Source organism: Luteimonas sp. 8-5 (assembly GCF_029763755.1).
Lineage (GTDB): Bacteria > Pseudomonadota > Gammaproteobacteria > Xanthomonadales > Xanthomonadaceae > Cognatiluteimonas.
Genome location: NZ_JARUVM010000001.1, coordinates 1 through 56,066 on the forward strand (window position 1 = coordinate 1; position 56,066 = coordinate 56,066).

The following is a 56,066-nucleotide window of genomic DNA, read 5'->3' on the forward strand; positions in this document are numbered from 1 at the left end:
CACGCTCGGCGCGTTGCTCTACGGCGTCGGCATCAACCTGGTCCGCCGCCACCTGTCGGGCCTGCCCGCGGGTGCCGTGGCGGCCGCGACCGTCGGCACGTCCGCGCTGCTGATGCTTCCGTTCGCGATCGCGAGCTGGCCGCGGGCCGCCATTCCCGCGGCGTCGTGGTTTTCGGCCGGCATGCTCGGCGTGGTCTGCACCGGCCTGGGCATGGTCATGTACTACCGCCTGATCGCCGGCATCGGTGCCAGCCGCGCCTCCACCGTCACCTACCTGATCCCGGTGTTCGGCGTGGCCTGGGCATGGATGCTGCTGGGCGAACCGTTGACGCTGAGCATGGCCCTGTCCGGGCTGCTGATCCTGGGTAGCGTGGCGATGAGCCAGAAGGCGGCCTGAGGCTCAGCCCCCGAGGATGCGCAGCAACGCCATCGCCGCTGCCGGGTTGCGTTCCTTGTCGGCGGCGATGAAGAACACGAATACCTCGCGCGGCCGGCGCGGTGCCGGCGCGGGATCGATGCGCGGCAGGTCGCCGGGTTCGTTACCGGCGGCCCAGGCTTGCGCGCGCTGCGCCCACTGCTCGAGCTCTGCGACGGAATAGCCCGTGTCGATGGCGCTGCGCGCGCGCATCAGCCGGGCGTAGACGAAGTCGGCGGTCAGGTCGGCGAACGAGGGATGTTCCGCGGAATCGGTGAACACCGTGGCGTAACCGCGGCTGCGCGCCAGGGCGATGTAGCCGGCGTCGACGAAAGCGCGGTCGCGCACGTCGAGCACGTGGCGCAGGGCGATGCCATCGGCTTCCCGTGGCAGCAACTCGAGGAAGGCGGCGAAATCGTCGCGATCGATGCGCGTGCCGGCGTCGAACTGCCAGACCAGCGGCCCGAGCCTGTCGCCGAGGGTCGCGATGCCACCGACGAAATCGTCGACCTGGGGCCCGGTTTTCGCCAGGGTGCGCGACTGCATGATGCGCTTGGGGGCCTTGGCGGAGAACACGAAACCGTCCGGGACTTCATCGCGCCACTTGGCATAGGTCGCCGGCCTCTGCGTGCCGTAATAGGTGCCGTTGACCTCGATCGCGGTGACGTGGCGGCTGGCGTACTCGAGTTCGCGGCGCTGGACCAGGCCTTTCGGGTAGAAGTTGTCGCGCCATGGCGCATACGTCCAGCCGCCGATGCCGACGCGGATGTTGCCGGTGCTCATGCGCGCAACGGCTGCGCCCGGCCGAACAGGAAGCCCTGGCCGTGCTGGCAGCCCATCGACAGCAGCATCTGCCGCTGTGCCTCGGTCTCCACGCCCTCGGCCAGGACCTCGATGTCGAGCGAGCGCGCCAGCGCGACCAGCGCGGCAAGCACGGCCTGGCCGCGCGCGGAATCGTCGGTGGCGAAGCGCGAGACGAACTTGCGGTCGATCTTGACCATGCGCAGCGGGAACCGGTGCACGAAGGCGAGCGAGGAGTAGCCGCTGCCGAAGTCGTCGAGCACGGTGTCGACGCCGCCGTCGCGCAGGCGGCCGAGGATGCCGGCCACCGTGTCGGGATCGTGCAGGAGGGTGCCTTCGCTGATCTCGATCCGGAGCTGGCCGGGACCGAGCTTCGCTTCCTCCACGAGGCGCAGCAGGCGCGTGTCGAAATCGGCATGGCGCAGCAGTCGCGACGGTACGTTGACGGAGACGAAGCCGGCGCCGGGCAGGTGCGCGAGCGCCTCGCAGGCGCGGCGGTAGGTGCGCCAGTCGATCGCATCGAGCAGGCCGTTGTCCTCCGCGACCTGCAGGAACTGTGCGGGCGCCAGCACGCCGCGTTCGGGATGCTGCCAGCGCAGCAGGGCCTCGTGGCCGACGATGGCGCCGTCCGTGAGCCGGACCTGCGGTTCGAACCACGGCACGAACGCGTCGCCAAGCAGGCCTTCGCGCAATTGCCGCGCCAGCGTCCGGGTGTCGGCCGCCGCGCGCTGCAGGTCGTCGTCGAACAGCACCTGGCGATTGCGGCCGTGCTCCTTGGCGCGGTACAGCGCGACGTCGGCGTCGAACAGGACCGCGTCGAGATCCTCATAGCCGCGGTCGCCGAGGGTGATGCCGACGCTGGCGCTGACCAGGACCTGGCGGTCGCCGACCAGCATCGGTTCGCGCATGGCCTCGATCACCCGTTGCGCGACTTCGGCGGCGGCCGCGGCGGATTCCACGTCCTCGAGCAGGATCGCGAACTCGTCGCCCGACAGGCGCGCCACCACCGCGTGCGCGGGGGCCACCCGGGCCAGGCGCAAGGCGACCTGCTTGAGTACGTCGTCGCCCACCAGGTGGCCGAGGCTGTCGTTGATCTGCTTGAAGCGGTCGACGTCGATGTAGAGCAGGGCGAAGCCGGGCGCATCGCCTTCGCGCGCGCTGGCCAGCACGTGTTCGATGCGTTCGCGCAGCAGTACCCGGTTGGGCAGGCCGGTCAGCGGATCGTGCAGCAGCTGGTGGCGCAGGCGCGCTTCGGCGCGTTCGCGCTGGGCGATCTGTTCGCGCAGCTCGCGGGTGCGCGACTCGACGCGCTCCTCCAGCCGCGCGTTGGCCTCGCGCAGGTGCTCGGCCGCGGCGCGGCGCTGGAGGCTGCTGGCGATCTGCTGGGCGGCGAAGGTCAGGACTTCGGCGTCGCTGTCGTCGTAGCCGCGCGCCAGCGAGTAGGACTGCACCGCGACCACGCCGATCACCCCGCCGATGCCGGTCAGCGGGGCACCCAGCCAGGTGCTGACGGTGCTGTCCACGTAGCGCGCGTCGATCTCGCCCGCCCGCGCCAGCTCGATCATGCGCGCGGTATCGACCACCTGGGTCTTGCCGGTGCGGATCACGTATTCGGTCATGCCGCGGCCGTAGCTGCGGGTGGACCAGTCGGAGCCGCAGGCGTCGACGGCGTACGGGAAGCTGACCTGGGTGCCGTCCTCGGAAAGCAGGGCGATGTAGAAATTGCGCGCGTTGATCAGGCCGCCGACCACTGCGTGGACCTGGCGGTAGAACGCGGCGCTGCCTTCTTCGCTGCTGGCCAGTGCGGCCAGCCGGTACAGCGCGGCCTGGAGGCGCTCGCTGCGCTGGCGCTCGGCGACTTCGCGGCTGAGTTCGCGGTTGGCCTCGGCCAGCATCCGGGTGCGGTCGGCGACGTGGCGTTCGAGCTGTTCCTGCGCGCCCTTGCGTTCCAGCGCGGTGAGGACGTGCTCGGCGACGAAGGACAGCAACGCCATGTCCGACTGGTTGTAGCGGGTGCCTTCGAGGTAGCTCTGCACCACCAGCGCGCCATGGACGTGGCCGTCGCGCAGCATCGGCACGCCGATCCAGTCGGTGCTTTCGGCACCGTGGAGCGCCAGCGGGCCCGACGGGCGGGTGCGCGGATTCATGCTGCTGCCCAGGAGCGGGCGCGCGTCCTTGACCACGTACCAGGTCAGGCCACGCTCGATCGACGCCATGGGCACGATCTGGCCTGGCGCGGGGCCGGCCTCGTCGACGCTGTCGGCGAAATAGGCGAAGCGCAGGCTGTCGCCGGCTTCGTCGTGCAGGGCGATGTAGAAATTCTCCGCGTACATCAGCCCGGAGATGATGTTGTGCAGCCCGCGCAGCATCTCGGGCATGTCCAGGCCGGAGCCGGCGAGGTCGGCGATGGCGAACAGGGCGCTCTGCAACTGGCCGGATTTCTCCAGCGTCGCAAGCTCGGAGCGCAGGCGCTCGGCGGCGAGCAGCTCGGCCATGCGCGCGCCAGCCATGGAGCACAGGCCGTCGACGGTGGCGCTGGCCGGGAGTGGGGCTTGCAGGCGCAGGACCGCGGTGCCGTCCTGCGCATCGTCGCAGAGCACCAGGTAGCGCGGATCCGGCGCACGCGACGCGCGCACCGCGCCGATCTCGCGCACCGCACGGGCGATCTCGCTGTCGCTGGCCCCCGGGGGGTCGCTGTCCACGGCCTCGGGCCAGCGCGGCGACCAGAAGGCGCGGGCGACCACGGCGGCCGGCAGGCGTTGCGCCAGCGCCGCGGCTACTGCCTGCGGCGTGGCTGCCTGCAGCAACGCAACGGCGAAGGCGTCCTGGTCGTGGCGGGCGGTCGCCTCCGGACCGCCCTGGTTGGTACCCGGATCATCGGGCCCGAAATCTGGCTGCATTCAATCCCCCTGGCCCGGAAGCGTACCGCTCCCGGGATTCGGGCGATGTGATCGCCATCGCGTACCGGGCGATCAGTTCCTCGCCAGGCGATCCGCGGCCAGGTCGGCCATGCCATGCAGGCGCGCGATCCGGCCCCAAGCGAGGGCGGCGACGATGGCCTGGCCGCACAGGAACGACAGCACGAAGGCCCCGGTGCCCACGCCGTCCACCTTGAACCGCAGCCAGGCGAACAGCAGCGCCAGGCCATAGCCGGCGATGCCCGCGACGATGTAGACCAGCAGGGTGGCGAGCGGCCGTCGCAGCAGCAGCTTGAGGCCGCGCCACCACGCCTTGATCACCGAGCGCAGGGCGGCGTCGGCGCCCAGCCAGCCGCGGCCGGCTTCGACCGTGGCATGGGCGAGCACGAACACGATCGCGGCCGCGATCATGCCCACGCGCGTGGCCGATTCGACCTCCGAGGCGAGCACAGGCTGCTCGACGCTGCTGGCCGCGGCACCGGAGATCGCACCGCCGACCATCAATGCCAGCCCCAGCGGGATCAGCGACCACAGCATCATGCGCAGCATCCGCCAGTACTCGGCCAGTCCACCGTGCACCAGTTCACCCAGGCCGAGCCGGCAGCGGGCGCGCAGCGAGGCGACGACCATGCCCGTCAGCCAGGGCGAGAGCAGCAGCATCAGCAGCCCGCCGCCTGCCAGGCCGGCGAACACGGACGTCGACTGCTCGCCGACCTTGGCGAAGCCCTGCATAAGCAGCGGCAGGTTCCTGCCGGCCGCAATGTCGGCGGCGTGCGGCGTGTATCCGAAGTGCGCCTGCAAGGCGGCCCACAACGGGGTCGCCACGAGCAGCGTGGGCACCAGGGTGGCGAGGATCCACAGCAGCAGCATGCGCCACTGCAGGGAGGACTTCAGCGCGGCGAGGGCGGCGCCCAGGCCGCCGCGGCGGGAGGCGCGGTTCATAGGCTCACCAGGAAGGAGAAGAAGGTCTGCACCAGGGTCGCGAACTGGCTGCCGATGCGGGTGGCGACCGAACGGTCGGCCTCCAGCGTGCGCCCGTCGTCGAGCTTGGCGGCGTCGAGGAAATGCTTGCCCTCGGGGTCGAGCTGCACCGACACGGCCTTGGCCCGTCGCGTCCATTCGAACCGCTGCCATGGCTGACTGCCGCTGAAGTGCGCGGTTTCGGTGCTGCCGTCGGCGAACGTCACCGTCAGCGTCTGCGGCACGTCGGCACCGGCGCGGCGCACCAGCACCCTGGTGCGGTACGGGAACGGGCCTTCTCCCGGCTTGGCCTCCGGGTTGGCCTTGCGCCAGGCTTCGCGCCGGTCGGCGATGGCCTTGTCGATCGACGCACGGGTCAGCTCCACGCGCTTGCCCTTGTACATCGTGTAGCCGGGCTGCGGCAGCACCTCGCTGCTGGAGAATGCCTCGACGTGGTCGTTGACGGGATTCACGTCGTAGACCTGGGTGGCGAACAGGCGCTCCACGGTTTCGTGATCGCCGGTGCCCTCGGCCAGTGCCGCCTGCAGGTCGGCGATGCTCGGGTGCCGGAACTTCCAGCGTTCGTAGTAGAGCTTGAACGCGCGTTCGAGCGCCGGGGTGCCGACCGCGGCCTCGAGGTCGCGCATCGTCGTGGCGGTGCGCGAATAGACGGTGCCGTAGCTCCCGCCCGACATGCGGTTCCACGAGTTCTGGCCAAGTGCATCGGCCGGGTGTTCGGTCATCGCGCCCAGGCGCTCCATTTCGAACACCGGCAGGCGCAGGTCCAGGCCCAGCTTCTTCGTCCACGGGGTGCCCAGGCGCAGCTCGCGCCCGGCCTCGGTGAGCATGCGCTGGTCCCAGAACTCGTTGAGTCCTTCGTCCAGCATCGGTTCCTCGAATTCGTTGGAACCCAGGATCCCGTAGAAGTAGCCGTGGCCGAACTCGTGGATGGTCACGAAGTCGAGAAGGTCGCGGGTGAGCGTGCCTTCGTCGACGTTGGCGTAGCTGCTGGCGGTGAAGAAGGTCGGGTATTCCATGCCGCCTGCTTCGGCGGCGTTGTGCGGCGGGATGACCACCGTCACCGTGCGGTAGGGGTAGGGCCCGAGCGTGCGCGAGAAATACTCCAGCGAGGCGATGGTCGCGTCCAGCGCCGGCTTCGCGTTGTTCTCGTACTCCGGCGTGAACAGCACGCGCACGGTCACGCGGGGGCTGCCTTCGCCTTCGTAGTAACCGACCAATGGCTCGGCGTAGCGGTTGTCCGCGGTCCAGGCGAAGTCGTGCACGTCGCCCTGCAGGAAGCGGTGGGTGACCTTGCCGTCCTTCTCGATCGGAGCGTTGGCTTCCTCGCCGGTGGCGCCGACCCGATAGCCCTTGGGCACGGTGATGCGCACGTCGTATTCGCCGAAGTCGGCATAGAACTCGCTGTGCGCGTGGAACTCGTGCGCGTTCCAGCGCGGCTCGGTGGCGCCGCGTTCGCCCGGCAGTTCCAGCACGCCGATCTTCGGGAACCACTGCGCCACCAGGTGGAAGCTCTTGTAGTAGCCGGTCCGCGCGACCACGCGCGGCAACTGGTCGAAGAAGTCGATGTCCAGCGTGGTGCTGGCGCCGGGTGCGACCGGTTGCGGAAGCTCGAGCCTGACCACGGTGCGGTCGGTGGCCGGGCCACCATCGGGCTGGACGAAGCTCCACTGCACCGGGGCGCCGCCCTGTTCGACCTTGCGCAGCTCGATGTAGCCCCACTCGCCGTCCTTGGTGCGCACGTCGCTGCGGAAGGCGTCGTTGTTCTCGCGCAGCTCGGTCATGAAGGTGCTGCCCGGGCCCTCGAATGCATTGAGGTACAGGTGCAGGAAGACGCTGCACACCGGCTGCGCGCTGCGGTTGCGCCAGGTCAGTTGCTGCTTGCCTTCGATGGTGTGCTTGACCGGGTCGAGGGTGGCGTCGATCGAGTAGCGGACCACGCGGTCGGACAGCGTCTCCTCGGCGCCGGTGCGCGGGCCGCCCCAGGCGTCCGGCGCGCTCGGTACCGATACCGCGGCGGCATCGCCGCCCACGATCGGTATTTCGGCACAGCTTGAGCCAGGTGCGGCGGCCGTGGCTGACGCCTGGGCATGTGCCGCCAACGGCAGCCCGGCGGCAAGCGCCAGGGCCAGCAGGATCCGGTTACGCATCGATACTTCCCCCGAAGACACGAAACCCGAAGGGTGCGGCAATCCGCGGCTTGCGGCAACCGTGACCGGCGGGCCGTGCGATACGGCGACGGTCGCGCTATCGTTGCGGGCCGCCCATCCGGATACGCCGCCATGCCACAGACCCACGCCGGAAGCTGCCATTGCGGCCGCATCGCCTTCACCCTGCACGGCGACGTCGCGCGTGCGATCGACTGCAACTGCTCGATGTGCCGGCGGCGCGGCGCGCTACTGGCGTTCTATCCGCGCGAAGCCCTGGTGCTGAGCTCGAAGGAAGGCGACTACGGCACGTACCGCTTCAACAAGGAGCACATCGCCCACCACTTCTGCCTGACCTGCGGCATCGCGCCCTTCAGCGAGGCGGTGAACCCGAAGACCGGCGAGCCCACCGTGGCGGTGAACCTGCGCTGCTTGCCCGACGTCGACCTCGGCTCGCTCGAGATCGCCCAGGTCGACGGCGCTTCGTTCTAGTCTTCCTCTTCCTCGAACTCGGCGATCACGTCGAGGTCGACGGTGAGGGCCTCGACCGCGTCGCGGACCTTGCGCGCCGTGGACGCGTTCGGCGCCAGGATCTCGAGCTCGTGGCCTTCGGGTCCTTCGACGTCGCTCAGGCCGGCCGAACTGGAGTCGGCGTCGTCCATGCCGCCCATCATGTCGGCCACTTCCTCGACGTGTTCGATTCCCTCGATGCTCTGCAGCAGGTTGATGACGGCTCGGGTGTCGTCTTCGCTTCCGGTCAGTCGCAGGCGCAGGGTCGGCATGGGGCGATCTCGCAGTGGGGTGCGAGGAGCCTAGGCAGGCGCCGGGCAATGCGATGTGATGGTCAGCCCGCGGGCGGCTGGCGCACCGGGACCGGTACGTTGCACAGGTCGATGTGGCCGGCCGGCACCTTGTACCAGCCGTCGTTGCGGTTGCGCCGCATCTCCACCAGCTGCGCGAACAGCGGCACGTCGGTGCGCAGGACCTGCAGCGCTGTGCGCTCGGCCTCCGGCACTTCGGAAGCCAGGGCGATCGACACGATCGGCGTGCGCTGCGCGGGGTCCTCGTAGAAGCCCATCGGCTCGGGGCCGCGCGGGATCACGCTGAGCAGTTCCATGCCCTTGAGCACCCGCCCGACCACGGTGATGTTGCGGTCGAGCTGGCGCGGGGACTGGCCGTCGACGACGTACAGTTCGGTGCCGTTGCTGGAATCGGCCTCGACGTCGCGGCCGGCGCCCAGGGTGCCGTAGCAGTGCGCCAGCCAGGCCTGGCCGCTGGCCGGATCGCGGCCGGCGGGGAAGCCGTTGCTGAAGCCGACCTCCGGTGCGTAGCCGTCGGCATCGGGGAGGCGGTCGAAGGCCAGGCCCTCGCTGGCGCGGGTGAACTCGGCCGGCAGTTTTTCCTTCGCGCTGCCCATCGGCTTGCGCTCGGCCGGCTCCTCCGTCGGGTCGCCGAACTGGACCACGAAGTTGTCCTGCGAGCGGTAGATGCTCAGCCCGTCCCAGTAGTGCTCGCGGGCGAGGGTGCGGATGTTGTCGACGTGCGCGGGCGCGAAGTCCGGCGCCAGTTCGATCACCACGCGCCCGGCCGGGACCTGCATGTACAGGAGGTTGGCAGGGTCGGGCGTGCGCCAGTCCGAAGGCTGCGATGCGTCGAGCAGCTCCTGGGTCGACTTCGGCTTCGGTGCCTCGTCCGCGGCGATGGCGGCAACGGGAACGCAGCAGGCGAGCAGGGCGAGGGCGAGCAGGCGATGGCGGGGCACGGCGGACTCCTTGGAGGGCGTCCGCCGATTCTGGCATGGGGTGACTACTGGCACATTCGCTATATCGAAGTAAGGTATAGCTTGGTGGACAACAGGCAGGAGACCCCATGGCCGCCACCACCCCCACGATCGAGGCGCTGCTGCGCAAGTTCCAGAAGGAGCTCAGCACCGGCACCGTCTCGCTGGCCTTGCTCGGCGTGCTCGCGGCGACGCCGGAGCCGATGTACGGCTACCAGATCGCCAAGCGCCTGGAACAGGTCGGCGAAGGCGTGCTCGCGGGCAAGCAGAGCGCGCTGTACCCGGTGCTGCGCAACCTCGAGGGCGCCGGCCTGCTGGACAGCTTCGTCGAGCCGTCGGACTCCGGTCCGCCGCGCCGCTACTACCGCATCACCGCCGTCGGGCGTGACGTCCTCGCTGCCTGGGCCGACGCCTGGCGCGCCACCCGTGAGTCCGTCGCTTCCGTCCTCCAGGGGCCAACCGCATGAACACCATTCCCGAATACCTCGCGCAGCTGCGCATCGCGCTCGCAGGCGCCGATCCTGCGCTGATGCAGGACGCGCTGTACGACGCCGAGGAGTACCTGCGTTCGGAACTGGCCGAGCATCCGGAAATGACCGAGGCCGAGGTCATCGCCGCGGTCGCCGGCAGCTATGGCGCGCCGGAGGAAGTCGCCGCGATCTACCTTGATACCGAGGCCAAGGTCCAGACCGCATTGCGCGCACCGCCGCCGCCGCCGCGCAGTTCAGTGCTCGGGCGCTTCTTCGGCGTCGCCGCCGACCCAAAAACCTATGGCGCGATGTTCTATTCGATCCTCGCCCTTGCCACCGGCATCTTCTACTTCACCTGGGTCGTCACCGGCATCTCGCTGTCGCTGGGCTTCTCGGTGATCATCATCGGCATCCCGTTCGTGATCCTGTTCCTGGGTTCCGTGCGGCTGTTGTCGCTGGTCGAGGGACGCATCGTCGAGGTCATGCTGGGCGAGCGCATGCCGCGCCGGCCGGTGTATGCCGACCGCGATCGTCCGGTGCTGACGCGGATCGGCGAGATGTTCACCGATCCGCGCACCTGGTCCACGCTGCTGTACATGCTGGCGATGATGCCGCTCGGGGTCCTGTACTTCACGCTCGCAGTGGCCTTGCTGACCACGTCGGTTGTGCTGGTCGTGGCACCGCCGCTCGCGCTGTTCGGTGCCTTCGACGGCTGGTCGCTGAGCGGCGGCTGGTACGGATACTGGGAGCCGTCGACGACGCTGGGCGTGTGGGAGCTGCCGGTCGCCTTCGCCTGTGGCGTGGTCCTGCTGTTCGCCACGTTGCACCTGCTGCGCGGCATCGGCCGGGTGCACGGTGCGATCGCCAAGCAGCTGCTGGTCAAGGCCTAGGTCGCCATTCCAGGCCGACATACAGCGAGCGGCCGTCGCCGGGCAGGAAGTTGCGCCCGGCCACGCCGCCCGCATCGGCGACCACGTTGGTGCTGGCGATCCAGCGGCGGTCGGCGAGGTTGCGCAGGTCGGCGAACCATTCGACATCGGCGGCGAGGCTGCCGCCGAACCTGATCCCGAAGGTTGCGAAGCCCGGCGCGCGGAACGTGTTGGCGTGGTCGATGTAGTAGTCGTGCGGTACCCATTCCAGGCTCGGTTCGGCATGGAAGCGTTCGTCCGGTTGCCAGCGCAGCGCCGCGCGCAGGGAATGCGGCGGGACGCCTGCGAGGACGTTGTCGCGATGCACGGCGTCGTGGTCGAAGCGGAAGTCGTTGTAGAGGTAGTTGGCGGACAGGCGCCACGCGGAGGAAGGACGCCACTCGAAGGCGAACTCGATGCCCTGGTGCAGGGTGCGGTCGGCGTTGACCGTTCCCAGCGGATTGCCCTGGGCATCGCCAAGGGACAGCAGCTCGCCCTCGATGCGTGCGCGGTAGGCGGCCAGGTCCAGCGCCAGGCGTTCGCGTTGCACGCGCACGCCCAGTTCGGCACTGGTGGCGCGCTGCATCCGCACCGGGGTGACATTGGCACCGCCGCTGAGCTCACCGAAACTCGGCGGTTCCGCGCTGCGGCTGACATTGGCGAACCACTGCACGCCGTCTGCCGGCACCCAGCGCAGGCCGAGCTTCGGACTGGTCGCGCGATAGTCGACATCGAAGCTCTCGTCGTGGCCTCCGCCAACGAGCAGGTCGTGGGAGCGCCGCGAGGAACGCAAATGCTGCGCGCCCAGCGACAGCACCCATTGCGGCGCCAGCCAAACCTGGTTCTCGACGAACACGGTGGTGTTGACCGCCGCCTGGTCGAAATGGTTGGTCGGTGCACCGGCCGCGCCGCCGACGTTGGCGTAACGCCGGTCGTCGATGGTGCCGCGCGTGCGCGACGCTCCCACCGCCAGCAGGTTGCGATGGCCGCCGATTGCACCGTCGTGGCGCCAACGCAGGTCCACGCCGCGGTCGCGCGATTCCTGGCGCAGCACCTGGAAGATCGGGTGGTCGAGCGACTTGCGCGAATCGAACAGCGACAACGTGGCCTCGCTGTCGTCCGAAGGCGCCCATGCCAGGCGCGCAGCCACGCGATCGAGACGGAAGTCGCGGCGCTGGTCCTGGACCACGCTGGCCGGAGCGGCCATGCCCGGCTCGCCGAGCGCTTCGTCCAGTGTCAGGTTGCCCGGAAGCTGCGAACGCGTGTCGACATGGGCGAGGTAGACGCGGGCATCCAGATGGTCGCCGAACTGGAAGCCGGCATTGGCCGAGAGCCGGTGGTTTTCCTGCACGGCGTGCTCGCGGAATCCGTCCTGGCGCGCGCTGGTGATGCCGATGTAGGCGTCGGCGCGGCCGCGCACGCCGCCAGCGGCCAGCTGCGCGCGTCGGGTGCCGAAGCTGCCGGTCTCCAGGCGCAGGACGGGGCGGGGCGAATCGCGTCCGGTACGCGAAACGAAGTCGATCGCGCCGCCGAGGGTGGCCGCACCGGCCTCGAGCGCATTGGCGCCGCGCCAGACCTGGACGTAGCGCGCCGCCAACGGCTCGATCGCCTGGAAGTCGAAGCTGCCATCGGCGAGGTTGAGCGGCACGCCGTCCTGGAGCACGACCAGCCCGCGGCCGTGGAAGGTGCGTTGCAGCCCCGAGCCGCGGATCGACAGGCGCGACTCCTCCGCGCCGAACCGCGGCTGGACGAACACGCCCGCCGCCTGGCCGAGCGCATCGGCGAGATTGCCGACGCGTCCGTCGCGATAGCGTTCGCCGTCGACCAGGGTCGTGGCGCCGGCGCGTTCGTCCAGGCGCCGTCGCGCCTGTTCGATGCTTTCCACGGCACTGGCCAGGGGCAGGGCGCCGCGCACCTCGACGGTGGGCAGGTCGGTGGGATCTTCATCATCGGGTGCGGCAGTGGCCGCGGTAGCCGGCAGCATCGCGAAGGCGAGCGCCATGGCGAGGCACGACGCACGCGGCGTCGCGACTGCAAAAGTCGGCATTGGATGGCTCCTGGAAAGACGCGAATGGAACGGGGATGCGCGTAGTTCAGGAGACCAGGGGCGGACCGCGCGAACCCAGGCCGCAAGGATGCGGCTGCGAGCGCGTGACCGCGGCAGGCGATGTGCAAAGCGCCGGCGGCAAGGCCGGCGGCGGCACGGTGAGGGCGCCGACGACAGGCGCAACCGCGGCCGCCAGCAACGGGCAGTACTCGCAGTCGACGCCGGCGTGCGGGTCGGGGGTGGGCGATGCCGGCAGCAACACCGTGCGCAGGCCCTGCACGGTGCAGAGTTCGGCCCACACCGGCGCGGCGCGGTCTCCGGCGACCTGGGCCTGGGCGATGCGACCGACCGTGGGCAGCAGCGCCAGCAGAAGCACGGCGACGAATGCCAGCCGGCCCATGTGGCGATGCAATACGCGCGAACGGATCACGCCGCGATTCTACGCGTTCAGTCGTGGTGCGCGGCGATGAAGTCGCGCACCTGCGGGTAGACCTGCTCGCGCCAGCGGCGGCCGCTGAAGATGCCGTAGTGGCCGGCGCCCTTCACGGTCAGGTGCTTGCGATCGGCAGCATCGATGCCGGTGCACAACTGGTGCGCGGCGCGGGTCTGGCCCGCACCGGAAATGTCGTCGAGCTCGCCTTCGATGGTGAGCAGGGCGGTGCCGCCGCCCTTGCCGGAGCCGATCGCCCCGGGGCGCACCCGCTCGCCGCCCACGTCCCACAGGCCGCGCGGCAGCAGGTGTTCCTGGAACACGATGCGCACGGTGTCGAGGTAGTAGCGGGCCGGCATGTCCAGCACCGCGTTGTATTCGTCGTAGAAGCGGCGATGGGCCGCGGCGTCCTCTAGGTCGCCCTTGACCAGGTCCTGGTAGAAATCCCAGTGCGAGAGGAAGTGGCGTTCGGGATTCATCGCCATGAAGCCGGCATGCTGCAGGAAGCCCGGATATACGCTGCGGCCGCGGCCGGGATAATTGGCCGGCACCACTTGGATCACGTTCTGCTCGAACCACCACAGGGGTTTTTGGGTCGCGAGGTCGTTGACCGCGGTCGGCGACTTGCGGGTATCGATGGGCCCGCCCATCATCACCATCGAACGCGGCGTGGGCTCGCCGCGCGCGGCCATCAGCGAGACCGCCGCCAGCACCGGCACGGTCGGCTGGCACACGCTCATCACGTGCAGGTCCTTCGCGCCGATGTGGCGGATGAAATCCTCGATGTAGCGCACGTAGTCGTCGAGCGAGAACGTGCCCTCCGCGCCGGGCACCATGCGCGCATCCACCCAGTCGGTGACGTAGACCTTGTGGTCGCGCAGCAGGGTGCGCACGGTATCGCGCAGCAAGGTGGCGTGGTGTCCGGAGAGCGGGGCGACCACCAGCACGGTCGGATCGTCCTTGAGTTCGCGCAGGTTGCCGGCGTCGTCGGTGTAACGCTTGAAGCGCAGCAAGCGGCAGAACGGCCGCGACAGGACTTCCTTTTCGACCACCGGACACTGCTGGCCGTCGACCTCGACGGCGTGGATGCCGAACTCCGGCTTCTCGTAGTCCTTGCCGATGCGATAGAGCAGCTCGCAGCCCGCGGCCACGCGCGAGGCCTCGGGCATGGCGGCCAGCCAGCTGCCGGGTGCCGAATACATCTTGGCGCCCGCCTCCGCCCAGTAGGTGAGGGGGGCCATGCCGGCACGCCAGAGTTCGTGGAATTGGTAAAGCAGCATCAGCGGTCCCGGGGTTGCTGCGCCGCAGCATAACACCTAGCCGGGAATTTCCAGGGAAGTGGCGGTGCCGCCCAGGGCGGGGGACAGCCAGCAGTGGGAGCCGAGCTGGGTGAAGCCCACGGCCTCGAAACGGCGGCGGTAGAAGCTGGCCGCCCGCTGCCGGAAGGCATGCTCGTCGCCCTCGGCGCGGTCCTCGCGGGCGAAGGTTTCCAGGAACGCCACGCCGCCGCAGAGTTGGGCCAGCCCCGGGAGGCCGCGATCGAGCTCGCGCGTGGACAGGTAGTGCATCACGTCGCTGCACACCAGCAGGTCGACGGGCGGGCACGGACGCAACTGGTCGAACTCGCCGAAGCGCGCCAGGTGGATGCCGCGGCTGCGGCCGTAACGCTGTGCCGCATATTCGCTGCCGTCGAAACCCAGGTAACGCACGCCGGGGCGCAGCTTCAGCAGCGGTGCGCGCCAGGCGCCTTCGCCGCAGCCGATGTCCAGCACCGTGCGCAGCGGCCGTTCGAGGTGGTATTCGGCGGTGGCGACTGCAAGCGCGACCTTGCGCGCCAGGCGCCGTGCCCCGCCGATGCCGCCGCGGCGGTACCAGCGCTCGAAGTAGTCCCGGTCGTAGACCTTTTCCCGATCACGTTCGTCCATTGGTGGCATCCTAGCGCGCGCCAACGCCTGGCGACCGGAGCCCGACGCGATGATGAATGCCTACCTGCTGACCAAGACCGCCCACCTGGTGTTCGTGATCGCGTGGATGTCGTGCGTGTTCTACCTGCCGCGCATCCTGGTCAACCTGGCCGAGGCCGGGAATGGCTCCTCGGAGGCCGAGCGTGCGGTGCGCGAGCGCCTGGTGCTGATGGGGCGGCGCCTGTACCGCTTCGGCCACATCATGTTCGGGTTGGCGGTGTTGCTCGGCCTGGCGCTTTGGCTGCACTTCGGCATCACCGGCGCGTGGCTGCACGCCAAGCTCGTGCTGGTCGCGCTGCTGCTGGTCCACTACATCGTCGCGGGGCGCTGGCTCAAGGGCGCGGAACAGGGGCGTGCGCTGCCGTCGCCGCGCGCGCTGCGCTGGTTCAACGAACCGCCGGTGCTGGTGCTCGCGGTCATCGTGTACCTGGTACTGGCGCGTCCGTTCTGAACTTCGCCGGATCCGGCAGTTCCACCGGCACGCCATCGGCGTTGCAGTAATCCCTGGCGCACATCGCAGCGCGCAGCACCGGCGTGGCCTGCAGCAGGAAGTGGAAGATGGTGTTCTGCTCGACGCTGCCGCGCACCGCGTCCGCGCCGGGCCCGCGTGCCCAGATGCCGACGTCGTCGCCGCCGTGCGATTCGCCGCTGCGCGGCACCAATGCTTCCTGGTGGTAGTCCGGAGCCTCGGTGTCGACCTCGCGGAGGTCCGGGCGCGCCCCGGGGACATGGCCCGGGCCGTTGGCGTAGACCAGCGTGGTGTAGGGCAGGCCGTCCGGATCCAGTGCCAACGCCTCCGAGCCGTCGCGGTTGCGCGACACGACCTTGCCGAGGATGGGATTGCCACGCACCGGATAGCCGACGAAGGACATGGTGTGGGCGTGGTCGGCGGTGACCAGGATGAGGGTGTCCTCGTCGGAGGTCATTTCGTCTGCGACCGCCACGGCCTCGCTCAGGGCGATGGTTTCGTCCAGGGCGCGGAAAGCGTTGCCTTCATGGTGCGCGTAGTCGATCAGCGCGCCTTCCACCAGCAACACGTAGCCGTCCGGATCGTTCTGCAGGCGCACGATGGCTTCGCGCGTCATCCGCGCCAGGCTCGGTTCGCCCTCGCCGTCGCCGCCGACGTCCTGCAGGTAATGCATGCGGCCCGGTTCGAACAATCCGAGCAGGGGGCCGGTCGCGGGCGCGGCGTCGAGCTGGGCGCTGTTCCACACCACGCTGCCACCGGGATGGCGTTGTTGCCACTCGGCGGCCAGGTCGCGGCCGTCGCTGCGGGCGCCGTGCCGGTCCGGGTCTTCGGGATCCTGCCGGGTGGACGGAAGCAGGTTCTCGCGCCCGCCGCCCATCAGCACGTCGGGCCCGGTGCCGTACGGCGAGCCGACGATCTGCAGGGCGATGTCTGTGCACGCGACCGTGCCTTGGGTTTTCGCCATCGCGGTGTCACTTTCCCAGCCGCGGTCGGCGACATGCGCGAATGTGGCACCCGGCGTGGCATGGGTAACCTTGGTGGTGGTGACCACGCCGGTGGCCATGCCGCTGGAGGCCGCCAGTTCCCACAGTGTCAGCAGCGGGGCGGCGAGGCCGCCTTCGCAGTCGTAGCGCGCGGCCTGCGGGCCGACGCTGATCACGCCGTAGCGCGACTTCACGCCGGTGGCCATGGCGGTCATCGTGCCGGCCGAATCGGGAGTCTGCGTGTCGGTGTTGTAGGTGCGGCTGAATGCGGTGGCGGGGAAGCGCTCCCAGGACAACAGGTTGCCTTCGCCCGGCTGGCCCTTGCGCTGTCCGTCGAGGATGCGCGCCGCGGTGACGGTCGGCAGGCTCATGCCGTCGCCGACGAACAGGATGACGTTCTTCGCCTTGCCCCCGAGCGCACCGCGTGCGGCGGCCTGGGAAGCACCGTAGCGGAACCACCACTCGGCCGTCTGGCCGTCCGGGCGTCGCACCTCCGGCACCGCGACCGCCGGCGGCGCCGCCCCGGTCGCCGCCATCGCGGGGGGCGGTGCCGGCATGGTCGCGCATGCGCCCAACAAGGTGGTGGTGATGCAGGCCAGGCTCGGTGCAAGGTGGCGGCGCATGGCGATCCTCGTTCGGCGGGATCGGCCATTATCACTCGCGCACGGGCGCGCGGTTCGCTATCTTCGACCGATGTCCCATCCGGAATTCCGATGAAGTTCGTCACCGCGTGGTTTCGTGTTCCGTTCTGGCAACGGGTGCTGGCCGGCTTCGTCCTCGGCGCCCTTGCGGGCTGGGCGTTCGGCCCCGCCGCCGATACCTGGTTCGGCCCGCTGGGCGATCTCTACGTCACCCTGATCAAGATGATCGCGGTGCCGCTGGTGTTCTTCGCGGTGATCCACGCGGTGTCGTCGCTGCACGGACAGCGCTCGATGATGGCGCTGGGCGGCCGCACCTTCGCGTGGTTCGCGGCAACCGCGGTGCTGGCGGTCAGCGTCGGCCTGCTGGTGGGCACGGTGATGCAGCCGGGCGTCGGCGTCGGTGCATTGAGCGTCTCGTCGGATTACGTGCCCAAGGTCGTTCCCGATCCGATCCGCGTCCTGCTCGACGTGGTGCCTTCCAACCCGTTCTACGCGCTGACCGGCATCGGCCAGGTCGCCAATGCCGACGGCAGCACGCAACTGGTCGCGGGCAAGGGATCGATCCTGCCGGTCATCTTCTTTGCCGCGCTGGTCGGTTTCGCCATGGTCAAGCTGGGCGAGCGCGTGGCGCTGGCGCGCAAGCTGGCGGGCGAGGCCAGCGACGTGATGATCCAGGTGACGCGCTTCGTGCTCGAGGTCACCCCGATCGGCACTTTCGGCCTGATCGCTTCGCTGGTGGGTGCGTTCGGTTTCGAGAAGCTGCTGCCGCTGGGCACTTTCGTGGTTGCGCTGTTCGTGGCCTGCGCGATCCAGATCGTGGTCGTGTACGGCGGCCTGCTCCTGCTGCACGGCCTCAATCCGATGAAGTTCTTCCGCGGCGCCGCCCCCGGCATGCAGGTGGCGTTCGTCAGTTCCTCGAGCTTCGCCTCGATGCCCGCGGCGCTGCGCAGCGTCACCCACAACCTCGGCGTGGACCGAGACTACGCCGCCTTCGCGGTGCCGCTGGGCGCGAGCATCAAGATGGACGGCTGCGGCGCGATCTACCCGGCGCTGGCGGCGGTGTTCATCTCGCAATACACCGGCACGCCGATGAGCGGCGACCAGTACCTGATCGTGCTGATCGCCTCGGTACTCGGCAGTTTCGGCACCGCCGGCGTCCCCGGCACCGCGGTGGTGATGGCGACCGTGGTGCTGACTGCAGCCGGCCTGCCGCTGGAAGCGATCGGCTACCTGTACGCCATCGACCGGGTGCTGGACATGATGCGCACGATGACCAATGTCACCGGGCAGATGCTGGTGCCGGTGCTGGTGGCGCGGGAAACCGGATTGCTCGACCGCGAGACCTACCAGTGCGCGTCCAGCAACATCGGCGTGGCCGAAGGCGAGGCGGCCGAGCCGCATCCGGTGCGCGACGCGGCGTAGGAGCGCGCCTCGCGCGCGCAATGTCAGGTCCCGGCGACGCGCCGGGCCTGGATGAACTTGTTGCCCCAGTAGCCGCCATCGAGGGTCGACACGGTGACTTCGCGCCCGGTGCGCGGCGCGTGCACGAAGTTGCCCTTGCCCAGGTAGATGCCGACGTGGTCGACGCGGCCCTTGCGGCGGCCGAAGAACACCAGGTCGCCGGGCGAGAGTTCGCTGCGGTCGATGATTTCGCCGGTGCGCGCCATGTCGCGCGAGACGCGCGGCAGGTCGATGCCGATGGTGGTGCGGAACACGTAGCCGACCAGCCCGCTGCAATCGAAGCCGTCGGTGGTGGTGCCGCCCCAGCGATAAGGCGTGCCCAGCAGGGTCAGCGCACGCTTGATCACCTGGTGGATGCGTTCGGTGGCGGTGGGTTCGGCCTCGGCTGCGGTCTCGACCTCGGTGCCGGTGGGCACGTCGATCACGATCGCGGTGTCGTCCGTGGCGGCCGGGCCGCTGGCCTGTGCGTCCTGCGCATGCGCCGGGGCGGCTAGCAGGGCGAGGGCGGAAAGGCCGAAGGCGAGGGTGCTGGAGCGAATCGTCACGCGTATTCCACATCGGTGAGCAGGGCGTGATGGTGCCGCAGCTCGCGGGAGCGGTTGTTAAATCCGCTTTCCACTTCAGTCAGGCAGGTGAAATGCGACGCCTGTTCAGCCGCCTGCTTCGGAGAGCACGCGGCGCGCGCCGCTGTAGTGGTCGCGCCACCAGGCGCCGTCCAGCCGGTCCAGGCGCACCGTGCCGCCGGTGCTGGGCGCATGCACGAACCGCCCTTCGCCGACGTAGATGCCGACGTGGCTGACCTGGCCGCGTTCGCCGAAGAACACCAGGTCCGCCGGGGCCAGCTCGCGCGGGGCGATGCGCGGCCCCTGGTATTCGGACAGTTGCCGGGAGGTGCGCGGCAGGCGCAGGTCCAGCATGTCGCGGAAGACGTAGTTGACCAGGCCGCTGCAGTCGAACCCGCCCTGCGGGGTGTTGCCGCCGTAACGGTAAGGCGTGCCGACCAGGCTGATGGCGCGCATCAGCACCGCGTTGGCCGCGGCCGGGTCGGCCGGGCGGACATTGCCCCAGTCGCGCGACGGCGCGGTCGCTGCCGCGGGGCCGCGCACCGGCGTGCTGCCGCAGGCGCAGAGCAGGGTGGCCGCGAGTGCGGCGGCCGCGAAAGCACACTTATAATGACCGGTCCCCATCAAAGCGATGCTAACCCCGCCATGAAGATCGAGAAAGACCGCGTCGTCCGCTTCCACTACGCGGTCGCAGAACAGGGCGCCGAGCCCGTGGAGAGTTCCGAAGGGCGGGACCCGCTGGCGATCCTGGCAGGCCACGGCAACATCATCCCGGGCCTGGAGAAGGCGATGGAAGGGCGCGAGGCCGGCGAGAAGTTCAGCGTCGACGTGTCCGCCGCCGAGGCCTATGGCGAGAAGCGCGAGGGCCTGACCCAGCGCGTTCCGAAGAAGCATTTCGGTGGACAGCGCCTGGAGCCGGGCATGCAGGTGGTGCTCAACACCAACTTCGGCCCGCGCGCCGTGACCATCGAAAAGGTGGGCATGAGCGTGGTCGATGTCGACCTCAACCATCCGATGGCAGGCAAGAACCTGCATTTCGACATCGAGATCGTCGAGGTGCGCGAGGCCAGCGCCGAGGAACTCGAGCACGGCCACGTGCACGGGGACGGCGGCCACCACCACTGACCCTGGCCGGGGCGCGGGCCGCTCCCGCGCCGCCGGACGGAATCCATGACCGGAAACGCTTGACGGGTTTCGCTTGCCGCTGTATATAACCATTGTGTTATTAAAACAAATGGTTATGAACCAACCGGACCGCCTCGACCTGACCTTCGCCGCCCTGGCCGATCCGACCCGCCGCGCGATCCTGGCGCGGCTGGCCAATGGCGAGGCCACGGTGACCGAGCTCGCCGAGCCGTTCCAGATCAGCCAGCCGGCCATCTCCAGGCACCTCAAGGTGCTCGAGCGCGCCGGCCTGGTTTCGATGGGCGTGGACGCGCAACGTCGCCCGCGCAGGTTGCAACCGGCGCGCATGCAGGAAGCGGTGGACTGGATCGAGCGCTACCGCGAGATGTTCGAACGAAACTACCAGTGCCTCGATGCCTTGCTCGAGGATCTCCAGGGCAAATAGAACCAGGGAGCAACCATGCACAAGCCCGCCGAAGTGACCTTGCCGAGCGATCGTGAAGTCCGCGTCACCCGTACCTTCCATGCACCGCGGCAACTGGTGTGGGATGCGCACACCAGTCCCGACCTCGTGCGCAGGTGGCAGGGCCACGGGGGCTGGGACATGCCGGTGTGCGACATGGACGTCAGGACCGGCGGCAAGTACCGGTGGCGCTGGCGTAATCTCGAGGATGGCAAGCAGTTCGGCTTCTTCGGCACGTTCACCGAAGTCGATGCACCAACGAAGCTCGTCCACGAGCAGTACTACGATCCGGGCGATACCGATTTCGCCATGCCCGAAGGCGATCCGTGCATCGTGTCCCTTGAGCTCGACGAGCAGGACGGCATCACGACGCTGGTCTGCAACCTGGCCTTCGCCTCGAAGGATGCGCGCGACGCCGCGGTCTCCACCGGCATGACCGAAGGCATGGAATACAGCTACACCCGCCTCGACGCACTGTGCGAGGCCGCGGCGTGAATGCCCGGGCGGCCGCGCCGCACCTGGCGCCGGTGGCCGCGGGCGAACGCATCGTCGCACTGGACGTGGTGCGCGGTGTCGCCCTGCTCGGCATCCTGCTGATGAACGTCGAGTTCTTCAGCAGGCCGATCGCCGACCTCGAATCGGGAATGGCCGCGGGCCTGCACGGCGCCGACCTGTGGATCGCATGGTTCGTGCACGTGTTCGTGCGCGGCAAGTTCTGGACCATGTTCTCGCTGCTGTTCGGCATGGGCTTCGCGCTGATGCTGCTGCGCGCCGATGCGAAGGGCGCGCCGTTCGGATGGCCTTACCTGCGCCGGACCCTGGTGCTTGCCTTGCTGGGTGCGGCGCATTACCTGTTGCTGTGGGCTGGCGACATCCTGTTCGCCTATGCCATGGGTGCCTTGCTGCTGCTGGTCGCGCTGGTGGCCGGGCTGCGGCGCATGCCGCCGGCGCGGATGGCCAAGGTCGGCCTGGCGATCTACCTGTTGCCATTCGTGCTGATGATGGTCGGCGGCGCCAACATGCTGGTCGCCCAGCCGGAACCGCCATCCGCGGAACAGGCTCAGGAACTCGCCCAGCGCGTGCAGGAGCACGAGGTCCGGGTGGCCGGGGAAGCCCGGGTCATGGCCGGCGGCAGCCATGCCGATGCCGTCGCCCTGCGCGTCGACGGACTGCCGAAGTTCATCGGCATCGGCGTGGGCTTCGGCGTGATCGTGGCGGGCGTCTTCCTGGTCGGCGCCTGGTTCGTGCGCTCCGGTGCGATGCTCGATCCTGCCGCCCACCTGCCGATGTTCCGGCGGATGGCGGGATGGGGTTTGCCGGTGGGCCTGGGCCTGTCGGTCGTCGCCGCGCTGGTCGCCACCCGTGCCGTTCCCGGCCAGAACGACGCCGAATTCCTGTTCGCATCCGGCCTGGCGGCCGTGGCGGCGCTTCCTGCCAGCGTGGGATACATCGGTGCCGTGGTCGTGGGACTGCACGGCCGGGCGCGCCGCTGGCTGGCGTGGTTCGCACCGGCAGGGCGCATGGCGTTGAGCAACTACCTGGCGCAGTCGCTGCTGGGCACGCTGTTCTTCTACGGCTACGGCCTCGGCCAGTGGGGAATGAGTCGCAGCGGCCAGCTCGTGTTCGTGCTGGCACTGTTCGGCGCGCAGATGCTGTTCTCCCGCTGGTGGCTGTCGCGCTTCCGCTTCGGCCCGCTCGAATGGCTGTGGCGCGCCGCGACCTACGGGCGCTGGCCGCCTCTGCATCTGCACTGACCCATCCCGGAAAGCCCGCCACATCGCTACACTTGCGGGATGGAAAAGAACGCCGATGTCGTGGTCGTGGGTGGGGGAGTCGTCGGCCTGGCCTGCGGCCTGGCACTGGCGGAACGGGGGCGTAGCGTGCGCGTGCTCGATGCCGGTCGCATCGGCGGCGGCAGCTCGCACGGCAATTGCGGCACGCTGACGCCGAGCCATGCGTTGCCGCTGGCGGCGCCGGGGCAGGTCGGGCGCGCGATGCGCTGGATGCTGACGCCCGATGCGCCGCTGTACATGAAGCCGCGCTTCGATCCGGCGCTGTGGTCCTGGCTGCTCCGGTTTGCCGGCCGCTGCAACCACGAGGCGATGATGCGCAGCGGCCAGGTCCGTGCCCGCCTGCTGCTGGCCTCGCGCGCGGCCTTCCCGGAATGGCTGGCGCGCCATGGCATCGACTGCGAGTTCGCCGAAACCGGCACCGACCATGTGTTCCGCGACGCGCGCGCGCTGGAGGAATACCGGGCCGACCTGCAGGCGCTGGCCGAGCTCGGCGTGCGCAGCGAGATCATCGACGGGCCGACCTACCTGCGCGACGAGCCGGCACTGCGCGATGGCGTGGTCGGCGTGGTCCGCTATCCCGACGACGCCAGCCTGCGTCCCGACCGCTACGTGTCGGGCATGGCGCGCGCGTTGCAGGCGGCCGGCGGCGAGCTGGTCGAGAATTGCGAGGTGCGCGGGATCGCCGAGGCCGCAGGGGGCGTGGACATCGCCACCTCCACCGGGACCCACCGCTGCAGCGACGTCGTGCTCGCAGTCGGCGCCTGGTCGCCGCGGCTGGCGCGGATGCTGAAGGTGCCGCACCTGGACAAGGTGATGCAGCCGGGCAAGGGGTACTCGATCACCTACAGCAGGCCGATGCTGGCGCCGCGCCGGCCGCTCACCCTGCAGGAGCGCAGCGTCTGCGTCAGCACCTGGGGCAGCGGCTATCGCCTGGGCAGCACCATGGAGTTCTCCGGCTTCGACACCAGCCTCAACCAGCGCCGCCTGGCCGCGCTGGAGCGCGCCGCGCGCGAGTACCTGCACGAGGGCGTGGGACCGGTGAAGCAGGAAGAGTGGTACGGCTGGCGGCCGATGATGGTCGACGACGTCCCGGCGATCGGTCCGGTGCCCGGGCGCCGGCGGCAGTGGCTGGCGACGGGCCACGGGATGCTCGGCGTCAGCATGAGCATCGCGACGGCGGGACTGGTCGCTGACCTGGTCACCGGTACCGAGCCGCGTTTCGACCCCGAGCCCTATCGCCTGGAGCGGTTCGGGTGAGCGATTTCGACCTGGTGGTGCTTGGCGGTGGATCGGGCGGCCTGGCCGGCGCGTTCCGGGCCGCGGGGCACGGTGCCCGGGTCGCGATACTCGAACCTGCCGAACTCGGCGGCACCTGCGTCAACGTGGGCTGCGTGCCCAAGAAGGCGATGTGGCTGGCCGGCGACATCGCGCACAAGCTCGCGCTGGCGCGCGAACTGGGCTTCGATCTCCCCGAAACCCCGCCCGCGCTCGACTGGCCTGCGTTCATCGCCTTCCGCCAGCGCTACATCGGCAACATCCACGCCAGCTATCGCAAGCGCCTGGACGCCGCGGGCATCGCGGTGCTGCCCACGCGCGGGCGCCTGGCCGGTGCCGGCGTGATCGAATGCAGCGACGGTGTCCGCATCCGTGCGCCGCGGATCCTGCTGGCCACCGGCGGCAGGCCGGTTCGACCTGCGATACCCGGCGCGGAGCTGGGCATCGATTCCGATGGCTTCTTCAACCTCACCGCGGCGCCGCGACGCGTAGCCATCGTGGGCGGCGGCTACATCGCGGTGGAACTGGCCGGCGTGCTGCAGGCGCTGGGCAGCAAGGTGGAACTGTTCGTGCGCGGGCGCCGGCTGCTCAGGGGTTTCGACGCCGACGTCGCCGCGCAACTGATGGAGGACTATCGCCAGCAGGGCATCCATGCGCATTTCGACAGCACCGTGCAGTCGCTGCATCGCAAGGACGGTGGCATCGCGGTGCGCGGTGGCGATGCGCGCGACAGCGACACGGCCGATGCAGGTCCCTTCGACAGTGTGATCTTCGCCACCGGCCGTCGCCCGAACAGCGACGGGATCGGCCTGGAGGAAGCCGGCGTCGAACTGGACGCGCGCGGGCATGTGGTCGTGGATGCGTTCCAGCGCACCAGCGTCGACGGGGTGCATGCGGTCGGCGACCTGACCGACCGGGTCGCGTTGACGCCGGTGGCGATCGCTGCGGCGCGCCGCCTCATGGACCGCCTGTTCGGCGGCCGCGCCGAAGCCAGGCTCGACTGCGACAACATCGCCACCGTGGTGTTCTCGCATCCGCCGCTGGGCACGGTCGGCCTGACGGAGGAAGCGGCGAGGGCCGCCCACGGCGATGCGGTCAGCGTGCATCGCGCCGGCTTCCGTCCGATGCTGCACGCCCTGGCCGACTCGCCCCAACGCAGCCTGTTCAAACTGGTCTGCGTCGACCGCAAGGTCGTGGGCATCCACCTGCTCGGCGAAGGCGTCGACGAAATCCTGCAGGGTTTCGCCGTGGCGCTGAAGCGCGGCATCACCCTCGACGACCTGCACGACACGGTGGCGATCCATCCCACCTCGGCCGAAGAACTGGTGCTGGTGCAATGACCCCCATCTTCACCCTCCATCGAGGCGAAGCGCCCCTGCTGGTCAGCCTTCCGCACGAAGGCAGCCTGATCCCGCCGGAGATCTCGGCGCGCATGGTCGAAAGCGCGCGGCGCGCGCCCGACACCGACTGGCACGTGGCGCGGCTGTATGCGTTCGCGCGCGACCTGGGCGCCTCGATCCTGGTGCCGTCGCATTCGCGCTACGTGGTCGACCTCAATCGCCCCCGGGACGACACGTCGCTGTATCCCGGCCAGAACACCACGGGGCTGTGCCCGGCCGTGCAGTTCAGCGGTGACCCCGTCTATTTCGAAGGCCAGGCACCCGGCGAGGCCGAGGTCGCCGCGCGCGTGGACACGTACTGGCGCCCCTACCACGAGGCCTTGCGCGGGGAACTGGACCGCATCCGCGACCAGCACGGGCGCGCGGTGCTGTGGGAAGGCCATTCGATCCGCGGCGAACTGCCGTTCCTGTTCGAGGGCCGCCTGCCGGACCTGAACCTCGGGACCGCAGCCGGCGCCAGCTGCCGCCCCGAGCTTCAGTCGCGGCTGGAAGCCGTGCTGGCCGCGCAGGACGACTACGACTGGGTCGCCAACGGGCGCTTCAAGGGCGGCTACATCACCCGCCACTACGGCGACCCCGGCAACGGCATCGACGCCGTGCAGCTGGAGATCAGCCAGCGCAACTACATGGACGAGGACAGCTTCGCCTGGGACGAGAGCAGGGCGGCCGCGCTGCAGCGCGTGCTGCGCGTGCTGCTCGAGGCGGCGCTCCAGTAAAAGCGCGCCTTGCGCGCGACCGGCGCGCATTCGCGCGCAAGGCGCGCTTCTACACTTCCAGCGTTGCCAGGTCGCCCTTGCGCTCCAGCCACGCCTTGCGGTCGCCGGCGCGCTTCTTGCCCAGCAGCATGTCCATCAGCGAACGGGTTTCGGTGCCGTCGTCGACGGTGAGCTGGACCAGGCGGCGCGTGTCCGGATGGATGGTCGATTCGCGCAGCTGCGCGGGGTTCATCTCGCCCAGGCCCTTGAACCGGGTGACGTGCACCGCGCCCTTGATCTTCTCTCGCTCGATGCGCTCCAGCAGCAGTCGCTTCTCCTCCTCGTCGAGCGCGTAGAACACCTGCTTGCCCACGTCGACGCGGAACAGCGGCGGCATCGCCACGAAGATGTTGCCGTTGGCCACCAGCGCCGGGAAATGCCTGAGGAACAGCGCCGAGAGCAGGGTGGCGATGTGCAGGCCGTCCGAGTCGGCGTCGGCCAGGATGATGACCTTGCCGTAGCGCAGGCCGGAGATGTCGTCCTTGCCCGGGTCGCAACCGATGGCCACGGCCAGGTCGTGCACTTCCTGCGATCCGAGCACGCTGCCCGAGGACACTTCCCACGTATTGAGGATCTTGCCGCGCAGCGGCAGGATCGCCTGGAAATCCTTGTCGCGCGCCTGGCGCGCGCTGCCGCCGGCCGAGTCGCCCTCGACCAGGAACAGCTCGGTGCGCGATAGGTCCTGGGAAATGCAGTCGGCCAGCTTGCCGGGCAGAGCAGGACCCTGGGTGACCTTCTTGCGCGTGACCTGCTTTTCGGTCTTGAGCCGGGCACTGGCGCGCTCGATCGCCAGCTGCGCGATCTTCTCGCCGAGCTCGACGTGGGTGTTGAGCCAAAGGCTGAACGCGTCGTGCGCGGCGCCCTCGACGAAACCGGCCGCCTGACGCGAGGACAGCCGCTCCTTGGTCTGGCCGCTGAACTGGGGCTCGGTCATCTTCAAGGACAGCACGAAGGCGGCGCGGTCCCACACGTCCTCCGGCGCGAGTTTCACGCCGCGCGGCAGCAGGTTGCGGAAGTCGCAGAACTCGCGCAGGGCATCGGTGCAGCCGGTGCGCAGGCCGTTGACGTGGGTGCCGTGCTGCGGCGTGGGAATCAGGTTGACGTAGCTTTCCTGCACCAGCTCGCCCTCGGCGACCCAGGCGATCGCCCAGTCGACGATCTCGGTGTCCTTCTTCAGCTGCCCGGAAAACAGTTCCGGCGGCAGCAGTTCGGCACCGGCGAGTTCGCCCTTGAGGTAGTCGCGCAGCCCGTCCTCGTAGTGCCAGCGCACGCGCTCGCCGCTGGCCTCGTCGAACAGCGACACCGTCAGGCCCGGGCAGAGCACGGCCTTGGCGCGCAGCAGGTGGCGCAGGGCACGCAGGTTGAACTTCGCGCTGTCGAAATACTTCGGGTCCGGCCAGAAACGCAGGCGCGTGCCGGTATTGCGCTTGCCGACGCTGCCGACCACCTCCAGCCGGCTCGCGGGCTCGCCGCCGGCGAAGTCCATGCGGTACTCGTTGCCGTCGCGCTTGATGTAGACCTCGAGCCTGCTCGACAGCGCGTTGACCACGCTGACGCCGACGCCGTGCAGGCCGCCGGAGAAGGTGTAGTTGCGGTTGTTGAACTTGCCGCCCGCGTGCAGCCGGGTCAGGATCAGTTCGACGCCGGGCACCTTCTCCTCGGGATGCACGTCCACGGGCATGCCGCGGCCGTCGTCGGAGACCTCGCAGGAGCCGTCGGCGAACAGGACGACCTCGATTTCACGGGCGTGGCCGGCGAGGGCCTCGTCGACCGCGTTGTCGACCACTTCCTGGGCCAGGTGGTTGGGGCGGCTGGTGTCGGTGTACATGCCCGGCCGGCGGCGGACGGGATCGAGGCCAGACAGGACCTCGATATCTGCGGCGTCATAGCGGCTGCTGCTCATGCCGCCATTGTCGCGTAGAATGGGGCTTTCCAGCGAGCCGCTGCCGCCATGTCCCCTGCCAGCCCCGTCACTCCGCTCATCTTCGTCACCGGGGGCGTGGTGTCCTCGCTGGGCAAGGGCATCGCCGCCGCGTCCCTGGCCGCGATCCTGGAAGCGCGCGGCCTGCGCGTGACGATGATGAAGCTGGACCCGTACATCAACGTCGACCCGGGCACGATGAGCCCGTTCCAGCACGGCGAGGTCTACGTCACCGACGACGGCGCCGAGACCGACCTGGACCTGGGCCACTACGAGCGCTTCGTCAACACCCGCCTGTCCGGGCGCAACTCGATCAGCGCCGGCAAGGTCTACGAGGCCGTGATCCGCAAGGAGCGCCGCGGCGACTACCTCGGCGGCACCGTGCAGGTGATCCCGCACATCACCGACGAGATCAAGCGCAGCATCGACGCGGCCACCGCCGGCTTCGACGTCGCGCTGGTCGAGATCGGCGGCACCGTGGGCGACATCGAGTCGCTGCCGTTCCTGGAGGCGATCCGCCAGATCCGCACCGAGCGCGGCCCGGAGAAGGCCCTGTTCATGCACCTGACCCTGGTGCCGTGGATCGCCGCCGCCGGTGAGCTCAAGACCAAGCCCACCCAGCACTCCGTCAAGGAGCTGCGTTCCATCGGCATCCAGCCCGACGTACTGGTGTGCCGCAGCGAGCAGCCACTGCCCGAGGGCGAGCGGCGCAAGATCGCGCTGTTCACCAACGTGCCGGAGAAGGCGGTCATCTCCGCCGTCGACCTGGACAACATCTACAAGCTGCCGATGTGGTTGCGCGACCAGGGCCTGGACCAGATCGCGGTCGAGCGGCTCAAGCTCGCCGACAAGGCCGCCGAAGTCGCCGACCTGTCGCAGTGGGAGGCGGTGGTGGATGCTTCCGAGCATCCGGTGGACGCCGTGACCATCGGCATCGTCGGCAAGTACGTCGACCACCAGGACGCCTACAAGTCGCTGGCCGAGGCGCTCAAGCACGGCGGCATCCGCCAGCGCACGAAGGTGACGCTGAAGTGGCTGGAGTCCAGCGAGGTCGAGCGCGAAGGCGCGGCGGCGCTGCACGGCCTCGACGGCGTCCTGGTGCCGGGCGGCTTCGGCGATCGCGGTTTCGAGGGCAAGGTCCTGACCGCGCGCCATGCGCGCGAGTCGAGGCTGCCGTACTTCGGGATCTGCTACGGCATGCAGGCCGCCGTGGTCGACTACGCTCGCCACCTGCTCGGCATGGAAGGCGCCAACAGCACCGAGAACGACCGCAAGTCGCCGTATCCGGTGATCGGCCTGATCACCGAGTGGCGCACCGCCAGCGGCGACATCGAGCGTCGCAGCGAGGACAGCGACCTGGGCGGCACCATGCGCCTGGGCCTTCAGGAGCAGCGCGTCAAGCCCGGCACGCTGGCCCACAAGCTGTACGGTGCCGATGTGGTCGGCGAGCGGCATCGCCACCGCTACGAATTCAACAACCGTTACCGCACCCAGCTCGAGGACGGCGGCCTGGTGATCAGCGCCAAGTCCATGGACGACACGCTGGTGGAGATGATCGAACTGCCGCAATCGGTGCATCCGTGGTTCCTGGCTTGTCAGGCGCATCCGGAATTCCTGTCCACGCCGCGCAGCGGGCATCCGTTGTTCATCGGTTTCATCCGCGCCGCGCGCGAGCACAAAGCGCAGGCGGGCGGCCGGCTGCTCAAGGAGGCCAGCGCATGAAGCTGTGCGGTTTCGAAGTCGGCCTGGACCGACCGTTCTTCCTGATCGCCGGGCCGTGCGTGATCGAATCGATGCAGCTGCAGCTCGATACCGCGGGCAAGCTGAAGGAGATCACCTCGGCGCTGGGCGTGCCCTTCATCTTCAAGTCAAGCTTCGACAAGGCCAACCGTACGTCGGGCACCAGCTTCCGCGGGCCTGGGCTGGAAGAGGGCCTCAAGGTGCTCGCCGAAGTGAAGCGCCAGCTCGACGTGCCGGTCCTGACCGACGTGCACGAATACACGCCGATGGACGAGGTCGCCTCGGTGGTCGACGTGCTGCAGACGCCGGCGTTCCTGTGCCGGCAGACCGACTTCATCCAGAAGGTCGCCAGCGCCGGGCGACCGGTCAACATCAAAAAGGGCCAGTTCCTGTCGCCGTGGGAGATGAGGCACGTCACCGACAAGGCGAAGGCGACCGGCAACCAGCAGATCATGGCCTGCGAGCGCGGCGCAAGCTTCGGTTACAACAACCTGGTCAGCGACATGCGCTCGCTGGCGGTGATGCGCGACACCGGCTGCCCGGTGGTGTTCGACGCGACCCACAGCGTGCAGCTGCCCGGCGGCGCCGGCGGCAAGTCCGGCGGCCAGCGCGAGTTCGTGCCGGTGCTGTCGCGCGCGGCCATGGCCGTGGGCATCGCGGGCATCTTCATGGAAACCCACCCGGACCCCGACAAGGCCCTGAGCGACGGCCCCAACGCCTGGCCCCTGGGCAAGATGCAGGCCCTCCTCGAAACCCTCATCGCCATCGACGAAGTCACCAAGCGCAACGGCTTCCTCGAAAGCAACAGCTAAACGCAGGACGCGGATAACGCGGATATAGAGCGGATCAACGCGGATAAGGCAGTAATGGTTCCAGATCACGCTGCACCACTATTGTCTTATCCGTGTGAATCCGCTTCTCTATCCGCGTTGATCCGCGTCAAAGACAACTTCCACGATACGAAAGAGCCATGACGACCATCGCCAAGATCCATGCACGTGAAATCCTCGACAGCCGGGGCAATCCGACGCTCGAAGCGGAGGTGACGCTGGCCGACGGCAGCTTCGGGCGGGCCATGGTGCCCTCGGGCGCGTCGACCGGCAGCAAGGAAGCGGTGGAGCTGCGCGACGGCGACAAGACCCGTTACCTCGGCAAGGGCGTGCGCAATGCGGTTGCCCACGTGAACACGACGATCGCCGAGGCGCTCAAGGGCTTCGACGGCGACCAGGCCGCGCTCGATCGCAGGCTGGTCGACCTGGACGGCACCGAGAACAAGGGCCGGCTCGGCGCGAACGCCCTGCTGGGCGTTTCGCTGGCCAACGCGCATGCGGTGGCGGCGTCCAGGCGCATGCCGCTGTGGCAGCACCTCGCCGGTGACCGCCAGGTGTCGCTGCCGGTGCCGATGATGAACATCATCAACGGTGGCGCGCATGCCGACAACAACGTCGACCTGCAGGAATTCATGGTCCTGCCCGTGGGCTTCGATTCGTTCTCCGAGGCGCTGCGCGCGGGCACCGAGGTGTTCCACGCGCTGAAGTCGGTGCTCAAGGGCCGTGGGCTGTCGACCGCGGTCGGCGACGAGGGCGGCTTCGCGCCGGACCTGCGCAGCAACGAGGAAGCGCTGGAAACGATCCTCGAGGCGATCGGCAAGGCCGGTTACCACGCGGGCGAGGACATGATGCTGGGCCTGGACGTCGCGGCCAGCGAGTTCTTCGACAACGGCAAGTACCACCTCACCGGCGAGGGCAAGCGCCTGACCGGCGAGCAGTTCGTCGACTTCCTCGCCGGCTGGGCCGCGCAGTACCCGATCGTCACCATCGAGGACGGCATGGACGAAGGCGACTGGGACAGCTGGGAACTGTTGACCCGGCGCCTGGGCGACAAGGTCCAGCTGGTGGGCGACGACCTGTTCGTGACCAACCCGCGCATCTTCCGCGACGGCATCGAACGCGGCGTAGGCAATGCGATCCTGATCAAGGTCAACCAGATCGGCACGCTGACCGAAACCCTGGAAGCGATCGCGATGGCCGATGCGGCGCGCTATGCCGCGGTGGTGTCGCACCGCTCCGGCGAGACCGAGGACACCACCATCGCCGACATCGCGGTGGCGACCACCGCCACCCAGATCAAGACCGGCTCGCTGTGCCGCAGCGACCGCGTCGCCAAGTACAACCAGCTGCTGCGGATCGAGGAAGCGCTGGGCAGCGCCGCCCGCTACGCCGGCCGCGATGCCTTCGTCTCGCTGAAGCGCTGACGGCGCCCACGACCGATGCGCGGCCTGCGGATCGTCCTGCTGCTGTTGCTGGTACTGCTGGGCTGGTTGCAGTACCGGTTGTGGTTCGGCAGCGGCGGGCAGCGCGAGGTCGCGCAGCTGGAGTCGCAGGTGCGGCAACAGGCGCGCGACAACGCCGGACTGCAGCAGCGCAACGATGCGCTGGCCGCGGAAGTCGAGGACCTCAAGTCGGGCGAGGCGGCCGTGGAGGAGCGCGCGCGCAACGAGCTGGGCATGATCAAGCCGGGCGAGACCTTTTACCGGGTGATCGAACCGCAGGAACCTGCACCCGCGGAGCCGGCGCCATGACCTGGGCCGTGGTTCCGGCGGCGGGGATCGGCTCGCGCCTGGGCGCCGCGTTGCCGAAGCAATACCTGGCGGTCGACGGCGAGCCGCTGATCGCGCATGCGTTGCGCGCGCTGCTGTCGCATCCGGCCGTGTCGGGCGTGGTCGTCGCCCTGGCCGCGGGCGATGCGCACTGGCCGGGATGGACCGAACTCCAGGGCAAACCGGTCGCCACCTGCACCGGGGGCGCCTCGCGCGCGGAGTCGGTGCTGGCGGGGCTCGCGGCCCTGCCGGTCAGCGTGCGCGCCGACGATTTCGTGCTGGTCCACGACGCGGCGCGCCCCAACCTGTCGCAGGAAGATCTGCAGCAGTTGCTGGAGCGCGGCCGGGCGGATCCGGTCGGCGCGATCCTGGCCGCGCCCGTGCGCGACACCCTCAAGCTCGCCGGCGCCGACGGCGGCATCGACGGCACCCAGCCGCGCGAGAAGCTGTGGCGCGCGCTGACGCCTCAGCTGTTCCGGCGCCTGCAACTCACCCGTGCACTGCAGTCCGCGCGCGACGCCGGCATCGATGTCACCGACGAATCCATGGCCATGGAGCGGCAGGGCCACCGCCCGCTGCTGGTCGAGGGCAGCGACGACAACTTCAAGGTGACGACGATGGCGGACCTGGAGTACTTTCGATACCTGCGTTTCGCTGCGGCTTCCGCCGCTCCCACGGGGTCGCGAGGATGAACCTGCGAATCGGCTACGGTTTCGACGTCCACGCCTTCGGCGACGGCGACCACGTGATGCTCGGCGGCGTGCGCGTGCCGCATTCACGAGGCGTGGTGGCGCACAGCGATGGCGACGTCGCGATCCATGCTTTGTGCGACGCCATGCTCGGGGCGCTGGCGCTGGGCGACATCGGCCGTCATTTCCCGCCGTCGGATCCGCAGTGGAAAGGCGCGGCGGGCGACGTCCTGCTGCGTCGGGTGGCGGCGCTGGCGGGCGAGCGCGGCTGGCAGCTGGGCAACGCCGACATCACCATCGTTTGCGAACAGCCGCGGGTCGGGCCGCACGTGGCTGCGATGCGCGCCGCCATCGCCGCCGCGCTCGGTGTTGACGAGGACGCGATCGGCGTCAAGGCAACGACGACCGAAACGCTGGGTTTCACCGGCCGCGGTGAAGGCATCGCCGCGCACGCGGTGTGCCTGCTGCGCGCGCAGGCCGCGTGACCGCATCCGGCGAGCCGGCCTGTCCGCACGCCCATGGCGCGGCAGTGCTGGCGGCGCGTTTCCGTGCGACGCCCGAGGACTTCCGCGTCGACGAGATCGATGCGTTCGCGCCCAGCGGCGCCGGGGAACACCTGCTGCTGACGGTCGAGAAGCGCGGGATGAACACCGCCTTCGTGGCCAGATTGCTCGCGCAGTGGGCGGGCATCGACGAGTCCGGGATCGGCTACGCCGGGCTCAAGGACCGCCATGCGGTGACCGTGCAGCGTTTCAGCGTCCACTTGCCGAAGAAGGTCGCACCGGACCTGGCTGCGCTGCAGACGGAAGGACTGCGGGTGCTCGACTACGCCTGGCATGCGAAGAAGCTGCCGCGAGGCGCGCTGGCCGGCAACCGGTTCGTGCTGGTGCTGCGCGATGCGCAAGGCGATCGCGAGCTGGTCGAGTCGCGGCTGCAGGCGATCGCCTCGCGCGGCGTCCCCAACTATTTCGGCGAACAGCGCTTCGGTCGCGGCGGCGACAACGTCGCCAATGCGCTGGCGATGTTCGGCGGGCGCCGGGTTGCGCGCGACCAGCGCACCTACCTGTTGTCCGCGGCGCGCTCGCAGCTGTTCAACCGCGTCCTCGGCGCCCGGGTCGCGGCGGGCAACTGGGACATGCCGCTCGACGGCGAGGTGTGGATGCTGGACGGCACGCGCAGCGTTTTCGGGCCCGAATCGTTCGACGAAGCGCTGGCGGCGCGGCTCGCGGCGTTCGACATCCATCCCACCGCACCGCTGTGGGGCAGGGGCGAACTGCGCACGACCGGGGCCGCGGCGGCGCTGGAACGCGCGGCGCTGGAAGACCCGGAATCGCTGGCCCTGCGCGCGGGCCTGGAAAAGGCCGGCCTGAAGCAGGAGCGGCGTGCCACCCGCCTGCGCGTGCAATCGCTGCAATGGCAGTGGCCGCAGGCGGAAACGCTGGAGCTGCGCTTCAGCCTGCCGCCCGGCGCCTACGCGACCACGGTGCTGTCCGAACTCATCGCTTGAGCAGGACCAGCACTGCGCCGTTGCCGCCCTGTGCCGCGGGCGCGGAGTGGAAGGCGAGCACGTCGGCGCGCTGGCGCAGCATCCGGTCTACCAGGTTCTTGAGCACGGGGACGCCGCTGTCCGAGTGCAGGCCCTTGCCGTGGACGATGCGCACGCAGCCGTGTCCGGCCTGGCGCACCTCGGCAAGGAAGGCACGCAGCAATGCCTCGGCGCGCACGGAGTCGGCCGCATGCAGGTCCAGTTCGTCCTGTACCGCGTACTGGCCGCGCTTCAGGCGTTGCAGCACGCGACCGGGTACTTCGTCGCGGCGATAGGACAGGGCGTCGCCGGCCTCGAGCGTATCCGCAGCCATCATGGCGCGGCGGAATTCGCCCAGCGCCTCCGCGTCGTCGCGCGCGGCCATCCGCGGCAGCGGCCTGGGCGGTGCCTTGCGCGGAGGCTCCGGCATAGCCGGCAGTTCCCGCACCGGTCCGATCGCCTCCCGGAACAGGGCCGCGTCGTCCTGGTCGTCGTTTTCGCGCTTTGCCATGCCCCAAGCCTAGCGCGTCATCCGCTATCATTCCTGCATGCGCGTTCTGGTCAGCAACGATGACGGCGTCGACGCCCCGGGCATCCGGATCCTCGCCGAAGGGCTGCGTGCGGCCGGCCACGAAGTCCTGGTCGTCGCGCCGGACCGCGACCGTTCCGGCGCGAGCAACTCGTTGACCCTGGACGCGCCGGTGCGCGTGCTCCAGCGCGACGAGCACACCTGGTGCGTGTACGGCACCCCGACAGACTGCGTGCACGTGGCCATCACCGGCATGCTCGAGCTCGAGCCGGACATGGTCGTGTCGGGAATCAACAACACCGCCAACCTGGGCGACGACGTGATCTACTCGGGCACGGTCGCCGCGGCGATGGAAGGCCGGGTCCTGGGCCTGCCCGCGGTGGCGATGTCGCTGGCCACCCGCGACCACCGCGGCGAGCATTACGAGACCGCCGCGCGCGCCGCGGTCGAGATCATCGCCAGGCTGCAGGTCGATCCGCTGCCTGCCGACACCATCCTCAACGTCAATGTGCCGGACATCCCGTGGTCGGAAGTGCGCGGCTTCGAAGTGTCGCGACTGGGCAACCGCCACCGCGCCGAGCCGTGCGTGCAGCAGGACGATCCGCGCGGCCGCACCTGGTGGTGGATCGGCGCCGCCGGCGCGGAACAGGATGCGGGCCCGGGTACCGACTTCAACGCGGTGCGCAGCGGCCATATCGCGATCACGCCGATCAACGTGGACCTGACCCGTTACCAGGCCCTGGAGCAGGTCGCCAGCTGGGTCGGCGGGCTCGAGGCGGAGCTTCGCGAGGGCGTGGCATGACCCCGCGCCTGCGCCTGCAACCGGAAGCCGTCGGCGTCGGCATGACGTCGCAGCGGGTTCGCGACCGGCTGATCGAGCGCCTGCGCGCCGGGTCCGACCAGGCGGACGGCATTGCCGACGAGCGCGTGCTCAATGCCATCCGCACCGTGCCGCGGCACCTGTTCGTCGACGAGGCCTTCGCCACGCGCGCCTACGACGACACCGCGCTGCCGATCGGCCACGGCCAGACCATCTCCCAGCCGTGGGTGGTGGCGCGCATGACCGAAGCATTGTTCGCCGATGGTGCGCAGCCGAAGAAGGTGCTGGAAGTGGGCACCGGCTCCGGCTACCAGGGTGCGATTCTCGCTGCGCTGGGGCTGGAGGTGTACACGGTCGAACGCATCGGCGAACTGCTGCGCACCGCGCGCAAGCGCTTCCGCGCGCTGGGCCTGAACGTGCGCAGCAAGCACGACGACGGCCGCATCGGCTGGCCGGAAATGGGCCCGTTCGACGGCATCGTGGTGACCGCCGCCGCGCCGGCGCTGGTCGACGCCCTGTCGGCGCAGCTGGCGCCGGGCGGGGTCCTGGTCGCGCCGGTGGGCGCCGCGAACGGGCAATCGCTGCTGCGCCTGCGCAAGGACGCGGCAGGCAACATCCGGCAGGACGTGCTCGGTGCGGTAGTGTTCGTGCCACTGCTGTCCGGAACCATCGATTGAAGCTCTTCGGGCCCCTCTACGAGCGTGCCCTGCAGTGGTCGCGGCATCGCCACGCGCCGGCGCTGCTGACCGGGCTGAGCGTTGCCGAGGCCGTGGTGTTCCCGGTGATGCCGGAAGTGATGCTGGCGCCGATGGCGCTGGCGCAGCCACGGCGGGCCTTCCGTTTCGCCACCTACAGCCTGGCCGGCTCCATGGTCGGTGCGGTCTTCGGCTACCTGCTCGGCCTGTTCGCCTACGAGCTGGTGCAGCCGCTGCTGGCCAGCCTGGGCTGGGTGGAGCGCATCGACAAGGAGGTGGAGTACCTGCGCGGGGTAGTGGCGCAATCGCCGTGGAAGGCGTTCTGGATCCTGGTGCTCGCGGGCTTCACCCCGATCCCGCTGAAGATCTTCACCTGGGCATCGGGTATCGTCGGCGTGCCGATGCTGCCGTTCCTGGCCAGCATGCTGGTGGGGCGCGGCAAGCGCGTGTACCTGGTCGCGCTGGCGATCCGGCTGGGCGGCGAACGCGCGCAGGCCGCGCTGCACCGCTGGATCGAACCCATCGGCTGGATTGCGGTCGCATTGCTTGCCGCGATTGGCGGCTACCTGGCGTGGAGGGCACAAGGCGGATGACGGTGATGACGCGTAGCGGCGTGTGCCTGATGCTTGCAATCCTGCTTGCCGGTTGCGCAAGCAGCCGTGTCGTCAGCCGCACCGCCAGCGGCAGCGTGCGCGGCCCGGTGGCGGTGTCGACGCCCAAGCCCGGCGTGGTGGTCACCGTGCAGCGCGGCCAGAACCTGTACCGCATCGCCACAGACAACGGCATCACCCTGCGCGACCTGGCGGCCTGGAACGGGATCCGTTCCCCGTACACCATCCATCCCGGGCAGCGCCTGCGCCTGTACCCGGGGGGCGGCGGCAACGCCACCGTGCGCAACCCACCGCCGCGCAAGCCCGCCCCGACGAGCAAGCCGCCAGTGGCCGTGCCGGCGCCGACCTCGTTCTCCTGGCGATGGCCCGTGGACGGCCCGCTGCTGGCTACCTACCTGGCCGGGGAACCGACCCGCCAGGGCATCGACATCGGCGGCCGCGAAGGTGCGCCGGTGCGCAGCGCGGCCGACGGCGTGGTCGTGTACTCCGGATCGGGCCTGGTGGGCTACGGCGAGCTGATCATCGTCAAGCACGACGAGCAGTGGCTGTCGGCTTACGGACACAACCGCAAGCGGCTGGTCGACGAGGGCCAGGTGGTGAAGGCGGGGCAGCAGATCGCCGAACTCGGCCATTCGGGGGCGGCGCGCGACATGCTGCACTTCGAGATCCGCTTCAACGGCAAGCCCGTCGACCCCCTCCGCTACCTCCCCAAGCGCTGATCCCGTGGGCGAGCGCTTGCGCGCGAAGGTCTATCGCGCGCTTACGCTGGAAAGGCGGTCCGCTTTGGCGAATGTCCCCCGGCCGGGCCTGCGGCCCGGCCTCCTCCTTGATTTCGCCAAAGCGCACCACCTTTCCCGCGGCGCCCCGCTCGCAAGCGGGCGGTTCGCGTTTGCTTCGCGCGCAAGGCGCGCTCCTATGCGGTGGGGAAGACGAGGGCGGCTACGACGCGGCGGCCTTCGGCGGCGAGCACGCTGTAGGTGCGCGCGGCCGCGGCATTGGTCATCGCCTCGAGCCCCACGCCGCGCTGCAGGCAGGCGGCGAGGGTAGCCGGCGGCGGGAACGCCTGGGTGGCGCCGGAGCCGAGCACGATCAGCTCGGGATCCAGCGCAAGCATCGGTTCCAGGTCCGCGACCGACAGCGCGGTGATGTCGCGCAGGTGCCAGTCCTCGATCAGCGCATCGGGTGCGACGATGAAACTGCTGCGCAGCGAGCGCTCGTTGACCAGGGCGTGGTCGCCGTCGGCGCCGCGCAGGAAGTACTGGTAGTCGGGGCGTTCGAGGTGGAGCTGCATTACGGCCGGGGCAGGACGATCCGCCGGTGGTCGGTGGACGGGCGGTAAAGCACGGCGGTATGGCCGATGCGCTGCACCAGTGCGGCGTCGACGCGGCCGGCGAGGTCGGCGATCAGCGCATCGCGCGCTTCGCGGTCGTCGGAACCGACCTTCACCTTGATCAATTCGTGGTGCTCCAGGGCCAGGTCGACCTCGGCGGCGAGCGCGTCGGTCAGGCCCTTGCCCCCGACCTGCAGCATCGCCTTCAGGTCGTGCGCCTGGCCGCGCAGGAAGCGGGTCTGGGCGGCGGTGAGGGCGATCGGCATGGGGTCGGGCAACGGAAAGAAGGAGGAGGGGCAGGGTATCATGGCCACGACCATGGCCACCCGAAGCAAGTCCAGCCAACGCTGGCTGAAGGAGCACTTTTCCGACCCCTACGTGAAGAAGGCGCAGGCGGAAGGGATGCGTTCGCGCGCGGCCTACAAGCTCGAGGAACTGGTCGAGCGCGACCGGTTGCTGAAACCCGGCATGGTGGTCGTCGATCTCGGGGCCGCCCCCGGCGGATGGTCGCAGTGGGTGCGGCAGTCGCTGGGCGACAGCGGCCGGGTGGTGGCGCTGGACATCCTGGAGATGCCGACCCTGGCCGGGGTCGAGTTCCTTCATGGGGACTTCAGGGAAGATGCGGTGCTATCGGCCCTGGAAGCCACGCTGGACGGGGCCCGCGTGGACCTTGTGCTTTCCGACATGGCCCCCAATAAAAGCGGTATGGACGCGGTGGACCAGCCGCGGATGATGCACCTGGCCGAACTGGCGATGGAGTTCGCCGACAACCACCTGCGCCCCGGCGGCACTTTCCTGATCAAGCTGTTCCAGGGCGTGGGGTTCGACCAATACGTTCGCGACCTGCGCAGGCGATATGAGAAAGTGTCGATCCGCAAGCCCGCGGCCTCGCGCAAGCGTTCACCCGAGGTCTATGCCCTCGCCCAGAACAAGTTGTCCCGCCCCAAGTGAGCCCGTCCCAAAGTGAGCACCCCCGTAAATGAATGACCTTGTGAAGAACCTGCTGCTCTGGGTCGTCGTCGCCGTCGTGCTGATGGTGGTGTTCCAGAGCTTCAGCCCCAAGGGGCCGGCCACCCAGCCGCTGACCTACGACCAGTTCGTGCACGAGGTGCAGGGCGATCGCGTGGCCGAGGTCAAGATCGCCGAGGACCGCACCACCATCACCGGCGAGCGCAAGGACGGGACGAAGTTCACGACCCATGCGCCCAGCGACAAGGACCTGGTCGCCGACCTGCTGAACCACGACGTGACCCTGGTTCAGGCGCCGCCGGCCAGCGGCATGTCGTTGGGCATGATCCTGATCAACTTCCTGCCCTGGATCCTGTTCATCGGCATCTGGGTGTACTTCATGCGCCAGATGCAACAAGGCGGCGGCAAGGGCGCGATGTCCTTCGGCCGTTCGCGCGCCAAGCTGCTCAACGAGGACCAGACCAAGATCACCTTCGCCGACGTCGCCGGTTGCGACGAGGCCAAGGAAGAAGTGTCCGAGCTGGTCGAGTTCCTGCGCGACCCGACCAAGTTCCAGAAGCTGGGCGGCAAGATCCCGCGCGGCGTGCTGATGGTCGGCCCGCCGGGCACCGGCAAGACGCTGCTGGCCAAGGCCATCGCCGGCGAGGCCAAGGTGCCGTTCTTCTCCATTTCCGGTTCCGACTTCGTTGAGATGTTCGTCGGCGTCGGCGCCTCGCGCGTGCGCGACATGTTCGAGCAGGCCAAGAAGCATGCGCCGTGCATCATCTTCATCGACGAGATCGACGCGGTCGGCCGCCATCGCGGCGCCGGCCTGGGTGGCGGCCACGACGAGCGCGAGCAGACCCTCAACCAGCTGCTGGTCGAGATGGACGGCTTCGAGGGCGGCGAGGGTGTGATCGTGGTCGCGGCGACCAACCGCCCCGACGTGCTCGACCCCGCGCTGCTGCGCCCGGGCCGCTTCGACCGCCAGGTCGTGGTCGGCCTGCCCGACGTCAAGGGCCGCGAGCAGATCCTGCGCGTGCACATGCGCAAGGTGCCGGTCGCAGACGACGTCGAGCCGATGGTCGTGGCCCGCGGTACGCCCGGCTTCTCCGGCGCCGACCTGGCCAATCTGGTGAACGAGGCCGCACTGTTCGCGGCGCGCGAGAACGCGAAGGAAGTGCGCATGGAGCACTTCGACAAGGCGCGCGACAAGATCCTGATGGGTACCGAGCGCCGCTCGATGGCGATGAGCGAGGAGGAAAAGCGGAACACCGCCTACCACGAAGCGGGGCACGCGATCATCGGACGCCTGGTTCCGGATCATGATCCGGTCTACAAGGTGACGATCATCCCGCGTGGCCGGGCGCTGGGCGTCACCCAGTTCCTGCCCGAGGGCGACCGCTACAGTTCGACCCGCGAGAGCCTGCACAGCCGCCTGGCGACCCTGTACGGCGGTCGCGTGGCCGAAGAGCTCATCTTCGGCGTGGACAAGGTGACCACCGGCGCCTCCAACGACATCGAGCGCGCGACCAAGATGGCGCGCAACATGGTCACCAAGTGGGGCCTGTCCGAGCTCGGGCCGATCACGTTCGGCGAGGACGAGGACGAGGTGTTCCTCGGCCGCTCGGTGACCCAGCACAAGAGCGTCTCCGACGAGACCGCGCGCAAGATCGACGAGGTGGTGCGCGAGATCCTCGACGCCGCCTACAACCGCGCAAAGGCCATCCTCACCGAGAACATCGACAAGCTGCATGTGATGGCCAAGCTGCTGCTGGAGTACGAGACCATCGACGTGCCGCAGATCGACGCGATCATGGAAGGCCGCGATCCGCCGCCGCCGATGGGCTGGAGCCCGGGCGGCCCGGGCAAGGACCAGCCCAAGCCCATCGTCATCGGCGGCCCAGCCGAGGTCTGATGTTCGACACTGCTCCCCGGCTGGATTGTGCCGGTCGCATCGTGGTGCTCGATTGCCCGCGGGTGATGGGCATCGTCAACGTCACGCCCGATTCGTTTTCCGACGGCGGCGAGCACGCCAGCCTGGAGGACGCCGTTGCCCACGGGCTGAAGCTCGCCGAAGAGGGCGCGGACATCCTCGATGTCGGTGGCGAATCCACCCGTCCCGGCGCGGCCGACGTGCCGCTGGAAGAGGAGCTGCGCCGCGTCGTCCCCGTCATCCGCCAGCTGGCGCGTGAAACTGCGCTGCCGATCAGCATCGACACGTCCAAGCCCGAGGTGATGCGCGCGGCGGTCGAGGCCGGGGCCGGCATGGTCAACGACGTGTACGCATTGCGCCGCGAAGGCGCGCTGGATGCGGCCGCGTCACTGGGCGTGCCGGTGGTGCTGATGCACATGCTCGGCGAGCCGCGTTCGATGCAGGACGACCCGCGTTACGACGACGTCGTCGCCGAGGTGCATCGTTTCCTGGCCGAGCGCATCTTCGCCGCGGAGATGGCCGGCATCGCGAAGAAGCACATCGTCGTCGATCCGGGCTTCGGCTTCGGCAAGACCCGCGACCACAACCTGCTGCTGCTGGCCCGACTCGAACGCTTCACCGAACTCGGCGTGCCGCTGGTGGCCGGCCTGTCGCGCAAGAAGACGATCGGGGACCTGACCGGCCGCACCGATCCGCATGAGCGCGTACATGGGTCGGTGGCCGCGCACGTCATCGCCGCCCAGCGCGGCGCGAAGATCCTGCGCGTGCACGACGTCGCCGCCACGGTCGACGCCCTCAAGGTCTGGAATGCGGTGGCCGCGCAGCCGATGCCCAGGCCCCGCGAGGCCGCGCCGGCCATACGCTGGCCGGACGACGAATAGCGACCTGGGTTCTTCCCCAGTGGTCTCCCTTGGGGTAGATTCGGTCAGAACGGGGTCGGGGAAGGGGCCCTTGTTGACAAGCTGCCTCAAATGCGGCGGACGATAGGCAGCTTGGGCAACGCCAGCCTTTTCGAGCTGAGAAAGGAATCCCAGTATGAAGGCCATTTCCAGGCGAACTGCCCGTGCCGTCATTCTTCTTGTCGCATGCGTGCTCGCTATCCCGGCAGTATTCGCCCAGGACATGTGGGGCAAATATTGCATGTGGACGATTTATGGACAGCAGGTTTGCAAGGCGACACTCGAAGAGGTCTTCGAGGCGTATGAGGAGCCGTTTCCCTACCGGCGGACGTGGGTAGCCACAGGGAAAATCGAGCCTGCATCCGTTGGCACCGTCCGTATGGAATTTCGCACGGCTTACGCTCCACCGGCAGGTGTCGGTGAACCACATTTCAGCGCCGGGCCGTCGATTCCAGAGTGTGAAGGTCGCTGCATGTCTGAGCAACCGATCATCGACTATCTGGTGGAGCAGATAAGGACCGGAAGGGATCCTGATGCAACATTTGAAGTCACCGGTGAGTACGACCCGGAGTTCGAGTACGCGAGTACATTCGGACTGGATTTCGGATCCAAGCGAAAACTCGTTATCACCTATGACGATGGTCAGTCCGATGTGACATACACACTTCGGAAGAAGCAGGATTACGTGTGCCCGGCAGAGGCATTTCCCAATTCCGGGTGGAACATCGGAAAGTCGCCACCCGGCTCGGGAGAGACCGAAATCGCTTGGGGGCAGCTTTGCGGCGGCAGCGGGCCATATACCGTGACAGCAGGTGTGTATCAGCGGAGTACTTGCGCCGCCAACGCCAACCCGTGCTACCCGGCGACTGCGGAGAAGGCGCGTTTTGAAACGGACTTCGTGTTTGCTGGCCGGCCTTTTGTCAGGTCCTATCATTCCAGGCAGCAAGCACCGATGCCGGGTATGTCCCCTGGCTGGGCACTCACGTATGGAGGGCGCATCCACCGGGCGCAAGGAGTGACTTCGCGGGTCAGCGTCGTGGATGAACACGGGAACATCGACTCGTACAAGCGGGGTGACGACGGAAAGCTTCACTCCATCTTCCATCGAAACCTTACTGTTGCGATCACCGATGACGGCTATCTCTCGAGGGACCAAAGTGGCACCTATCGCGAGTTCGATGAAGAAGGCCTTCTCACCAAGGTCCGCGATCCAGAGCATCCGGAGAATGACGTTTTTGTCGTCCATGACCCTCTGGGGCGCATTACGGGATTGATGGACGCGCAGGGCCGAATGGCAGTGTTTACCTACGCCGGTCCAGAATGGGACAGCCTCCTTGCGTCCGTGGCATTCCCCGATGGTGCCATCGTGAGTTACGACTACGACGCCAACAGGAACCTTACCCGCGTTCACTATCCTGACGGGACCTCGCGTCAATACCTATACGCGGAGCCGGAGTTGGTTCCTTCGGGCGGAAAGCATCTGCTCAGCGGAATAATCGACGAGTCAGGACAACGGTATGCGTCATTTGGATACGATTCACGCGGACGCGTTGTCTCGAGCAAGCTGCATGCCGCTAATGGATTCGTGGAGGTTACGGAGCTTAGTTATAGCGGCGCGACGGCAACCGTGACGACGGATGGGGCCGGAACCCGTGCGTTCAGCTACCTCGGCGGAGATAGCCCACCCCCCTGGTTGATCGAGACAATTGGCGAGGGTAACCAGCAGTTCAACTACATAGAGGGCCGTGTATCGCGTGCAAAGAACGCGATGGGTGTGTGGACAAGTTTTGCCTATTCAGATAGTTATTTGACTCAGATGGTAGAGGCGGAGGGAACGCCGCTTGAGCGAGTAACTCGTTATACGAATGACGCGGATGGAAATGTCACTCGCACGGTGGTTGGGGATCTCAGTGAAGATTCGGCTCGGGACATTTACTCGATAGACAAGGCTTTCAATACTCGCGGGCAGGTAGTAAGCCAAACCGAAACCGACCTGTTGTCTGGCGAAACACGAACCTCGGCCAGGACATACTGCGAGCCCAAGGACGTAGACGCCGGTACATGTCCCTTGGTGGGTTTGCTGCTTTCGGTCGACGGTCCCCGCTCCGACGTCATTGATGTCACGGCATACCGTTATTTTCAGGATGACGCTGCAGATTGCGCAGATCCGGAATCCTGTTCATATCGAAGTGGGGACCTTCGACAAGTGGTCGATGCGCTCGGGCACGTAACCGATATCCTTCGCTATGACGGCAATGGCCGGGTGTTGTCCGTCAGGGATCCGAATGGTGTTGTGATCGACTATGAGTATCACCCTCGTGGATGGCTCACTGCGTACAAGATTCGTGGAGACGATGACTCCATGGAGTCGGACGATCGAATTACCCGTATCCAGTATCGGCCAACCGGGCTGGTGCGGAAGATTACCCAGCCTCATGGCGCCTATATCGAATATGTATACGACATTGCGCATCGGCTAGTGGGCGTGTCTGACAATACCGGGGGCAGCATCCGTTTTGTTCTCGATGCGGCTGGGAACAGAGTGTCCGAAGAGGTTCGGGATTCGAGCGGAGATCTCCGGTTCACGGCGTTGCGCATCTACAACGCGCTGTCACAGCTTCAGACCAGCGCAGACTCGGAAGCAAATCCAACGGACTTCAACTATGACATCGGCAACCGCGTCCAAACCGTCGTTGATCCGCTTGGACGAGTGGTGGATAGGGATTACGACAAACTGGATCGAGTGATCAGGGTTGCGGATGATGCGGATGGCGTAGAGGCGGCCTCCAGCTTCGACTACGACGCTTTTGATCGCGTGGTACGAGTAACCGATCCCGGCGGACTCGTAACCGGCTATGCATACAACGCGTTCGGGGATCTGCAGCATCAGCAAAGCCCGGACTCTGGCCTGACCAGTCACTCCTATGACAGTGCGGGCAACCAGATCGGAACCGTTGATGCTGCAGGTGCAGTGACAAGTCGCGCATATGATGCTTTGAATCGGCTGATCGCCGTGGCATACGACTCGCCCTCGTTGAACATGAATTTCAGCTATGACGTGATCAACAATGCTTGTGCCGACGACGAGCATTTTGCGGTAGGTCGTCTTGCAAGGGTGGATGACGCCAGCGGAAGCACTCAGTATTGCTATGACCGTGCCGGAAATGTCGCTCGCAAAGTTCAGGTAACTGCGGGCCGAAGGTTCGTTACCCGCTACAACTATGACAACGCGGATCGATTGAAGTCGATCAGGTATCCGAGCGGCCATCTTGTCCGTTATCGGACCGATCAGCTTGGGCGGCCGCGCAAGGTTGAAGTGGGGTTGGCTGGCTCCGATACCGAAGTCGACTTGCTTTCCAAGGTCGCATATGCGCCGTTCGGTCCTGCAACTGTGCTTACATACGGCGATGGAAGGAAGCAGCGGAGAATTCTCGATCTGGACTATCGTGTTGCCAGGGTCGACGATCAATCGCCAGACGGCCTTGCGCTGAAGTATGTGCACGACCCTGTTGGCAACGTCGTGCGCCTAAACAGCTCAAGCGACAACACCGTTTTGGCTCGCTACGGATACGATTCGCTCGATCGACTCGCACGGGTCAAGGATGGCCCGACTGATACTTTGATCGAAAGGTACGAGTACGACTTGGTTGGAAATCGGATTTCCGTTAGAACCTCGAGCGGAAAGAGTACCTACGTTTACGAAGAGGACAGTAACCGCCTGAGTATTGTAAGCGGTGCCGGCGGGAACCAAAGATACGCCTATGATGCGAACGGGAGCCTGAAGTCGTTGAAGGGCGACATGGAGCGTCGATTCAAGTACGGGGCCGATGGGCGAATGAGCAAAGTGTTGGACGGCAACGGCGAAGTTCTGATGCAGTATCGATACAATGCCAAGGGCGAGCGCGTCAGAAGTTTTCCGGACGGAGAGTCGGTAGCCCAGAAGTTCTTCGTTTACGACGAGTCCGGAAGAGTCATTGGCATATACGATAGCGCCGGCACGATGATCCAGGAAATCGTCTGGTTGGAACACTTGCCCGTTGGTGTAATCGTCGCAACTGAGTCGGGACCGAATGTCCTGCAGATCCAGTCGGATCATTTGGGGACGCCGCGTGCCGTAATCGACCCTGCGCGACAGTGCGCCATCTGGACCTGGTCTCCGATCGGTGAAGCCTTCGGCGCAACGCCGCCGAACCAGGATCCTGACGGAGATGGTGAAGCATTCGTTTTCGACTTGCGCTTCCCGGGGCAAATCTACGACGACGCAGGTGGATTGCACTACAACTACTTCCGCGATTACGACCCGACAACAGGAAGGTATGTTCAGAGTGATCCACTGGGTTTGAATGGGGGGCTCAATTCTTATGCTTACGTCGATGGGGACCCGATTTCATTCTCGGACCCGTTCGGCTTGCAGCGTGGTCCAGTCAGGAGGTTCAATCCTGCGCAGCCGACCGCATCCCCTTATCCGGTGCGGATCTATAACGTAAATCTTCCTCCAAGGTACTATGGGAATGGCCTGAGACCGAACGAAATCTCTAGTGCGGAAAATTTGAGCATGATGTTGGTCCAGGCTGGTCTGGCCGACTACACCCAGTACTGCAGAGTCGCGAATTGTCCACAAAAGCAGGATCAATGTTCAATTGGCGACATCAGAAGCAGTTTTATTCCCGGTGATCCGACGGTTGGGCAGGTGCAGTCGTGGGGCTGCGAATGCCTTGTTCCCTATTACCAAGGGATGTCTCCGATTAAGGATCCGTCGGCAGGCCCATTGGATCTTCTTCAGGTGATGAAGGAGGTGTTTCTTGGTCGCTAGAGACGCAATGCTGAAAATTTTCGGCGCATGCGTGGCGCTCGTGACTATCCCAGCCGGTTTGGTAGTGATTTTCAGTGAGATGCAAGGAGCAGGTCCTTGCGGCAGATTCTGCGGGATTCTGACATCGTTGCTCAATGTATTCGGGCAGTCCGCTTACAACGTCATTTATGGGTCGTTATTGGTTGTCATTGGAATCGGGTTTGCTGGGCTTTCTTTTTCTCGGCGTGGCGAGCGCGGCCCAGCGGACCACGACGTCTAGGATTCAGCCAAGAAGGGAAGTGATGTTGCAATTTTTCCGCGCTGGAGCAAATGTGCCCGTTCTTATGCGGTTCGGGGGTGGGGTATGACCGCAAGCACGCCACTGCTCGTCACTTTTTCCGCCTATCTGTTGCTGATGGTCGGCATCGGGTTCGTGGCCTGGCGCTCGACCCGGGACTTCGACGACTACATCCTCGGCGGCCGCTCGCTGGGGGGCTACGTCACCGCGCTGTCGGCTGGCGCCTCGGACATGAGCGGCTGGTTGCTGATGGGGCTGCCCGGTGCGCTGTACCTGTCCGGCGCCTCTGAAGCATGGATCGCCATCGGCCTGATCGTGGGCGCCTGGTTCAACTGGCGCTTCGTGGCCGGGCCGTTGCGCGTTTACACCGAGCACAGCGAGAACGCGCTGACCCTGCCGGACTACTTCACCACCCGCTTCGCTTCGGGCGGCAAGGTGCTGCGCATCGTGTCGGCGCTGGTGATCCTGCTGTTCTTCGCGGTCTATTGCGCCAGCGGCATCGTGGCCGGCGCGCGCCTGTTCGAGAGCGTGTTCGGGCTGCCGTATGCACAGGCGCTGTGGTGGGGTGCCGCCGCGACCATCCTGTACACACTGGTCGGGGGCTTCCTCGCGGTGAGCTGGACCGATACGGTGCAGGCGACGCTGATGATTTTCGCGCTGCTGCTCACGCCGATCGTGGTCATCGTCGCTACCGGCGGCCTGGGGGCCAGTTTCGCCGTGGTCGAGCAACTCGATCCGGCGAAGCTCGACTGGTTCCGGGGCGGCGAGCTCGGCCTGGTCGGCATCGTTTCGCTGCTGGCCTGGGGCCTGGGGTACTGCGGACAACCGCACATCCTCGCCCGCTTCATGGCCGCCGAATCCCTGGCCGTGATCCCGAATGCGCGCCGCATCGGCATGACCTGGATGATCCTGTGCCTGCTCGGCGCGATCGCGACCGGCTTCTTCGGCATCGCCTATTTCGCCGGGCATCCGGGCAGCGGTGCGGACGCGGTCGCGGCCAACCCGGAGCGGGTGTTCATCGAGTTGGCCGAGGCGCTGTTCAATCCCTGGGTCGCGGGCGTGCTGTTGTCGGCGATCCTGGCGGCGATCATGAGCACGCTGTCGTGCCAGTTGCTGGTGTGCTCGAGCGCGCTCACCGAGGACTTCTACCACGGCTTCGTTCGCAAGCATGCCAGCGAGCGCGAACTGGTATGGGTCGGCCGCACGATGGTGCTGCTGGTCGCGCTGGTCGCGATCTGGATCGCGCGCGACCCGGAGAGCAGGGTGCTCGGCCTGGTGGCGTACGCCTGGGCCGGCTTCGGCGCCGCGTTCGGCCCGGTGGTGCTGCTGTCGCTGTTCTGGAAGCGCATGACCGGCATCGGCGCGCTCGCAGGCATGGTCACCGGCGCACTGGTGGTGCTGCTGTGGAAACATACCGGCAGCGCGTTGTACGAGATGGTGCCGGGCTTCGTTGCCGCGGGCATCGCGGTGGTGGTGGCGAGCCTGCTCGACCGCGAGCCTTCGGTGCAGGTGCAGGCCACCCACGAACAGGTCCACGCGAAACTCGCGTCGGGCTCCTGAGGTTTCGCCATGGCGATCGATCGGCGCCCGCCGGCGCTGGCGCTGATGGGCCCGACCGCGTCGGGCAAGACAGCGCTGGCATTGGAATGGGCCGGTCGCCTGGGCGGCGAGATCGTGAGCGTCGACTCGGCGCTGGTCTATCGCGGGCTGGACATCGGTGCGGCCATGCCCAGCGCAGCCGAGCAGGCCGCGGTGCCGCATCACCTGCTCGATGTCCGCGATCCGTGGCAAACGTATTCGGCCGCCGAGTTCGCCGCCGATGCGCGCGTGGCGATCGACGGCATCGTCGCGCGCCGGCGGTTGCCGATCCTGGCCGGCGGAACCGGCCTGTATTTCCAGGCGTTGCTGCACGGCCTGGCCGACATGCCCGGTGCCGACCCGGCGTTGCGCGCGCAACTGGAACGCGAGGCCGAAACCCGGGGTTGGGCCGCCCTGCACGCCGAACTGGCGGCGGTCGACCCGACGGCGGCCGCGCGCATCCACGCCACCGACGCCCAGCGCATCCAGCGCGCGCTGGAGGTGTACCGGAGCAGCGGGCGGCCGATCACCGAATGGCAGCGCGAAGCCGTGCGTGAGCGCTTGCCCCTGCGGGTGCTGCCGCTGGTGCTTGCGCCAAAGGATCGGGCGGCGCTGCACGCCCGCATCGAACGTCGCTTCGACCTGATGCTGGAACAGGGATTCCTCGACGAAGTGCGGGCGTTGCGCGCCCTGCCGCAACTGGCAGCCCATCCCGCGCCGCTGGACCTGCCCGCGATCCGCGCGGTGGGCTATCGCCAGGCGTGGGAGTTCCTGGACGGCGGGGAAGCCGACCCGGCCGGGTTCCGGGAGCGCGCGATCGCCGCCACCCGCCAGCTCGCCAAGCGCCAGACCACCTGGCTGCGCGGCGAGCTCGGCGCGCGCTGGTTCGACCCGGAATGTGACGGCGCGCACCTGGAGCGGGCGCTGTCGATGTTCTTGGGGTAGCATCGGGCCGGTCGCCGCCACGGGGAGCGTGGGTCGGGCGATGCGGCCGGGCGACCGGGCGGAATAACAACACACAAAGAAGAACAGACAGAGGGGGCTACACCATGTCCAAGGGGCAATCCCTGCAGGACCCGTTCCTGAACGCACTGCGCCGCGAACGCGTGCCGGTTTCGATCTACCTGGTCAACGGCATCAAGCTCCAGGGCACCGTCGAGTCCTTCGACCAGTTCGTGGTCCTGCTGCGCAACACCGTCAGCCAGATGGTCTACAAGCATGCGATCTCCACCGTGGTGCCGGCGCGCAACGTGCGCATGAACAGCCCCGCCCAGGCCGGCGAGGACGAGGCCCAGCCGGCGACCGCCGACGAGGCCTGATTGCGAGGCTCATCGCGAGGCTTGAATAGGGCCCTGCCTGCCCGCATCTCGGATCGATGTTCGAACGTTCCCGCAAGGGTGAAAACGCGCTGCTGATCCAGCCCCACGCGGGCGGGCCGCCCGACGAGGGGCTGCTGGAGGAGTTCGCCGACCTGGCGCGGTCGGCCGGGGCCAGCGTGGCGGCATTGCTCAATGCCCGCATCGACCGCCCGAACCCGGCCACCCTGATCGGCAGCGGCAAGCTGGAGGAGGTCAGGGCCGCGGCCGACGCCACGGGCGCCGACCTGGTCCTGGTCAACCATCCGCTGACCCCGGTGCAGGAGCGCAACCTGGAAAAGGCGCTGCAGCGGCGCGTGGTCGACCGCACAGGCCTGATCCTGGACATCTTCTCGCAGCGCGCGCGCAGCGCCGAAGGCAAGCTCCAGGTCGAGCTCGCCCAGTTGCGGCACATGGCCACGCGCCTGGTGCGGGGCTGGACCCACCTGGAGCGCCAGCGCGGCGGTGCCATCGGCCTGCGCGGCCCCGGCGAAACCCAGCTCGAGACCGACCGCCGCCTGCTGCAGAAGCGGGTCGAGCAGTTGCAGAAACGGCTGGACAAGGTCGAGGTCCAGCGCACCCAGATGCGCCGTGCGCGCGTGCGCAGCGAGCTGCCGCGGGTGGCGCTGGTGGGATACACCAACGCCGGCAAGTCGACCCTGTTCAATGCGCTGACCGGCGCCGACGCCTACGCCGCCGACCAGCTCTTCGCGACCCTGGACCCGACCGTGCGCCGGGTTTCGCTGCCCGGCGGCCATATCGTCCTGGCCGACACCGTGGGCTTCGTCCGCGACCTGCCGCACGAGCTGGTGGCGGCATTCCGCTCGACCCTGAGCGAGGCGCGCGAGGCCGACCTGCTGCTGCACCTGGTCGACGCCGCCGATCCGCTGCGCGAGGAGCGCATCGCCCAGGTCGACGCGGTCCTGGCCGAGATCGGCGCCGGCGACATCCCCCAGCTGCTGGTCTACAACAAGATCGACCGGGTCGACGCGGGCGAAGGGCAGGGCATCGCCCCGCGCCACGACCTTCCCGGCAACGGCACCGGCCATGGCAGCCGCGAACGCGCCTGGATCTCGGCGAAGGAAGGCCTCGGCCTCGACCTGCTGCGCGACGCCCTGGGCGCACGCCTGGGCCTGCACCGGATCCGTGCCGGCCTGCAACTGCCGCCGGAAGCCGGGCGCCTGCGCGCGCGCCTGCACGAACTCGACGCGGTGCGCGGCGAAACCCACGACGAAGCCGGCTGGCACCTCGACCTGGACCTGGCACACGCCGATGCGGTGCGCCTGGCCAGCCAGTCCTGGGGCGCGCCCCTGCAGGCCTTGCTGGCCGACGCCGCTGCGGTCGACCCCCACGGCGCGGCCGGATAGAATCGACCGGATTCCCTGGAGTAAAGATGGCCTGGAACATTCCCGGCGGGTCCGGCAACAACGGCCGCACCCCACGCAAGCGCGGAAACGCGAACCCCCTGGACCGGCTGCTCGAGCCGCTGCGCGGCGTGTTCGGCGGCGGCAACGGCGGCGGCGCCAGCATCGCGCGCTGGGCCGGGCTGCTGGTCGCGCTGTGGCTGGTGTTCAACTGCTTCGTGCTGGTCACCGAGCAGCAGCGCGGCGTGGTCCTGCGCTTCGGCGAGGTCGCGCGGATCATGCAGCCGGGGCCGCACCTCAAGTGGCCGTGGCCGGTGGAGCGGGTGATCAAGGTCGAGGCGACCCGGATCAAGACCTTCAGCGACACGGTGCCGGTGCTGACCCGCGACGAGAACATCGTCACGGTCGAGGTCAACGTGCAGTACCGCGTCGACGATCCGGAGCTGTACCTGTTCGGGACCCGCAACGCCGACCAGGTGCTGCAGCAGGCGACGCTCAGCGCCGTGCGCGAGCAGGTGGGCCGCTCCGAACTCGATACCGTGCTGAGCGCGCGCAGCGCCCTGTCGGCCTCCGCGCGCGAGAAGCTGCAGGAAGCGCTGAAGGAATATCGCACCGGCCTGATCGTGACCGAGCTCAACCTGCCCAACGCGCGTCCGCCCGAGGAAGTGAAGCCGGCGTTCGACGACGTCAACAGCGCACAGCAGGACAAGGACCGCGCGCGCAGCGAGGCCGAGGCTTACGCCAGCCGGATCGTGCCCGAGGCACGCGGCCAGGCCGCGCGCGTGCGCACCGTGGCCGAAGGCTACAAGGCCGCCAAGATCGACGGCGCCACCGGCGACGCCACCCGCTTCAGCCTGCTGCTGGACGAGTACAAGGCCGCGCCGGAGGTCACCCGCAAGCGCCTGTGGCTGGAAACCGTGCAGCAGGTGCTGGCCGGAAACCGCATCATCGTCGGCGGCGACAGCCGGCAGCTGATCTACGTGCCGATGGCGGGCGCCAATGCGGCCACGGGCGGCGCCACGGCGCCGCTCATCACCCCGGAGATCGTCGCTCCCGCCGTCGATTCCACGACTTCCACCCCGCGCCCGCCGCGTGAGCCGCGCGGCACCCGACAGGAGCCCGGCCGATGAAGACCACTGCCTGGATCCCCCTGCTCATTGCCGCGGTGCTGGCGCTGTTCGGCTCGGTGTACGTGGTCAACGAGGGCCACGTGGCGATCGTCCTGAACCTGGGCAAGGTCGTGCGCAGCGACGTCGGCCCCGGCCTGCACTTCAAGTGGCCGCTGGTCGAGACCGCCCACGTCTACGACCGTCGCCTGCAGGTCCTCGACGCCGAGCCCGAGCGCTACCTGACATCGGAGAAGAAGGACGTCAGCGTCGACTTCTTCGCCATCGGCAAGATCGAGGACGCGCGCACCTTCTACCGCGCCACCGGCGGCGACGAATCGGTCGCGGTCGCGCGCCTGGCGCCGATCATCAGGGATTCGCTGCGCAACGAGATCAACTCGCGCACGCTGCAGCAGGTCGTGTCCGGCGACCGCAACGAGGTCGTGGCCCGCCAGATCGGGACGATCAACCGCGGCGCGGCCACCCTGGGCGTGAAGATCGTCGACTTGCGGATCAAGCGCATCGACCTGCCCACCGGCGGCGAGGTCATCGAGCAGGTGTACCGGCGCATGCGTGCCCAGCGCCAGCAGGTCGCCAGCAAGCTGCGCGCCGAGGGCGAGGAGTTGTCGCAGCAGATCCGTTCCGAGGCCGACCGCCAGCAGGCGGTGATCCTGGCCGAGGCCGAGCGCGACGCGCAGAAGCTGCGCGGCGAGGGCGACGCGGAGGCGGCGCGGATCTACGCCGAGGCCTACGGGCGCGATCCGGCGTTCTATGCCTTCCACCGCAGCCTGGAGGCCTACCGCAAGGCCTTCGCCAGCGGCAACTCGGCGATCGTGCTGGACCGCGACGACCCGTTCCTGAAATACCTGCAAGAAGACCGTTGAGCGAGCTGTGGACGGCGCTGTGCCTGATGGCCGTCTTCGAGGGCCTGCTGCTGTTCGCCCTGCCTGACGCCTGGCGGCGTGCCGCCGAGCAGCTCCACGCCATGCCCAACCGCCAGCTGCGCGCGGTCGGCGCCCTGGTGGTGGCCGCCGGGCTGCTGTCGCTGCTCTTCGCCCGCCACCTGCTGTAGAATGCACAAAAGCCGGACGGGGGTCCTCCCCGCCGGCTTTTTGCGTGTCTTGGTCGCGGCTTCCGCCGCTCCTACAGGAGTTGTGCAGATGGGTCAGTCAGTCGTCGTTCTCGGTGCCCAGTGGGGCGATGAAGGCAAGGGCAAGATCGTCGACCTGCTGACGCAGGACATCGGCGCGGTCGTGCGTTTCCAGGGCGGCCACAACGCCGGCCACACGCTGGTGATCAACGGCAAGAAGACGGTGCTTCACCTGATCCCGTCGGGCATCCTGCGCGACGACGCGCTGTGCCTGATCGGCAACGGCGTGGTCCTGCATCCCGGCGCGCTGCGCAAGGAGATCGAGGAGCTGGAGGCCACCGGCGTGGACGTGCGTTCCCGGCTGAAGATCAGCCCCGCGACGCCGATCATCATGCCGTACCACGTGATCCTGGACCAGGCGCGCGAGAAGGCCGCCGGCGGCGCCGCCATCGGCACCACCGGGCGCGGCATCGGCCCCGCCTACGAGGACAAGGTCGCGCGCCGCGGCATCCGCGTCGCGGACCTGCACTATCCCGACGAACTCGCCGAGAAGCTGCGCTCCACGCTCGACTACCACAACTTCGTGCTGGTCAATTACCTCAAGGCCGAACCGGTCGATTTCCAGAAGACGCTGGACGAGGCGCTGGCGTTCGGCGAATACATCGAGCCGATGAAGTCCGACGTCGCCGGCGTGCTGCACGAGCTGCGCAAGCAGGGCAAGCGCGTGCTGTTCGAAGGTGCGCAGGGTTCGCTGCTGGACATCGACCACGGCACCTATCCCTACGTCACGTCCTCCAACACGACCACCGGCGGCGCGCTGGCCGGCACCGGCGTCGGCGCGGACGCGATCGACTACGTGCTGGGCATCGCCAAGGCCTACGCCACCCGCGTCGGCGGCGGCCCGTTCCCGACCGAGCTGCACGACGAGGTCGGCCAAGGCATCCGCGACCGCGGCCAGGAATATGGCGCCACCACCGGCCGCCCTCGCCGCTGCGGCTGGATGGACGTGGTCGCGCTCAAGCGCGCCGTGGCGATCAACGGCATCACCGGCCTGTGCATCACCAAGCTCGACATCCTCGACGGCATGGAGACGCTGAAGATCTGCATCGCCTACGAGTACCACGGCAAGCGCAGCGAATACGCGCCCCTCGACGCGCAGGGCTGGGACGAGTGCACCCCGGTGTACCTGGAGTTCCCCGGCTGGCAGGAAAGCACCCACGGCATCACCGAGTGGGACAAGCTGCCGCCGGCGGCCCGCGCCTACCTGCGCGCGCTGGAAGAGCTGGCCGGCAGCCCGCTGGCGATCGTCAGCACCGGTCCGGACCGAGACGCCAACATCGTGCTCCGCGATCCCTGGGCCTAGGCCCCATTCACCGCGCCACCACCGGGTGCGGGTCAAGCTGGAGGCCAGACCGCGATCCGGGAGGCCTCCCATGACACGCCTCGTACACAAGCGTTTCGTACAGATTGCCGCAACTGCCGCCGTGGCCCTCGCCGTGGCCGGCTGCGCTTCCATTCCGCGGGTGCAGACCGAGCACGATCCGTCGGTGGACTTCGCCCGCTACCAGACCTATGGCTGGCGCGAGAAGCCCAGTGGCGGCACGGCGCTGGCCATGCAGCGCATCGTCACCCGAATCGACGAACAGCTGAGGGCGAAGGGCTGGCGCCAGGTCCCGGTCGCCGAGGCCGACGTCGTGCTCGCCGCCCACGTCGCCACCCACCAGGAACACCGGCTCGACAGCTTCTACGACGGCCCGATGTGGACCGGATGGGGCTGGTATGGCCCGTGGGCGTGGGGTCCGCCGATGGGCTATCGCACCCAGGTGACCACCTACACCGTCGGTACCCTGGTCGTCGACATGTTCGACACGAGCACCAAGCGCGCGGTGTGGAGCGCCGTGGCCGACGACACGGTGCCGAACACGCCGGCGAAGATCAACGCCGACATCGACGCGGCGGTGGCCAGGATGTTCCTCGATTTTCCGCCCGGCAAAGCGCCCCCCGGATACTGAGGTCGCGGTCACGATATCGCGTGGACGGGGCAGTATCTGTCCTGCAAGCGTCGCTTCCTGCGTGTAGCTACTTCAATGAATCGAAGTCGCACGGAGATAGGGAATGAAGCGATCGGCATGGATGACGCTGGCTCTGGCGCTGGCGCTGGCGCTGGCGTTGGCGTTGGCAGCGGGCGCCTGCAGCGGTGACAGGAACGGCCAGGAGGCCTCGTTCACCGAAGTCCCGCAAGGCGAATGGGACGCGCTGGTCGGCCAACTGACCACTGCAAGGGACCTGGACGAAGCAGTGGCCGCAACGCGCGAGATCCTGGCGCGCGGCGGCGTCGCCACCCGCGACGGCGAACGTGAACTGGTCGCCGCGCGTCCACCGGCAGCCTCGTTCAGCGTGAGTCCGCGGCAAGTCGAGCACATGGCGATGGAGGCGCGCGCGCGTGGTGTGCGCG

The 56,066-nt window shown here is 68.2% G+C and carries 54 protein-coding genes and 1 pseudogene (1 of these 55 running past the window's edge); 38 read left to right on the forward strand and 17 right to left on the reverse strand.

The annotated features are described in order from the left end of the window. Window positions 1-397 (forward strand): DMT family transporter (locus QAA18_RS00005; protein ID WP_279410022.1); only part of this gene is annotated, 397 nt, incomplete at its 5' end. Window positions 398-400: 3 nt separating this feature from the next. Here QAA18_RS00005 and QAA18_RS00010 read toward each other — a convergent pair. The 4 genes from QAA18_RS00010 to QAA18_RS00025 form a co-directional block, all read right to left on the reverse strand. Next, window positions 401-1,198 (reverse strand): DUF72 domain-containing protein, encoded by a 798-nt coding sequence (locus QAA18_RS00010; RefSeq protein ID WP_279410024.1) that lies wholly within the window; start codon window positions 1,196-1,198, stop codon window positions 401-403. After that, window positions 1,195-4,116, reverse strand: a complete 2,922-nt coding sequence (locus QAA18_RS00015; protein ID WP_279410026.1) for an EAL domain-containing protein — start codon at window positions 4,114-4,116, stop codon at window positions 1,195-1,197. The genes QAA18_RS00010 and QAA18_RS00015 overlap by 4 nt, the downstream gene beginning before the upstream one ends. 72 nt (window positions 4,117-4,188) lie before the next feature. After that, entirely contained in the window at window positions 4,189-5,076 is an 888-nt protein-coding gene (locus QAA18_RS00020; protein ID WP_279410029.1) for a hypothetical protein, read from the reverse strand. Further along, the gene (locus tag QAA18_RS00025; protein ID WP_279410030.1) at window positions 5,073-7,262 is read right to left on the reverse strand and encodes a M1 family metallopeptidase; all 2,190 of its coding nucleotides are present in this window, start codon (window positions 7,260-7,262) and stop codon (window positions 5,073-5,075) included. The genes QAA18_RS00020 and QAA18_RS00025 overlap by 4 nt, the downstream gene beginning before the upstream one ends. 132 nt (window positions 7,263-7,394) lie before the next feature. Here QAA18_RS00025 and QAA18_RS00030 point away from each other — a divergent pair, with 132 nt between their 5' ends. Then, on the forward strand, window positions 7,395-7,751 hold the full coding sequence (locus QAA18_RS00030; protein ID WP_279410033.1) for a GFA family protein: 357 nt from the start codon (window positions 7,395-7,397) through the stop codon (window positions 7,749-7,751). Here QAA18_RS00030 and QAA18_RS00035 read toward each other — a convergent pair. Both QAA18_RS00035 and QAA18_RS00040 read right to left on the reverse strand, forming a co-directional pair. After that, window positions 7,748-8,041 carry a hypothetical protein gene (locus QAA18_RS00035; protein ID WP_279410034.1) on the reverse strand — a complete coding sequence of 98 codons (294 nt, stop codon included), beginning with the start codon at window positions 8,039-8,041 and terminating at the stop codon, window positions 7,748-7,750. The two genes, QAA18_RS00030 and QAA18_RS00035, sit on opposite strands and share 4 nt — an antisense overlap. Before the next feature lie 62 nt (window positions 8,042-8,103). Further along, window positions 8,104-9,021 carry a peptidylprolyl isomerase gene (locus QAA18_RS00040; RefSeq protein ID WP_279410036.1) on the reverse strand — a complete coding sequence of 306 codons (918 nt, stop codon included), beginning with the start codon at window positions 9,019-9,021 and terminating at the stop codon, window positions 8,104-8,106. Between the two features lie 107 nt (window positions 9,022-9,128). Here QAA18_RS00040 and QAA18_RS00045 point away from each other — a divergent pair, with 107 nt between their 5' ends. Together QAA18_RS00045 and QAA18_RS00050 are read left to right on the forward strand one after the other, a co-directional pair. Continuing rightward, window positions 9,129-9,506, forward strand: coding sequence for a PadR family transcriptional regulator (locus tag QAA18_RS00045; RefSeq protein ID WP_279410037.1), 378 nt, complete (start codon window positions 9,129-9,131; stop codon window positions 9,504-9,506). Continuing rightward, a complete protein-coding gene (locus tag QAA18_RS00050; RefSeq protein ID WP_279410039.1) occupies window positions 9,503-10,399 on the forward strand; it encodes a sensor domain-containing protein in 897 nt (298 codons plus the stop codon). The genes QAA18_RS00045 and QAA18_RS00050 overlap by 4 nt, the downstream gene beginning before the upstream one ends. On the opposite strand, the gene QAA18_RS00055 is transcribed toward QAA18_RS00050, so the two are convergent. The 4 genes from QAA18_RS00055 to QAA18_RS00070 are packed head-to-tail and all read right to left on the reverse strand — an operon-like array spanning window position 10,389 to window position 14,819. Beyond that, window positions 10,389-12,464, reverse strand: a complete 2,076-nt coding sequence (locus tag QAA18_RS00055) for a TonB-dependent receptor (RefSeq protein ID WP_279410042.1) — start codon at window positions 12,462-12,464, stop codon at window positions 10,389-10,391. The genes QAA18_RS00050 and QAA18_RS00055 overlap by 11 nt on opposite strands. Before the next feature lie 46 nt (window positions 12,465-12,510). After that, window positions 12,511-12,894: a DUF2946 family protein gene (locus tag QAA18_RS00060; RefSeq protein ID WP_279410043.1), complete on the reverse strand. Its 384-nt coding sequence runs from the start codon at window positions 12,892-12,894 to the stop codon at window positions 12,511-12,513. Between the two features lie 17 nt (window positions 12,895-12,911). Further along, complete coding sequence (gene phaZ, locus QAA18_RS00065) at window positions 12,912-14,171, reverse strand: polyhydroxyalkanoate depolymerase (protein ID WP_279410205.1); 1,260 nt, start codon at window positions 14,169-14,171, stop codon at window positions 12,912-12,914. A gap of 39 nt (window positions 14,172-14,210) precedes the next feature. Beyond that, window positions 14,211-14,819, reverse strand: coding sequence for a class I SAM-dependent methyltransferase (locus QAA18_RS00070; protein WP_279410044.1), 609 nt, complete (start codon window positions 14,817-14,819; stop codon window positions 14,211-14,213). Between the two features lie 52 nt (window positions 14,820-14,871). Between QAA18_RS00070 and QAA18_RS00075 the strand changes: the two genes are divergently transcribed. After that, window positions 14,872-15,309 (forward strand): CopD family protein, encoded by a 438-nt coding sequence (locus QAA18_RS00075; protein ID WP_279410206.1) that lies wholly within the window; start codon window positions 14,872-14,874, stop codon window positions 15,307-15,309. Here the strand turns inward: QAA18_RS00075 and QAA18_RS00080 are convergent. After that, a complete protein-coding gene (locus tag QAA18_RS00080) occupies window positions 15,275-16,933 on the reverse strand; it encodes an alkaline phosphatase (protein WP_279410047.1) in 1,659 nt (552 codons plus the stop codon). The genes QAA18_RS00075 and QAA18_RS00080 overlap by 35 nt on opposite strands. A gap of 90 nt (window positions 16,934-17,023) precedes the next feature. Between QAA18_RS00080 and QAA18_RS00085 the strand changes: the two genes are divergently transcribed. Further along, on the forward strand, window positions 17,024-18,373 hold the full coding sequence (locus QAA18_RS00085) for a dicarboxylate/amino acid:cation symporter (RefSeq protein WP_279410049.1): 1,350 nt from the start codon (window positions 17,024-17,026) through the stop codon (window positions 18,371-18,373). 23 nt (window positions 18,374-18,396) lie between these two features. Here the strand turns inward: QAA18_RS00085 and QAA18_RS12880 are convergent. Then, window positions 18,397-18,759: pseudogene (locus QAA18_RS12880) on the reverse strand (C40 family peptidase); the annotation flags it as partial. 303 nt (window positions 18,760-19,062) lie between these two features. Further along, window positions 19,063-19,599, reverse strand: coding sequence for a C40 family peptidase (locus QAA18_RS00095; RefSeq protein ID WP_279410054.1), 537 nt, complete (start codon window positions 19,597-19,599; stop codon window positions 19,063-19,065). 21 nt (window positions 19,600-19,620) lie between these two features. On the opposite strand from QAA18_RS00095, the gene QAA18_RS00100 reads away from it, so the two are divergent. The 7 genes from QAA18_RS00100 (at window position 19,621) to hutG (ending at window position 25,747) form a co-directional block, all read left to right on the forward strand. Next, entirely contained in the window at window positions 19,621-20,100 is a 480-nt protein-coding gene (locus QAA18_RS00100; protein ID WP_279410056.1) for a peptidylprolyl isomerase, read from the forward strand. Between the two features lie 115 nt (window positions 20,101-20,215). After that, window positions 20,216-20,545, forward strand: a complete 330-nt coding sequence (locus QAA18_RS00105; protein ID WP_279410058.1) for a metalloregulator ArsR/SmtB family transcription factor — start codon at window positions 20,216-20,218, stop codon at window positions 20,543-20,545. Window positions 20,546-20,560: 15 nt separating this feature from the next. After that, on the forward strand, window positions 20,561-21,058 hold the full coding sequence (locus QAA18_RS00110; protein WP_279410059.1) for an SRPBCC family protein: 498 nt from the start codon (window positions 20,561-20,563) through the stop codon (window positions 21,056-21,058). Continuing rightward, window positions 21,055-22,317, forward strand: a complete 1,263-nt coding sequence (locus QAA18_RS00115; RefSeq protein WP_279410061.1) for a DUF418 domain-containing protein — start codon at window positions 21,055-21,057, stop codon at window positions 22,315-22,317. Before QAA18_RS00110 ends, QAA18_RS00115 begins: the two co-directional genes overlap by 4 nt. Before the next feature lie 39 nt (window positions 22,318-22,356). After that, window positions 22,357-23,613: an FAD-dependent oxidoreductase gene (locus QAA18_RS00120; protein ID WP_279410063.1), complete on the forward strand. Its 1,257-nt coding sequence runs from the start codon at window positions 22,357-22,359 to the stop codon at window positions 23,611-23,613. Beyond that, a complete protein-coding gene (gene gorA, locus QAA18_RS00125) occupies window positions 23,610-24,971 on the forward strand; it encodes a glutathione-disulfide reductase (RefSeq protein WP_279410065.1) in 1,362 nt (453 codons plus the stop codon). The genes QAA18_RS00120 and gorA overlap by 4 nt, the downstream gene beginning before the upstream one ends. Beyond that, window positions 24,968-25,747: an N-formylglutamate deformylase gene (gene hutG / locus QAA18_RS00130; protein ID WP_279410068.1), complete on the forward strand. Its 780-nt coding sequence runs from the start codon at window positions 24,968-24,970 to the stop codon at window positions 25,745-25,747. The genes gorA and hutG overlap by 4 nt, the downstream gene beginning before the upstream one ends. A 49-nt stretch (window positions 25,748-25,796) precedes the next feature. Here hutG and parE read toward each other — a convergent pair whose 3' ends face one another. Then, a complete protein-coding gene (gene parE, locus QAA18_RS00135) occupies window positions 25,797-27,689 on the reverse strand; it encodes a DNA topoisomerase IV subunit B (RefSeq protein WP_279410070.1) in 1,893 nt (630 codons plus the stop codon). A gap of 48 nt (window positions 27,690-27,737) precedes the next feature. Here parE and QAA18_RS00140 point away from each other — a divergent pair, with 48 nt between their 5' ends. The 7 genes from QAA18_RS00140 to truD all read left to right on the forward strand — a co-directional run bounded on the left by QAA18_RS00140 (window position 27,738) and on the right by truD (window position 34,242). Then, window positions 27,738-29,429 (forward strand): CTP synthase, encoded by a 1,692-nt coding sequence (locus QAA18_RS00140; RefSeq protein ID WP_279410072.1) that lies wholly within the window; start codon window positions 27,738-27,740, stop codon window positions 29,427-29,429. After that, a complete protein-coding gene (gene kdsA, locus QAA18_RS00145) occupies window positions 29,426-30,259 on the forward strand; it encodes a 3-deoxy-8-phosphooctulonate synthase (protein WP_279410075.1) in 834 nt (277 codons plus the stop codon). Before QAA18_RS00140 ends, kdsA begins: the two co-directional genes overlap by 4 nt. Window positions 30,260-30,417: 158 nt before the next feature. Then, the gene (eno, locus tag QAA18_RS00150; RefSeq protein WP_279410077.1) at window positions 30,418-31,701 is read left to right on the forward strand and encodes a phosphopyruvate hydratase; all 1,284 of its coding nucleotides are present in this window, start codon (window positions 30,418-30,420) and stop codon (window positions 31,699-31,701) included. A gap of 15 nt (window positions 31,702-31,716) precedes the next feature. Continuing rightward, the gene (gene ftsB, locus QAA18_RS00155; RefSeq protein WP_343226726.1) at window positions 31,717-32,028 is read left to right on the forward strand and encodes a cell division protein FtsB; all 312 of its coding nucleotides are present in this window, start codon (window positions 31,717-31,719) and stop codon (window positions 32,026-32,028) included. Beyond that, window positions 32,025-32,738 carry a 2-C-methyl-D-erythritol 4-phosphate cytidylyltransferase gene (ispD, locus tag QAA18_RS00160; protein ID WP_279410079.1) on the forward strand — a complete coding sequence of 238 codons (714 nt, stop codon included), beginning with the start codon at window positions 32,025-32,027 and terminating at the stop codon, window positions 32,736-32,738. The genes ftsB and ispD overlap by 4 nt, the downstream gene beginning before the upstream one ends. After that, window positions 32,735-33,220 (forward strand): 2-C-methyl-D-erythritol 2,4-cyclodiphosphate synthase, encoded by a 486-nt coding sequence (gene ispF, locus QAA18_RS00165; RefSeq protein WP_279410082.1) that lies wholly within the window; start codon window positions 32,735-32,737, stop codon window positions 33,218-33,220. The genes ispD and ispF overlap by 4 nt, the downstream gene beginning before the upstream one ends. Further along, complete coding sequence (gene truD / locus QAA18_RS00170) at window positions 33,217-34,242, forward strand: tRNA pseudouridine(13) synthase TruD (RefSeq protein WP_279410083.1); 1,026 nt, start codon at window positions 33,217-33,219, stop codon at window positions 34,240-34,242. The genes ispF and truD overlap by 4 nt, the downstream gene beginning before the upstream one ends. On the opposite strand, the gene QAA18_RS00175 is transcribed toward truD, so the two are convergent. Then, complete coding sequence (locus QAA18_RS00175; RefSeq protein WP_279410084.1) at window positions 34,232-34,771, reverse strand: Smr/MutS family protein; 540 nt, start codon at window positions 34,769-34,771, stop codon at window positions 34,232-34,234. The two genes, truD and QAA18_RS00175, sit on opposite strands and share 11 nt — an antisense overlap. Window positions 34,772-34,808: 37 nt before the next feature. On the opposite strand from QAA18_RS00175, the gene surE reads away from it, so the two are divergent. The 4 genes from surE to QAA18_RS00195 are packed head-to-tail and all read left to right on the forward strand — an operon-like array spanning window position 34,809 to window position 37,634. Continuing rightward, a complete protein-coding gene (gene surE, locus QAA18_RS00180; protein ID WP_279410086.1) occupies window positions 34,809-35,591 on the forward strand; it encodes a 5'/3'-nucleotidase SurE in 783 nt (260 codons plus the stop codon). After that, window positions 35,588-36,286: a protein-L-isoaspartate(D-aspartate) O-methyltransferase gene (locus QAA18_RS00185; protein WP_279410088.1), complete on the forward strand. Its 699-nt coding sequence runs from the start codon at window positions 35,588-35,590 to the stop codon at window positions 36,284-36,286. The genes surE and QAA18_RS00185 overlap by 4 nt, the downstream gene beginning before the upstream one ends. Next, entirely contained in the window at window positions 36,283-36,897 is a 615-nt protein-coding gene (locus tag QAA18_RS00190; protein WP_279410090.1) for a DedA family protein, read from the forward strand. Before QAA18_RS00185 ends, QAA18_RS00190 begins: the two co-directional genes overlap by 4 nt. Continuing rightward, a complete protein-coding gene (locus QAA18_RS00195; protein WP_279410091.1) occupies window positions 36,894-37,634 on the forward strand; it encodes a peptidoglycan DD-metalloendopeptidase family protein in 741 nt (246 codons plus the stop codon). Before QAA18_RS00190 ends, QAA18_RS00195 begins: the two co-directional genes overlap by 4 nt. 194 nt (window positions 37,635-37,828) lie before the next feature. On the opposite strand, the gene QAA18_RS00200 is transcribed toward QAA18_RS00195, so the two are convergent. Beyond that, a complete protein-coding gene (locus QAA18_RS00200) occupies window positions 37,829-38,206 on the reverse strand; it encodes an Mth938-like domain-containing protein (RefSeq protein ID WP_279410092.1) in 378 nt (125 codons plus the stop codon). Continuing rightward, window positions 38,206-38,511: a ribosome assembly RNA-binding protein YhbY gene (gene yhbY / locus QAA18_RS00205; RefSeq protein ID WP_279410094.1), complete on the reverse strand. Its 306-nt coding sequence runs from the start codon at window positions 38,509-38,511 to the stop codon at window positions 38,206-38,208. Before yhbY ends, QAA18_RS00200 begins: the two co-directional genes overlap by 1 nt. Before the next feature lie 52 nt (window positions 38,512-38,563). Here yhbY and rlmE point away from each other — a divergent pair, with 52 nt between their 5' ends. The 14 genes from rlmE to QAA18_RS00275 form a co-directional block, all read left to right on the forward strand. Continuing rightward, the gene (gene rlmE, locus QAA18_RS00210; protein ID WP_279410207.1) at window positions 38,564-39,196 is read left to right on the forward strand and encodes a 23S rRNA (uridine(2552)-2'-O)-methyltransferase RlmE; all 633 of its coding nucleotides are present in this window, start codon (window positions 38,564-38,566) and stop codon (window positions 39,194-39,196) included. A gap of 28 nt (window positions 39,197-39,224) precedes the next feature. Then, window positions 39,225-41,111 carry an ATP-dependent zinc metalloprotease FtsH gene (ftsH, locus tag QAA18_RS00215; protein WP_279410095.1) on the forward strand — a complete coding sequence of 629 codons (1,887 nt, stop codon included), beginning with the start codon at window positions 39,225-39,227 and terminating at the stop codon, window positions 41,109-41,111. Continuing rightward, window positions 41,111-42,010: a dihydropteroate synthase gene (gene folP / locus QAA18_RS00220; RefSeq protein WP_279410097.1), complete on the forward strand. Its 900-nt coding sequence runs from the start codon at window positions 41,111-41,113 to the stop codon at window positions 42,008-42,010. The genes ftsH and folP overlap by 1 nt, the downstream gene beginning before the upstream one ends. Window positions 42,011-42,164: 154 nt before the next feature. Continuing rightward, window positions 42,165-46,841 carry an RHS repeat-associated core domain-containing protein gene (locus QAA18_RS00225; protein WP_279410098.1) on the forward strand — a complete coding sequence of 1,559 codons (4,677 nt, stop codon included), beginning with the start codon at window positions 42,165-42,167 and terminating at the stop codon, window positions 46,839-46,841. A 343-nt stretch (window positions 46,842-47,184) separates the two neighbouring features. Continuing rightward, window positions 47,185-48,678, forward strand: coding sequence for a sodium/proline symporter PutP (putP, locus tag QAA18_RS00230; RefSeq protein WP_279410099.1), 1,494 nt, complete (start codon window positions 47,185-47,187; stop codon window positions 48,676-48,678). Window positions 48,679-48,687: 9 nt separating this feature from the next. Beyond that, entirely contained in the window at window positions 48,688-49,641 is a 954-nt protein-coding gene (gene miaA / locus QAA18_RS00235) for a tRNA (adenosine(37)-N6)-dimethylallyltransferase MiaA (protein WP_279410101.1), read from the forward strand. Between the two features lie 104 nt (window positions 49,642-49,745). After that, entirely contained in the window at window positions 49,746-50,015 is a 270-nt protein-coding gene (gene hfq / locus QAA18_RS00240; RefSeq protein WP_279410102.1) for an RNA chaperone Hfq, read from the forward strand. A 56-nt stretch (window positions 50,016-50,071) separates the two neighbouring features. Further along, window positions 50,072-51,418, forward strand: coding sequence for a ribosome rescue GTPase HflX (gene hflX, locus QAA18_RS00245; protein WP_279410104.1), 1,347 nt, complete (start codon window positions 50,072-50,074; stop codon window positions 51,416-51,418). Between the two features lie 26 nt (window positions 51,419-51,444). Next, complete coding sequence (gene hflK, locus QAA18_RS00250; protein ID WP_279410105.1) at window positions 51,445-52,545, forward strand: FtsH protease activity modulator HflK; 1,101 nt, start codon at window positions 51,445-51,447, stop codon at window positions 52,543-52,545. Next, on the forward strand, window positions 52,542-53,405 hold the full coding sequence (hflC, locus tag QAA18_RS00255) for a protease modulator HflC (RefSeq protein ID WP_279410107.1): 864 nt from the start codon (window positions 52,542-52,544) through the stop codon (window positions 53,403-53,405). The genes hflK and hflC overlap by 4 nt, the downstream gene beginning before the upstream one ends. After that, entirely contained in the window at window positions 53,402-53,593 is a 192-nt protein-coding gene (locus tag QAA18_RS00260; RefSeq protein ID WP_279410109.1) for a DUF2065 domain-containing protein, read from the forward strand. The genes hflC and QAA18_RS00260 overlap by 4 nt, the downstream gene beginning before the upstream one ends. A gap of 88 nt (window positions 53,594-53,681) precedes the next feature. After that, entirely contained in the window at window positions 53,682-54,974 is a 1,293-nt protein-coding gene (locus QAA18_RS00265; RefSeq protein WP_279410111.1) for an adenylosuccinate synthase, read from the forward strand. A 70-nt stretch (window positions 54,975-55,044) separates the two neighbouring features. After that, complete coding sequence (locus QAA18_RS00270; protein WP_279410112.1) at window positions 55,045-55,623, forward strand: DUF4136 domain-containing protein; 579 nt, start codon at window positions 55,045-55,047, stop codon at window positions 55,621-55,623. 103 nt (window positions 55,624-55,726) lie between these two features. Next, window positions 55,727-56,066, forward strand: the 5' portion of a protein-coding gene (locus QAA18_RS00275; RefSeq protein ID WP_279410114.1) for a hypothetical protein. It continues 1,592 nt past the right edge of the window; 340 of the gene's 1,932 nt are visible here — the first part of the coding sequence; the start codon lies at window positions 55,727-55,729; its stop codon lies off the right edge, out of view.

Excerpts from the sequence above, each read along its gene's own strand:
- QAA18_RS00010 (WP_279410024.1), bottom strand. The coding sequence starts at position 1,198 with ATGAGCACCGGCAACATCCGCGTCGGCATCGGCGGCTGGACGTATGCG.
- QAA18_RS00015 (WP_279410026.1), bottom strand. The coding sequence starts at position 4,116 with ATGCAGCCAGATTTCGGGCCCGATGATCCGGGTACCAACCAGGGCGGT.
- QAA18_RS00020 (WP_279410029.1), bottom strand. The coding sequence starts at position 5,076 with ATGAACCGCGCCTCCCGCCGCGGCGGCCTGGGCGCCGCCCTCGCCGCG.
- QAA18_RS00025 (WP_279410030.1), bottom strand. The coding sequence starts at position 7,262 with ATGCGTAACCGGATCCTGCTGGCCCTGGCGCTTGCCGCCGGGCTGCCG.
- QAA18_RS00030 (WP_279410033.1), top strand. The coding sequence starts at position 7,395 with ATGCCACAGACCCACGCCGGAAGCTGCCATTGCGGCCGCATCGCCTTC.
- QAA18_RS00035 (WP_279410034.1), bottom strand. The coding sequence starts at position 8,041 with ATGCCGACCCTGCGCCTGCGACTGACCGGAAGCGAAGACGACACCCGA.
- QAA18_RS00045 (WP_279410037.1), top strand. The coding sequence starts at position 9,129 with ATGGCCGCCACCACCCCCACGATCGAGGCGCTGCTGCGCAAGTTCCAG.
- QAA18_RS00050 (WP_279410039.1), top strand. The coding sequence starts at position 9,503 with ATGAACACCATTCCCGAATACCTCGCGCAGCTGCGCATCGCGCTCGCA.
- QAA18_RS00055 (WP_279410042.1), bottom strand. The coding sequence starts at position 12,464 with ATGCCGACTTTTGCAGTCGCGACGCCGCGTGCGTCGTGCCTCGCCATG.
- QAA18_RS00070 (WP_279410044.1), bottom strand. The coding sequence starts at position 14,819 with ATGGACGAACGTGATCGGGAAAAGGTCTACGACCGGGACTACTTCGAG.
- QAA18_RS00075 (WP_279410206.1), top strand. The coding sequence starts at position 14,872 with ATGAATGCCTACCTGCTGACCAAGACCGCCCACCTGGTGTTCGTGATC.
- QAA18_RS00080 (WP_279410047.1), bottom strand. The coding sequence starts at position 16,933 with ATGCGCCGCCACCTTGCACCGAGCCTGGCCTGCATCACCACCACCTTG.
- QAA18_RS00085 (WP_279410049.1), top strand. The coding sequence starts at position 17,024 with ATGAAGTTCGTCACCGCGTGGTTTCGTGTTCCGTTCTGGCAACGGGTG.
- QAA18_RS00095 (WP_279410054.1), bottom strand. The coding sequence starts at position 19,599 with ATGGGGACCGGTCATTATAAGTGTGCTTTCGCGGCCGCCGCACTCGCG.
- QAA18_RS00100 (WP_279410056.1), top strand. The coding sequence starts at position 19,621 with ATGAAGATCGAGAAAGACCGCGTCGTCCGCTTCCACTACGCGGTCGCA.
- QAA18_RS00105 (WP_279410058.1), top strand. The coding sequence starts at position 20,216 with ATGAACCAACCGGACCGCCTCGACCTGACCTTCGCCGCCCTGGCCGAT.
- QAA18_RS00110 (WP_279410059.1), top strand. The coding sequence starts at position 20,561 with ATGCACAAGCCCGCCGAAGTGACCTTGCCGAGCGATCGTGAAGTCCGC.
- QAA18_RS00120 (WP_279410063.1), top strand. The coding sequence starts at position 22,357 with ATGGAAAAGAACGCCGATGTCGTGGTCGTGGGTGGGGGAGTCGTCGGC.
- hutG (WP_279410068.1), top strand. The coding sequence starts at position 24,968 with ATGACCCCCATCTTCACCCTCCATCGAGGCGAAGCGCCCCTGCTGGTC.
- parE (WP_279410070.1), bottom strand. The coding sequence starts at position 27,689 with ATGAGCAGCAGCCGCTATGACGCCGCAGATATCGAGGTCCTGTCTGGC.
- QAA18_RS00140 (WP_279410072.1), top strand. The coding sequence starts at position 27,738 with ATGTCCCCTGCCAGCCCCGTCACTCCGCTCATCTTCGTCACCGGGGGC.
- kdsA (WP_279410075.1), top strand. The coding sequence starts at position 29,426 with ATGAAGCTGTGCGGTTTCGAAGTCGGCCTGGACCGACCGTTCTTCCTG.
- eno (WP_279410077.1), top strand. The coding sequence starts at position 30,418 with ATGACGACCATCGCCAAGATCCATGCACGTGAAATCCTCGACAGCCGG.
- ftsB (WP_343226726.1), top strand. The coding sequence starts at position 31,717 with ATGCGCGGCCTGCGGATCGTCCTGCTGCTGTTGCTGGTACTGCTGGGC.
- ispD (WP_279410079.1), top strand. The coding sequence starts at position 32,025 with ATGACCTGGGCCGTGGTTCCGGCGGCGGGGATCGGCTCGCGCCTGGGC.
- ispF (WP_279410082.1), top strand. The coding sequence starts at position 32,735 with ATGAACCTGCGAATCGGCTACGGTTTCGACGTCCACGCCTTCGGCGAC.
- QAA18_RS00175 (WP_279410084.1), bottom strand. The coding sequence starts at position 34,771 with ATGGCAAAGCGCGAAAACGACGACCAGGACGACGCGGCCCTGTTCCGG.
- surE (WP_279410086.1), top strand. The coding sequence starts at position 34,809 with ATGCGCGTTCTGGTCAGCAACGATGACGGCGTCGACGCCCCGGGCATC.
- QAA18_RS00185 (WP_279410088.1), top strand. The coding sequence starts at position 35,588 with ATGACCCCGCGCCTGCGCCTGCAACCGGAAGCCGTCGGCGTCGGCATG.
- QAA18_RS00195 (WP_279410091.1), top strand. The coding sequence starts at position 36,894 with ATGACGGTGATGACGCGTAGCGGCGTGTGCCTGATGCTTGCAATCCTG.
- QAA18_RS00200 (WP_279410092.1), bottom strand. The coding sequence starts at position 38,206 with ATGCAGCTCCACCTCGAACGCCCCGACTACCAGTACTTCCTGCGCGGC.
- yhbY (WP_279410094.1), bottom strand. The coding sequence starts at position 38,511 with ATGCCGATCGCCCTCACCGCCGCCCAGACCCGCTTCCTGCGCGGCCAG.
- rlmE (WP_279410207.1), top strand. The coding sequence starts at position 38,564 with ATGGCCACCCGAAGCAAGTCCAGCCAACGCTGGCTGAAGGAGCACTTT.
- ftsH (WP_279410095.1), top strand. The coding sequence starts at position 39,225 with ATGAATGACCTTGTGAAGAACCTGCTGCTCTGGGTCGTCGTCGCCGTC.
- folP (WP_279410097.1), top strand. The coding sequence starts at position 41,111 with ATGTTCGACACTGCTCCCCGGCTGGATTGTGCCGGTCGCATCGTGGTG.
- QAA18_RS00225 (WP_279410098.1), top strand. The coding sequence starts at position 42,165 with ATGAAGGCCATTTCCAGGCGAACTGCCCGTGCCGTCATTCTTCTTGTC.
- putP (WP_279410099.1), top strand. The coding sequence starts at position 47,185 with ATGACCGCAAGCACGCCACTGCTCGTCACTTTTTCCGCCTATCTGTTG.
- miaA (WP_279410101.1), top strand. The coding sequence starts at position 48,688 with ATGGCGATCGATCGGCGCCCGCCGGCGCTGGCGCTGATGGGCCCGACC.
- hfq (WP_279410102.1), top strand. The coding sequence starts at position 49,746 with ATGTCCAAGGGGCAATCCCTGCAGGACCCGTTCCTGAACGCACTGCGC.
- hflX (WP_279410104.1), top strand. The coding sequence starts at position 50,072 with ATGTTCGAACGTTCCCGCAAGGGTGAAAACGCGCTGCTGATCCAGCCC.
- hflK (WP_279410105.1), top strand. The coding sequence starts at position 51,445 with ATGGCCTGGAACATTCCCGGCGGGTCCGGCAACAACGGCCGCACCCCA.
- hflC (WP_279410107.1), top strand. The coding sequence starts at position 52,542 with ATGAAGACCACTGCCTGGATCCCCCTGCTCATTGCCGCGGTGCTGGCG.
- QAA18_RS00265 (WP_279410111.1), top strand. The coding sequence starts at position 53,682 with ATGGGTCAGTCAGTCGTCGTTCTCGGTGCCCAGTGGGGCGATGAAGGC.
- QAA18_RS00270 (WP_279410112.1), top strand. The coding sequence starts at position 55,045 with ATGACACGCCTCGTACACAAGCGTTTCGTACAGATTGCCGCAACTGCC.